This is a genomic window from Limnoraphis robusta BA-68 BA1 (genome assembly GCF_034932365.1).
In the GTDB taxonomy this organism is placed as follows: Bacteria; Cyanobacteriota; Cyanobacteriia; order Cyanobacteriales; family Microcoleaceae; genus Capilliphycus; species Capilliphycus robustus.
Window position 1 is genome coordinate 1 of record NZ_JAYGHR010000005.1, and the last position, 57,671, is coordinate 57,671.

Genomic DNA, 57,671 nt, shown 5'->3' on the forward strand with positions numbered 1-57,671 from the left:
TTAATATTCGTCCTTTGGAAAGTGCCGAATTAGCAGTTTTACAATCTCAAAATAGTATTATTAATGCTGCTGGAGAACTTTCTATTGATGATACTCTCAATTTTGACCCGCCAGAATCAACTCAAGTCCAAGTCGTTGACCCGGCTGCATTAATCGCTCAAGACCCCTGCAAACAAAGAGGAGACAGTCAATTTATTATTACTGGACGAGGCGGTATTGCATTCAACCCCATTCAAGATTTATTTGCAGTTCCCGAGTTAGAATTATCTCTGATTGAACCTGTGACTCCTTCAGTTAATCGTTCTTCCCGAAGTCGTCAACAACAATCAAAAAAACGAGATAATAATCCTATTGATTCTAGAACTATTGTTCCGGCGAGGGGATGGATAAGAGATGAGAATGGAGACGTTATTTTAGTGGGTTATGACCCTACACAAACGGGAGTTCAGCGTCAACCTCAACCTCTCCCAAATCAATGTAATTCTGAGGAATAAAGCGATTTTCAGCTAATTAATAATGAACTTGTTTCTGAACTGCTGAGGTGGAATTACCCCCCTCAGTCCCCCCTAAAAGGAGGGAAATGTCTCCCCTAACCTCGTATAAGAGGAGTTGGGGGATAGGTTCTTCTGTTTCGTCACCTCCGATGATAATGATTTCTCCCTCTAATCTTTCTGGATAGAATCTAATCCTATTTCTCGTTAATATGACTATATGCAGGGTTTTTTGGAGGAAACTAACCGCTAATTCAGAGGAAAGACGGTTAACTTTTTGTGTTACTGAGTTGAGTGAGGGCTTCACCTGTCACCCGACAAATTCGCCAATCTTCGAGGATAGAGGCACCCATATATTTATAGAAATCAATTGCAGGTTGATTCCAGTCTAAAACACTCCATTCTAAGCGTCCACAACCTCGCAATACCGCTAACTTGGCTACATAAACAATCAGGGCTTTACCAATTCCCTGACGGCGATATTCAGGTAATACAAATAAATCTTCTAAGTAAAGTCCTGGTCGCGTTAAAAAGGTAGAATAGTTATGGAAAAATAGAGCAAAACCAACCGCTTTTTCCTCTAACTCCGCTAACACCACCTCAGCATAAGGATGTTCACCAAACAGATGTTGTTTTAACTCCTCAACACTCCCACTCACCTGATGAGATAATTTCTCATACTCAGCTAGGGCTTTAATTAACTCAAAAATAGCGGGAACATCATCGGGTGTCGCAAAACGCAAAATCAAGCCTGAAGACATTGTAAAACCTAGAGAGGATTGGTTCGCTCAAACAGATAGAATCTCTGCTGACAAACTGTCAGTTCTCCTATGATAATTCAAAATGTTCGCGAACCCAATCCCCAATCTTACTTAATCCAACCTTTTAACCGTTCAGCTACATGAGGACGGCGTAATTTTCGCATGGCTTTTGCTTGAATTTGGCGCACTCGCTCCCGAGAGAGACTACACATCCCACTCACTTCTTCTAAAGTGTAAGCTACACCTGTCGCTAAACCATAACGCAGGGATAAAACATCTTGTTCTCGTTCATTTAAAACCGAACGTAACACTTCCAGCAACTCTTGTCGCATCATCAATTCATTAATTCGTGATTCGGGAGAAAGGGTTTCATAGTCTTCGAGTAAATCCATTAATTCTGAATTTTCTTCCGAACCAATCCGATGATTGAGAGACAAAGATTTGCGACGCACTTGTTCAAGCAGACGCAGTTGTTGAGGGGAAATAGATAATGCTTCGGCTAGTTCCTCTTCTGTCGGTTTTCGACGAAGTTTACGTCTTAAATCTTGATGGATTCCTTGTAATTTATTGAGTTGTTCTACCACATGAACCGGAAGACGAACCGTTCGTCCTTGATTAGCAATGGTGCGGGTAATTCCCTGACGAATCCACCAATAAGCGTAGGTGGAGAATTTATATCCTTTATCGGGATCAAATTTTTCAGTGGCTCGGTTTAACCCCAATGCGCCTTCTTGAATCAAATCCAGGAACGGAACACCTCTATTAATATAACGTTTGGCAATCGAAACCACCAATCGCAAATTCGAGCTGATCATTTTCTGTTTGGCGATTATACCTTGATGAAACTGATGATTGACTTCAGCTTCACTCAATTGCGCCGCCTCTGCTAATTCTGTCTTTTTAGGACATCTTCCCAGTTGATTTTTTAATTCCTCTTGTAACGCCTCAAGCGTCACTAACGCTTTAATCTGTCGGGCGAGTTCGATTTCCTCACTGCCTTTCAATAGAGGATAACGAGCCATCCCTTTGAATAATGCCCCTACAGCATCATCCATTTTGATGAAATTTTCTGTCGTCGGAAAAGTTGCAGTCTCGGAGTTCATCGGAAAATCCTCCCGTTTGAGGTTGGCTTTGCTGAAATTGTAGCGTCACCGCATCATGGGTTCGCAGGATTTGAGGCTTTTAGTTCACGACATATTCTGACATTATAATCCTATTTTCTCATCTCTTCAATGTACCGATGCTAAAATAGATTTCATCCTCTGAGCAAATAGAATTTCAACTTGTGAAAGTAAAAGTGAACTAACTTTACATAATGTCACAGAGTAATTTTGATGATTGTTACTAATGAGACGGATTAAATTACAACAATCTGAAATCCCTAGAAATTGCTCATCCTAGTTTTTCTAGAATTCGGATTAAGTCAGTCTTCTCAACAATATAAATGCCATTAATATAATTTTTGGAAATCTTAACCTTAGCTTGGGTAAAGCATAACATAGGTGTAACCCATTGGGCTTGTTTTAGTTTGGCCACCTCCGCCGCTTGACCTCGAACTTTCGTTAACAAATCTCCCTCATTAAAATCATAAACCTGACGACCCTTTACCCGTTTGAGATAATTTTTTTCACGAATAATAATCCCTTTATGAGACTTCACATCAATCACATACCAATTTCCTTGAGGTGAACATAAAACGACATCCGCATCTCCCCCTCGTTTTAAACGAAGATTGTATTCGATTTTCCAATTTTTACCCGTTAAAAGCTGAAGAATGACTTCGACTTCCCGTTCCGCTTTTGCACCTACTAAAGCTTGATCAGAACGTCTCATCCAATATTCACCTTTTTTCCAAAAGTAATAAGCTGAAACTCCTCCGACTAAACCCAGTAAAAATCCCAAACTCAAGGGTTTAAATAGTACAATAATCAACAAAACTGCGACAACAAAACCCAACGCAATTAAATAAAAACGCATCGCCTTGTGACGACGCTGTACACTCATCTGATGAACAAATTCCCCGGCTTGTTTGTGGTTACTGTGATTATCCATCAGTCAATTTATAATTAGGAATAGTTCGACTCTACAGATTCTGATCTTACGATGATGTTATAATCAACCTTACCTGTGAGATCTCGATCATTAATTTCAATCATGCCAGATCAGCTTACACCCGTCAAAACAAGACCTATTGCTGTTGATTTATTTGCGGGAGCGGGTGGAATGACACTCGGCTTTGAACAGGCGGGTTTTGACGTTCTCGCCGCCGTTGAAATCGATCCGATTCATTGTGCAGTTCACCAATATAATTTTCCGTTATGGTCAATTTTATGTCAAGATGTTAGCACAATTTCCGGTCAATTTATTCGATATAATTCTGGTATTCAAAATCAAGAAATAGACGTTGTATTTGGTGGGCCACCCTGTCAAGGATTTTCACTGATCGGAAAACGTTTGTTAGAAGATCCTCGAAATTTGTTGGTTTTTCATTTTGTGCGAATAGTCGCTGAACTCCAACCCCAATTTTTTGTTTTTGAAAATGTCAAAGGGATGGCATCAGGAAACCATCAGATGTTTATTCAAGAATTGATTCATAAATTTGAATATTACGGTTATAAAGTTCAGCAACCCTACCAAGTTTTAAATGCAGCTTATTATGGTGTTCCTCAGAATAGAGAACGGTTATTTTTATTAGGATGTCGAGCAGATTTGGCTTTACCTCGTTATCCTGAAGCAACCTCTCAACCTCCTCATTCTAAAGTCCCAAAATGTTATGCTCATCTTCCCCAAACTCCCACCGTTAGAGAAGCCTTACAAGACTTACCCGAAGTAGAAAATTATCCCGAATTAACCCAACAAGATTGGGCTGATGTTCGTTTCTCTAAAGCCAGTATCTATGGTAAAATATTGAGAGGAATGATGAAAAATAAACAGGACTATTCCTATCCTCGTGAATATAATTCTCAACGACTCACTTCTAGTTTAAGAACCGAACACACATTAGAATCTATTAAAAGATTTGCAGAAACACCACCCGGAAAAACAGAATCCATTAGCCGATTTCATAAACTTCATCCAGACGGTTTATGTAATACCTTAAGGGCGGGAACTCCTACAAATAGAGGCGCTCATACTTCCCCTCGTCCCATTCATCCATTTACCCCTCGATGTATAACCGTCAGAGAAGCCGCTAGACTGCATTCTTACCCCGACTGGTTTAGATTTCATGTCACAAAATGGCACGGTTTTCGACAAATTGGCAACTCAGTTCCGCCTTTACTCGCCCAAGCTGTTGCGACTGAAATTATTAAATTATTGAATATTAAACCTAAAAAACCCCAATATAAAATAAAACTAGGAGATGAAGAATTATTGCAGTTTGATATGTCGAAAGCCGCAAAATATTATGGTGTAGATCCTAATGTTATCGCACCAAGAACACGCAAGATGTGCCAAACCATCACGAGTTAGAAACCGGGTTTCTTAGATTTGCTAAACCCTCAATATTAGTCAAAAAAAAGACACAAATCTCAAGAAAAATTTCTCTTTGTGTCTCTGTGTCTTAGTGGTTTTTCTTCTTTCTCTTTGAGGTGAGTTAATTCAATGAAAAATAAATTTAGGAATTTGACACATCCAACAGAATAAGTTTAACTTTTTAACGGTAAGAAAATCGTCATTGTTTTACCCTGTTGGGGTCGTTGTCGCACCACTAATTTACCGCCAAGCGCCTCAAATAGATTCTTTGTAACCGCCATATTTAAACTTAACGCCCCCGTTTCAGGCTGGAACATTAATAACGGCCCAAGTGACTTCAGAGAAGACTTAGCCGCACTTCCAAACGGACAAGTTGGCTGAGATTTAGATTGAGATTCTAGTTGCAATTTTAACTGATGTCCAGCAAGACGAACTTCCACTTGAATATGACTTCCTGATGGTAAACTGCGAGTAAAATTCTCAATCACTCCCGTGAGAACTTGATCCAACATCGTCGGATCACTAACAACATGGGGCAGCTTTTGAGGTAAACTCACTTCTAAAGTATGATTGCGTTGAGTCGCTTGTTTTTGCCAACGCGGGAGACTACTTTGAAAGATATCTCCTAACGACATCGGCGTGAGTTGAACAGAAGATTTTTGGGTCGGATTTTCAGTGTCTTGTTTAACTTGTGATAACTCTAACTCAACGGCTCGAAAAATTAGATTAAACCGATCAATTTGTGTGGTACACTCATGATCAATCATCTCTAAGCGTTTTCTAACCGTTTCTGGATCTAAAGTTTGACGCTTCAATAATAATCGAGTTAACGTGCGAATCGTTGCTAGCGGTGTACGAACTTCATGGGCGATCGCTTGTAGCAATTCAACCTGAGAAGCATCAAAATTCCCCTCACAAGCGGTTGAATTGTTGGGTAAATGACCGTTAGAATGTTGAGGATCACAGACGTTTACAAAAATCGCTTGAGACTTAGATTTAGGTTTAGAAGCCGGACTCAGCATTTTCACAGCTTGCCGGGGTTTTTCTGAGTCTAACGGTAAATTTTCTAACAGTAAACGAGAGAATTCCATCACGGTTTTGTAGCTGGGTTCAACAGGAGTAAATTTTTCGATCCAACTGTCAAATACCGCCGTCAAAGCGATTCCATCAGAAGACTTCAAATCAGCTTGAGAATCAATAGACTGTGTTCTCTGGCGCAACAATTCTAACGCTTGTTTAACGACATCGGGATCAAAAGAAAATTGAAACGCAGGACAACCTTTGCTATCTTCCCCCAAAACCATCACTAAACTAAACCGAGAGGTTAATACAATACAAAACGGTTCACTGGCTTGCGGATCTTCTCGTAGTAGCGGAAACGCAAAAGTTGGGGGAACCGAAGCCGAACATCCTTCAGAAGTCGGAAGTAAAGGTAATGTTTGTTGAGTTGGTACTGAAAAGCCTTCCCAACCCGGTATCTGAGGAATAAAAACTTGCGTCGCAAAATTCAACGCTAGCGCCGGATGAATTAAAATCGGAGACGGGCCAGACACCACTAATCCCTGACAAGCCGAAAATTCTAAAGCTTGAGGCGTTTTATCAGTTGGTGGGAGTCTATCGAGAATTAACCTCTGTTTTTCCTCAACAGCAGTCAAATCTTTTTTTCTCACTTCAGAATAATCAGCCCGCGATCGCTCCCGACCTTGTTGTATAATCACTTGTCTAAGGAGTTGATTGAGTGCATTGACAGCACCACACCACTCCCGTTCAGCTTTAAGTCGTTGTTTACTGGCATAATAAACTGTGTAAGGATTAGACTCGGAAGCGGTTCCGGTCATCCGTTGTACATCAAAAGAAGCCTCTAACCCTTCACGCGCTAAAATTTCACTAATCGTTGGTAGAAGCTGGTTCACAGTCATCTCCTGCCTTTTTCCTCGAAACTGCAAAAATTTCATTGTTAACTTAATTCCAGCCTAGCCGATATAAACTTTTAATATAGAAGTTGGAAGACTGAACCTTCGACGCTATAATTCAACATTCTTAACGTCCTATATGACTCTCAGGATATCTAATTTGAACGTCTTAGAGATTCGTAGAACCGAACCAATTAGTCGCAATCACCGCTTTTACAGTGACCAGTTATCAGTGACCAGTGACCAGTGAACAGTAAACAGTGAACAGTGACCAGTGACCAATGTTGTAGGGGCGCAAGGCTTGCGCCCTAAATATCTGTCTCTCATCGAATAACCCTTGTAAACCCACCCTCACATTTGACGCATCACACCGCGATCGCCAACATCACTTACAGGAACTCACAAAAAACTCACTATCAGTCAAACAAAAACTTGAATCGATCATCTTGAGGATTAATACCCCAAGCCCGTAGGGTGGGTTCAGGATCTCCGCCATTTCGACCTAATCTCTCAAGTTGCTGATTGACGCAATCTAAGAAATAAGCATCATAACAGGCAGGTATTAGACTTGGAGGCTCACAAAATAAAACATCATCTGCATATCTGATCAACAAAGGTTGTCTTTTATATTTGTAATCATCCAGACCCATATCACCACCCATCCACTGTTCAAAAGCCTCTGAGGTTGCCACTTCAGTATAACAATCTGATTTTCCTGACAATCTCAATGCCAATGTTACTTGATCAGCAAGTTCAGTTGTTGTTGACATCCAAAACTTGTTGCTGCGTAAAGATTCTACTCTCCATTGCATACTTAGTGTGGTTTCTGAACAACCATACAAGCCTAAACATAGGGTCGTTTCTATATCTCGCTGTTTGTCATAAATATTGTCAAAGGATGGCCTGCTTGAATTTAATAAACGTCGAGCAGCACGAAAAAGGTCAAAATCATACAAAAATTCCAAATTTTTTGAGGAATTAACGTTATATAACTCTGGTAAATAGCAATACCTATTTTGCACTCGGTCATCTTTAGCTAGAGTTTCAATTACTCGTAAAATCTCTATAAAACAATATGTTGACCCACCCCCATTAAAGTTACTTTTGGCTGGGTGTTCACCATAACCCCAAGGATGGGCTTGGAGGGGTCTTACAAAAATCCAGTCCACATCAAGAGGATGATTAAGGTTCGGCACAATTGCAAATAACCAGTCTACAGTACCCCCTCTATTGATCAAATCAAAGTAGGAGTCTTGATAGAAGTCTTCAAGTGAAACTACCGGAATCACTAAAGCTATGTTATTCCAATAGGTTTCAACCAACTCTTTGAAAAAAGCTGGATAAATAATTTTTTCTCTATTATCGCCTAGAATCAACAACTTGTGCAGGGGTAAAGTACCAATTTCATACTTCACAGGTTGTGAGAGTTCACTATCATTGTTCATAGCCGAAACTTCTTCAACTTGCTGTATGGATTCTTCTTGGATTTCTATATCAAAATATTCCAGAGCGTACTTCAAAAACTGCTCTGGCTTATACATATGGAACATCGAAGCACCTGCATCTAAAATTTCTTTTGTTAATTCTGGACGCGGCTCTAATGTTTGACGCTGTTCTATTTTCCACCAATCTTCTTTGTTATCAAATGTAATAAAAATAATATGACTCAGGGATTGATTTTGAACTTGTTTTAAGATTTGTTTCCAAAGAATTAAATCCCCATATTTGCACTCAAATTTCAATCCAAAGCGGTCGTATGAATCGGGTTTACCACTGTCTGTAAAACCCGGGGGAACCTTTTTTTTATATCTTTCTTCGCCCTCTTTATATATTGCATCTAATTCCGCTTGATTTTCGGGTTTTTCACCGATATTTTCTACTGGAAACAAGCCGTCAATTTTTTGTGCTACATTTTCCAATCTGCTGTTTTCTAAGAAAGATTGCTGATATTTTTCTAGCCTTTCATAAAAGTTATCAAAACTCTCTTTTAGTCCTTCTTCTTCTTCAGGAATTGATCGCTTGATTTGGTCGAGATCATTATTGATTTTTTCATAACGTTTATTCATCGTTTGGATTCGGGATTTTGGATTTTTGTGATATTCGAGAGCAACTTGATGAGGAATCCATAACCGATCTTTAAACTTTTCCAAAACCTTGAAAAAATCTTCGAGTGTTTTGTCGGTGTATTCATAGAAATTTAGCAAAACATTTGTATCTAAAATAAAAGTACATTTTTCCCATAGTTCTCTATACTGGTCTTTGGTCAAAGGATAATACTGGAATAAATCTTTCATTGCTCATACTCCTTAAATAATTAATTGTAATTTGATCAAATATTAAGAATGCGATCGCTAACCTTTACAGCCAACTCAATCCCCATCGCCATTGAACCCATGTAGGCGTTACTGGAGTCTAAAGTAAGCTACTTATTTAAAATATACCTCACCTATTGACTGATTGTTCAAAGTGGAGGCCCAACTCCAGTAACAAAACCCACGCTTACTGCAAGAGTTTACACCCAACACGACTGAACACTGGACACCTGAGAGGTCACGCTGCGCTAAAGCGCAACAACAAACCGAACACTTAATACCCCTAGTCTGATACAAAATAGTAGAAACATACTGTCAACGTTGCAGCAAATTATGCCGACCTTGCTCACGGATCTGAAAAATTTACTGGGTGATTTAATAGAACGCTACCGTACTCAGGTTGATTATTTAGCAATTCGAGTCGAAGAAGCGGAAGAAACCGATATTTTATTAAGAGGCGATCGCATTGAAACCTTAAGTGAAGGACTCTCTATTGGTGGACAAGTTCGCGCCTGTCACAAAGGCGGTTGGGGTTTTGCCAGTTTTAATCGACTCGAAGGGCTAGAAGAACGCATTTCTGAAGCGATGACTGCGGCGAAACTAATTGGAGAAGAAGAAACCCTCCTCGCCCCGATTCCGATTGTACAAGAAACTCGCATTTTGCCCTTAACTGGAACTGATCCCCGTCAAGTTCCCCTCGCTCAGAAAAAAGAACTTTGCGATCGCTATGGTCACATTCTACGGAGTGTTGACCCCCGAATTACCACCATTTCCGTTCGGTATAGTGACAGCACCCAACGCATTCTCCTGGCGACTTCTGAAGGAACTGTCCTCGAACAAGCTTGGGTAGATATGGAAATGCGCTTCGCCGCCACCGCGCGGAATGGGGAAACCGTACAAACAGGACGGGAAACCACCGGATCACGTCGCGCCTATGAAGATTTAACTCAGCTTGATGATCAAGTTCAGAGTGCAGCGCAACGGGCGGTGAATTCCTTGGCGCTTCCTCCGGTTAAGGGAAATACCTACACCGTTGTGATTGATCCGATTTTAACCGGTTTATTTGTTCACGAAGCCTTTGGTCATCTTTCGGAAGCGGACATGACCTATGAAAATCCTGATTTATTGGAAGTGATGACATTAGGGCGTCAGTTTGGGCCGAAAAACCTGCAAATTTTTGATGGGGCGGAACCGCCTGGACATCGCGGAAGCTATTTTTACGATGATGAAGGAACCCCAGGAACAACAACGCAATTAATTAAAGATGGGGCGTTAGTGGGTCGTCTGCACTCTCGAGAAACCGCCGGAAAGTTAGGAGAAACTCCGACTGGAAATGCTCGTTGTATAAATTATCATTATCCGCCTCTGGTTCGGATGACGAATACTTGGATCGAACGAGGAGATACGGCGGTTGAGGATTTATTCAGTGAAGTCAAGGAAGGGGTTTATGCACGCAATTGGTTAGGCGGAATGACCAATGGTGAAATGTTTACCTTTAGTGCGGGTGAAGCGTGGATGATTCGGAATGGGAAGCTAGCTGAACCTGTACGAGATGTCACGTTATCTGGCAATGTATTCACAACCTTAGCGGATATTGAAGCCATTGGAAATGATTTTTATTGGGATGAATCTGGCGGTTGTGGAAAAGGCGGACAAAATGGTTTACCTGTGGGTTGTGGAGGGCCTAGTTTAAGAATTCGCAATGTGGTTGTCGGGGGCGAAGTTTCCTAATCTTTTCTCGCTAGACTTTACCATCAGCCCGCAAAAAATATCGGAATTCCTACAGAGGAATTCCGGGTTGAGCGGGGGAGGATGTCAATATGATGAAGTTCGACGACTCTCACCTCGACTCGCATCTGGTGTAGAATCTTCTGTGTTCTGTTCGTTTTGTTCTTGGAAAGACCCCTTTAAATCGGATGGAACCGGAAACAATTCGAGTTTGCTATTGAGCGGCGATTCAGCAAGAGAAACTTGTTGGAAAAATGGGGAAAAAGCGACCAAGCTAGAAGACAGTAAGCTAAAAACAGAAACTAAAGCAGATTTTAGCAGGGCTAGAGGGGTCACATCTGAGTACAGTTACCTTGTGATCTGATCAGGAAAAAGTTAAAAATCAATTCCCTCAATCCGCTTGAACAAATCTCTCTTTGTTACTTCTTGATGACGTTCTAGATTAGCGTCCACTTCCGCGATTAGGATCAGGACAATTAGTAGTACAGCTAACTTCACCGCTCTCTTGAACGAGCAACCATGAACCCGCTTTGACACCTTTAGTTGCATTAGCCCAAACTATTGAGAGGACGCTGAATAACAGGATGAAAGTGTAGAACCGCATGAGTCTGTCCGTATTAGTGTGTCCACTCTCTAATACAGACTGTCTGTTTTAAATCCGGTTAAAATCATCAACAGCTTTGTTAATCGAGTATTCATCACAAATGACACCCATAAATAAAAAAAATTTGCAATTAAAATCCCGCCAAGCGAGTTGACGGGACATCTAATAATTATTGAGGTTTTTAAATCCTAGAAATCTTGAATTTGCTCCGATTGAAAACGATAAGATTCGCGTTGTTTCAAATTCTGCGAGTCAATTCAAGAAGAAAACTAGGAAAATCTCAGTTTGATTGATTGCTTAGGAAGCTTTGGGTAAAATCAGAGTCAAAATACCATTCACATAGTTGGTTTTGATGTCTGGAGTGAGGATGGGTTGGGGAAGGGCGATCACTTTGCGAAACTTTTGACTAAATTTTCGCTCGTTAGATGGGGATTCTGTTTGGCGTTGACGATGATACAAGTTTCCTGAAAGTACAATTGATTCCGGAGTCACTTGCATTTCTAAACTTTTTTCATCTAAGCTGGGTATGATCGCTTTGACAACAATCGTATCTTCGGCTTCATTCAACTTAATAACCGGAACTTGAGGATGAGAATTTCCCCACTGTTCGGGTTGATTAAAAACTTGATGAACTTGACGCCCAATATCCTCTTGATCTTGAAAGGATTGATAGTGTTTCAGTACCATGTTTAAACTCCTCAAAAAATTTTCAATGCTTATTTAAAAATCGAGATGGATCTCAAATCCGATGAGGATCAGATGAGATGAATCGACTCGTTTTTTTCAACTGTTATAGCGCTACGCGCTAGGGAACAGGGAACGGGGAACAGGGAACACCGGATCAGCAGACTATGAAAGGGTTTCAGAATCTAAAAATGTCCTAACCAATTTGCGTAGTGCTATAAAACCCAGGTAAAACCCGTAGGATAACGAATTTTACCCATCAAAAATGAGTGCGTGTTTAAAAACAGACTCTTAAAAAGAAAGAAACTCGAAACGATCTTGCTATTTGACTAGAAAATCGCCCACTTGACTTAAGAGGATTTGAGTGTCTGTAGATCGGGAATTGTCAAGACCTTTTCTCAACTCATTTCTCCTCTAGAGGTAAAGTTGGAGCCGCCGGAGGAATCACAGAACGTTCGACGATGACTTTATGACTTTCTCGTTGAGTCTGCATTTCAACTGCGATCGCCTCAAATTGAACCTCTAAACTACCGTAAGCAATCTCTAAGTTCACCGTTGTTTCAATTTGGTTAAAACCATTCGGTGAAAACTCAGTTAACCAGCGCGGCCCGTCTACAATAGTCCGAGATTGGCGATCGTACACCCATATTTTGACATAAATTCGCGGTAAATTCTCATTCATACGCACCCGAACTTTCACCGTTCGACCTGCAATAATTTCTGGATTAATGATTTCTAAAATCGGAGGTGCAATCGGTTCATCTTCTGATAATGTTGCTGAAGTTTCGGAGGTTGACGCTTGAGTGGGATGAGAGTCTACCAACCGCAGGGTTCGCTCTCGGGAATATGACAACGGTGACGCATCAACGGCTTCGTCATCCACCACAATTTCTTGAGATTCTAAATCATCTTCGAGGGGAACAAAAAGCGGATCAGCTTGAACCGATGGGGAAGCAACAGCCGTCTCGGGAGATTCAGCCCGAGTTTGCATAAAGGAGGTTTCAGGCATTGGTGTGGGTTTGGCTTGCTTCATCCATTGAGACAAGTCTCGATCTTGAGCGAGAGCGTTTAAGCGTGACCAAAAGCGATTTTCAAGATTTAAGGATTGAAAAGCCGGATCAACGGGTGAAACTTGAACGAACTGACTTTCTTCATTGCTGTCGGAGTCATCTTCAAAGGCGCTCGTCGCCATCAAGGGTTCTTCAGTTGGGGTGAGAATTTCCGCATCCGCCAACTCAGAAGAAGCGGAAGTTGTTTTCTTGGAGGAAGTAGTCACCTCTACAGGAGGATTTGCATTCTCAGAGCGAAAATGACCAAAGCTTGGGAGTTCTAGAGAAGACGCTGTTGTTAAGGGCTGATTGGTTTGAGGATTGGCTTGAATAACGGGAACGGTAGGACGACGAGAATAAGGTTCTGATATGGGTTCAGGTTCGGGAAGGGCGTTTGGATCGATCAGATGTAAGCGAGTTGTCGGTTCAACCGGATCAGATTCATCGGTTATGATCTCGATCTGTTCTTCAGGACTGACGTCAGTTCCTATTGCGTCGAGAAGATGTTCAACTTGAGTGGCGATGGTAAATAGATGGCTAGTAACAGGAACACCGTTACTCGAAATCATTATTTCTCCCAAAATCAGGCGAGTTTTACATTCAAACGGAAGATAAACTAAACAGGAAAAGGCGATCGGGATAATTGATAGGGGTATTGGCTGTTGGACGTGCAGTAAAATATTAGAATTATGGGGATCGCGTAGATAAACGTGCAAACAAGGCTGATCAATGGACTGTTCTAGGGGTTGGCTATTTGAGGGTTCAAAAGATTCAGCGTCTTCAACCCGTCCAGAAATTAACAAAGCCTGTCCTAATTTGGCAACGTAGGATTCTTTTTCGAGGGTGAGTTGTACCTCAACAATTCCCGAATGAGATGGCGACTGGGGCGTAACGGCTGGTTGATCATCGCCATTGAGCGATTCAATATCAACGATGGAAACGGGTGAGACATCCAAGGCTTCGGCTTGTTCAGAATCATCGCTTGAGAGTTCCGTCTGTGGAGTTGCGGTTAACTCTTGTTGGGGGGATGGAGGTTGGGTTTCAGAGGTGGTATTACGTTGATCAATGACTTCAACTAAGGGTTTATCGGAAGAAGTCGTCTGTGTCATTTCTTCTGAACTTTCCGACAGATCAGGAGTTTCAAATTCTGAGTCGGAACTCAAAGATTCATCAATGTGGGGGGGTTGCTCTAACGGTTCAGAGTCATTGGAGAGAACCCGCAGTTTAACCGAATTATCAGAAGATTTACTAACGAGAGTGGGCTGAAGTTGAGGATCACAGGACAGATCCCAGATTCCGGGCTTCAGACGAGTGTAGGGAATAACAATCAATAATCCCTCGGCTGAGGTATTGGTGGTGCGAGTTTGAACACGCCGAACCGGAGGGGTTTCTTCTAGAGCATGATGAGTGATGCGGACGGATATCTTAGCGTTCGGATAACCGGAACGAGCGACAACCCGATAACGCCCTTCTAAAATCTCCACATCTGGAGTTTCCAGAGGAAGCCAAGTTGTATCTCCTTCTCTTTGAAGCAGAAATTCCCAATTTTTCATCTGCATCTCCCGCCAAAGTCCTGCTACACCCATTTATAATAGCTGACGAGAGCAACTCAAAAAGATATAACAAAGGAATTAGAATTGAAAGTCTGAGATTCGTCGTTCGGTAGGGAGATCGAACCGATCTCATCCCTCGCCAAACCCGTTTTGGGTTGTGGCGCGGGAACATACTTACAGCAATCCTGTATTCATTCCAGGCTTACCCGTCGCTAATTCAACCTTAACGATTCTACCGCCCATTTTCATAATCCGTTGCTGTTCACGGAACCAGTTATCGTAAGGAACTAATTTGGTAAAGTAGGTATTTTGTAATTCTCGCTGAGTGCGGATACGGCTTTGGCTCGGAACACAAGCCGTGACTTTAAACATTCTCATGGTAATGGTTCTCCAAAAATAGAATTCCCAGTCTTTACAGTCTTTTTTAAACGATTGAAGGCTGGGAGTCACAGAGTCAATACTAGCTCACGAAAACTCATCATTTCACTCAGACAAGCCTTTAGCACTCTAGCACTCACAACGGACTTCCCTAGCCTTGCTGTAGACGATTGAGTAATACTCAACAAAGGAAAGAATCGATTCAAAATTCTACACCCCTGTTGAACAGGTTCGTCTTCTTAAACAGTTCTAGCTTAAGCCAGAGCAGATGTAGTCGAAGTAAACGCCCATTTCTTTACCAGCATCAGCGCCGACTAAACCAGCAGTCACTTCTTTCATGGCTTGAATGGCTTGCACGGTGGAACCGATGGGTACACCCAGAGAGTTGTAAGTTTCTTTCAAACCGTTGAGTACACGCTCGTCCAAGATAGAAGGATCGCCAGCTAACATTGCATAGGTAGCATAACGCAGGTAGTAATCCAAGTCGCGGATGCAAGCTGCATAACGACGAGTGGTGTACATATTTCCGCCCGGGCGGGTAACATCTGAATACAGCAGAGACTTAGCAACTGCTTCTTTAACGATAGAAGCGGCGTTAGCGCTGATGGTGCTTGCAGCACGAACGCGCAGTTCACCAGTGGCGAAATAAGCTTTCAGCTTATCGAGAGCGTTGGAGTCCAGGTACTTTCCTTGAACGTCAGAGGAGTTGATTACGGCGGTAATTGCGTCTTGCATGATTGGCTTTATAATTCCTTAAGTGTTGCTGCTGAATCTAAGATTCTTGAATGTTCGCTCCAGGGGAGCAAAAGATCATCCTATGACATTGCACCGATTACATAATCGAAGTATGATCCGGCTTCGGAAGCATCTTCACCAGACAGCAAGGAGGTTGCAACGCTCTTCATAGCGCGAACTCCTTCTGCAACAGCCTCGACGGGGGTACCGAGAGACTTGTACATTTCACGAACGCCCACGATTCCGATTTCTTCGATGGGAGTAACGTCACCTGCTACGATTCCGTAGGTTACTAGACGGAGGTAGTAGTCCAAGTCACGCAAGCAAGTTGCGGTCATTTCTTGACCATAGGCGTTTCCACCAGGAGAAACAACATCAGGACGCTTTTGGAACAGTTGGTTGCCAGCTTCCTTGATGATGCGCTCACGAGCTGCGGTCATGGTTTCGGCGATACGAACCCGACGCTCACCGGAAGTTACAAATGCTTTGATTCGATCTAACTCACCAGGGCTGAGATAACGAGCCTCAGCATCTGCATTCACGATGGATTTAGTGACGATACTCATTTTTTACCAAAGAGTTTTAGCTAACGTGTTCTTGATTCAACCCTCGACTCACCTTTGTCGGGTTGTCGCGGTTGATCATTTTTTGGGGTTAACCCGAATGAAACCCTGTTAAGTGCTGTCCTGTCAAGAGGACTAGCTGATGCCGTTTGACACTCAACTTGGCTGATCAGTACCGCCTTGCAGCTTTTTAACCTGTTGCCCCTGCTTGTGGCATCGCAACATAAAGTTACATTCCCTGCCTGACGATCCAATCTGGTAGTTCGCTGGGACAGCAGTAGCCCAACAATTTTTACTACCTACCGGATGTATTTTGAGGCGTCACGTTCACAATATTAGTGGTGTCGTAATATTTTTTTACATTACCTCTCATTCTTGAAGATAGGGGACGGGGGACAGGGAACGGGGGACAGGGGACAGGGAAGATTGATCATTCATAATTCATAATTCGTTTTTCGATTTCTTGAGAATTGAGCCGATAAAAGACTAATTTTTCTTGAACTTGAGGGGCAATTAAAGCATCATTTGGAATGGTTTCTAGTAAGTTAATTGCGGTTTGCCATTGGTTTTGGGCTTGTTGCCAAACTTCTAAAGAATTACGTGGATTTTTCACTAAAACAGATGCTTCTAACGCCAACTTTTTCGCCGAGTTAAAATTGGCGATCGCCGTTTGTTCTTGAATTAACTTTTGACTCGCCCAGTTATAATCTTCTTGATAAATTGCTAATTGTTGTTGAACGGGTTCTGATTGAACTTGACTTTCGGGCATTTCTTCTAATATTGCGATCGCATCTTGCCATTTTCCTTGAGCTTCTTTCCAAGCGGTTAAAGATAAAGGTGGATTTTCTACGGTTTGGCTGGCTTCTCTTGCTAAAGCTTGAGCCGATTTTAATCGCAGTTCAAGAGGTTGATTTTCTGCCAAAACACTCATTTTTTGTTGAGAGTTGACTGAGGCTTTGGGGAGGAATTGAATGCCGCCTAAAATCGCAGTCACAAAGGCTAATAATAGCAAGGGACTTAAACTCATTCTCGGGCGGTTAGCAGGTTTTTTATCTAATTTTAACTCTGACTTCAGAGGAGAAAAACTGTCTATTTTCGGCGGAATTAACGCTTCCTGTTCTCGCTTTAATGCAGCTTTTTGTTCTTCTAACCAAGCTTTTTGTTGTTCAAACTCGGCTTGCTGTCTGTTTTTTAGTTCTTCTTGTTGTTGATACCACTGTTGCTTTTGCTGTTCTAACTCAGCTTTTTCTTGGGAAAATAGTTCAGTTTGCGGTTGAATAATAGACTGATATTCTTCTAACTCTAAAATTAAAGAATAAAATCTTTTCTGTTTTTGCTTCTCGGCGGGAGTGAGTTGTTTTTTTAAACGATTTATAAACAGTCTAATATTAGACTGTAAAGCTTCTATTCCTTCGTAGGCGATCGCTAAATGGGGAAAGTGAGTATAGCGGCGAATATCAATCGCCATAAATTCGAGGAGATGATGTAAAACCGAAATTAGATTGAAAGGATCTCGGTGAGAATTGTATCGAATAAAGTCACCCAAACACAAAAGCAGATTATCATGGATCAACAAACGTTCTAAAAGTTCTTCTTGCTGATCTCGTTTTTGATGCCATTTTTGCTTGGTTTGTTCATCAGCCCAGAGAATTTCTAATTTATCCAAATCTCCAAAATTTGCATGATTTTGTTTTTCCGTCTGCAAACGACTCCGAAGGTTTTGCAACGGAACTTTGAACTGTAGAATATCATAGGCGTGTGGTTGGATATCATTCTGAGGACAGAAGACAATTTTCATCTGTTCAACTAAAATCTGAAATTCTCGTTTAAGCTGAAGCAGTAAGTCTGTATTCATGCTGCACCTCATCTAACGCCTGGAGATCATGTTAATACTTTAGTTTGCCACAAAAATCAACTGTTTAGCCAAAATGTTATAAAAATTTTCAACTCATTGTGTAGGTTGGGTTGAGGTACGAAACCCAACAGTGAAAGATAATTGTTTGGTTTCACTTTCTTTAACTGTTAGGTTTCACTTCGTTCTACCCAAGCTACAGAGATTCTATTTTCACTCTTATTGTGTAGGTTAGGTTGAGGTACAAAACCCAACAGTGAAAGATAATTGTTTAGTTTCACTTTCTTTAACTGTTAGGTTTCACTTCGTTCTACCCAAGCTACAGAGATTCTGTTTTCACTCGTTGGTGAATGATTTCCAAATTGGTTCGATAAATGTCTAATTTGTCTTGTGCTTCGGCTGCAATAAAAGCATCTTCGGGTATACTCTCTAAAAGATTAACGGCTTTTTGCCATTGCTCCTCTGCGGTTTGCCAAACTGTTAACGGATAGGGAGGTTTCTGCACCATAACAGAAGCTTCTAGGGCTAATTTTTGAGCCGCTTCTAAGTTGTTAACGGCTTTTTGTTCTTGGGCGATTTTTTGAGTCACGGAGTTGTAGTCTGTTCGATAAATTTCCAGTTGATTTTGGATTTGTTCAGAATTAGCTGTATCATTAGAAACAGCTTCTAATAATTGAATCGATTTTTGCCATTTATTTTGTGCAGTTTGCCAAACCGTGAGCGGATGCGGTGAATTTTTGATCATCTCACCCGCTTCTAAAGCTAATTTTTCAGCCGATTTGATGTTGTTTTCTCCGGTGACTTTTTCAACAATATTCACCGTGTTTTGTTCCGGTTTCCTTTTGAACGTATTTTGAGCTGAAAAACCAACTATTCCGAGTAGGGGAACCAGCAAAATTAACACAAGGGGTAAAGTGAAAGTCTGTTTGATGCTGTCCGGTTTTTTCTCGTTATTTTGAGCCTCGATATTCGCTTTTATTTCTCGTTCCTTGATTTGACTTTCTAACTCGTTGATTTGTTTTTTAATCCGTTCTTTTTCTTCCTGTCTTAGTTCCGATTCTCGTTGTTGAAGTTGTTCTTGATATTGACTGTGAAGTTCCGCTTCTCGTTGCTGAAGTTGTTCTTGATGTTGGAGTTTTAACTGACTTTCATAATTGTTAAGTTGTTCTTGATGTTGAAGTGAAAGTTCCGCTTCTCGTTGCTTGATGTTTTCGGCTTCCTGAGTTTTTAATTCGGTGATTTGTTTTTGCAGTTGATTAACTTTGTCTGAAAGTTCAGCTTCTCGGTTTTGAAGTTGTTCTTGATGTTGGAGTTTTAACTGACTTTCATAATTGTTAAGTTGTTCTTGATGTTGAAGTGAAAGTTCCGCTTCTCGTTGCTTGATGTTTTCGGCTTCCTGAGTTTTTAATTCGGCGATATGTTGTTGAAGTTGGTTAATTTTCAGTGTATATTCTGCTTGTCCTTGACGAGTTTGTTCTTGGTGTTGACACTGTACCTCAGCTATTTGCTGTTGAAGTTGGTTAATTTGAGTTACAAGTTGGGCTGATCGTTCCTGATAGTTTTCGGTTTGCTGACTTTTTAATTGGGTGATTTGTTTTTGCAGTTGGTTAATTTTGTCTAAAAGTTCGGCTTCTCGGTTTTGAAGTTTTTCTTGATATTTAACTGAAAGTTCAGCTTCTCGGTTTTGAAGTTTTTCTTGATGTTGACGTTTTAAGTCGGTGATTTGTTTTTGCAGTTCGTTAATTTTGTCTAAAAGTTCGGCTTCTCGGTTTTGAAGTTTTTCTTGATGTTGACGTTTTAAGTCGGTGATTTGTTTTTGCAGTTGGTTAATTTTGTCTAAAAGTTTGGCTTCTCGGTTTTGAAGTTGTTGTTGATGTTGACGTTTTAAGTCGGTGATTTGTTTTTGCAGTTCGTTAATTTTGTCTAAAAGTTTGGCTTCTCGGTTTTGAAGTTGTTGTTGATGTTGACGTTCTAAGTCGGTGATTTGTTTTTGCAGTTCGTTAATTTTGTCTAAAAGTTTGGCTTCTCGGTTTTGAAGTTGTTGTTGATGTTGACGTTCTAAGTCGGTGATTTGTTTTTGCAGTTGGTTAATTTTGTCTAAAAGTTTGGCTTCTCGGTTTTGAAGTTTTTCTTGATTTTGACCTGTTAATTCGGTGATTTGCTGTTTAATTTCTTCGGGTTGCTGGTGTTTAAATTCCAATTCTTCTTGTCGTTTTACCTCTGCTTCTTGAGTCACGAACTTTTCCGATTGTTCTTGAGCGAATAACTGATAACACTGAACTTTTGATTTGAGATCATCAATGAATTTTACCGCTTGTTCTCCTTGAACTTGATCGGCTTGACTGACAAATTTGTTCAGAGAGGCTTCTAAACGCTGGAAATCTTTAATCGAGTAGTTTAAATGACTATCTTCGCTTTCCAAACTTGCAAGTTCTTTCTGGATAAACGAAATAATCTCGCGAAGCAATTGCAGAACTAAATCAAAAGTTTTTTGAGAAGGATCGAACTGAATAATTTGGCAAAGCAGTATCAACAGCGAACTGTGATCGATCATTCGATCCATCATTTTCTCTAGCTTTTCTCGACGTTGATACCAAGCATTTTGCTCGGATTCATTGGCAAACATCAACTCTATTTTATCCAGTTCACCAAAGGCTTGATGATTTCTTCGTTCATTTTCGAGAGGACTATTAATCCAGAGCAGTTTACTGTAAAATGCTTTAATTTGCTCGATAGTCTGCGGTTCAACAGCATGGGGTTGTTCGCAGAACGTTTTCATCGAGTCCAACAAACTTTGAAATTCACCTTTGATGTACAGAATGGTTGCAGTATTCATAAAATTTAGTCCGAAGGGGGTTAATTGTCAAAAAAGTTCTCAGAAAGTCACGAACCCTTGCTGAAAGTGTGTGGTGAAAAACTGACTTGAACTGAAAACCGAGACACAGAGAACACCCCAACGAACCGAGGCGGATAAAATGCGATCGCGCCTTTACAATTAGCAAAGAAAACCTAACAATAGTATAAGCTCATAATTCTTTACTGGCTATCAACGAATTGATGATTGTTTTCAAACCTGATTCTCAAATGTTCAAACCCCTTCTACGCCGTCAAGGACATTTTTTAACTCGCCTGACTGTCCTTTGTCTCACCCTGAGTCTGGGACTTCTAATGGCGGTTTCCCCAGCTTGGGCGAATATTGAGGATGATCGCTTCGATGGGAATATTTTCGCCTTGTATGGGAGTAATGGTTCTCTGGTTCCGCCCCGAGTCACCCTAGCCGAGTCTTTCCAACGCTCAAAACCCGCTTTGCTGGTATTTTTTCTCGATGACAGCCGCGACTGTAAACAATTTGCGACAACTGTTTCTCAGCTTCAGCAATTTTACGGAAGAGCGGCGGATTTTATGCCGATCAATGTCGATGCAATTTCACCTGTTCCCTCAGAAAATGTCACCGAACCCGATCATTACTATAGAGGTTTTGTACCTCAAACCGTTTTAATTGATCAATCCGGTAAAGTCGTTTTAGATGAAGTCGGTTTAGTGGCGTTTGAGAAAATCGATGATCAGTTTCGGAAAGTGTTTGATTTACTTCCGCGTTCAGAATCAATAGAACTTAAACGTACACCGCTCAACGAGATTAATATCGAACTGGTTGAAACTCAAAAATGATCTTAAACTGAGGTTGTCGGTTTTCTAGACAAAAGGAACTAGCAAAAGAGCGGAAAAACAGTTAACATCTTTGCTAGTACCTTAATCTCAGGTCTAAATAGCTCCACTCTCTAAAATAATCATCAATTTTGATATGACTTCTACACCTTCTACATCTTCTACGCCCAGTGAAACTCCTGCTTCTCAAAGCCCCCAAAAAGCCCAGGAACCGCAACCGAGCTATGTGAAACTCGCTATGCGAAATATGGTGAGAAAAGGAAGCAAATCTTTATTTCACTTTTCTTTAACAGCGATCGCCCTGTTGGGTTTCCTGGTGGGTGTATCTTATATCACTCGATAACCGCAAATTCTCGGAAATGGGGAAAAGAGAGTTGTTGAAAATCGCCAATTTCGGAAAAAGTTCAGAATTAAAATTTGACAATTTTTTAGATTATTTCTTTTCCCCATTTTCTATAATGGCGAGTAAATCAGTGAGCATCTGTTTTGAAATTAGAATTAATGAGTCAAGTTTCACTGTACGTTAACATTCAAGACTATTTCTGGCTGGGTGAGGAGTCAGAACCCCCACCTGTATCGGAAAAAAGTCGATCTGAGGGGAAAGACTCCTGTCCCATTTCTCCCGAAACTTGGGAACAATGGTTTAGTCAGTGGTTTCAAATTCTTAATCCGGATATTCCGCAAGCAGGAAGTTACGAGTTAAGTCTGCGTCTCACGGATGATACTGAGATCCAACAACTCAATGCCGAATATCGTTCCGTAGATGCACCGACAGATGTCTTAGCCTTTGCTACATTGGAGGTAGGTTGCCCTCAACTCCCTGCTGGGGTGTTTTCATCTGAATCTCTTTACCTGGGTGACATTGTGATTTCTGTTGAGACGGCTGATCGACAAGCTCAACAGCAAGGGCATTCTTTAAAAATCGAGCTAGGATGGCTGGCGGCTCATGGACTTTTACACCTCCTGGGTTGGGATCACCCTGATCAACAGATGCTGATCCAAATGCTTGATCAGCAGGTTATTATGCTGCAAGCCGTCAATTTAGAGGTAAATGCTGCAACCATCCAAGTGAACTTAGCCGAATATTCACCAACTCCATTGGATGAATAAGAAACAAACATCTAAAGAAAGGGTCAAAGAGGAGTGAATTGAGTGATGAAAATTTTACTAACTTTAGCTTCTAGATTGGCATTCTACCCAAAAAACAGGACTCTATCCGTAAAGTCCGACCCCAGTTATGTTAAATTGCTGGCAACGTGTTAAATTTCTTCAAACATTGATAGCAAAATTTACCTAGATGTCTCAAAAGTACCGACTAAAGGATATAACTAATGAACTTGAATAAACCCTCCATCGCACCCATGCAAGCCCGATTAGTCTCTGTTCCTCATCACCGCTCTACTAAAGTATTAGGCCATCTTGAACCGCCTCCCTCAGCTCAAAGCCGCTCAAGTTCTTCTTGGACTGTCGCTTCTAATCTATTGGTGAGTTTCCGATACGCTTGGACGGGTGTCACCTACGCCTACAAAACTCAACGAAATTTTCGGATTCATACCGTTATCGGCACCCTCGCTATCGGCTTGGGCTTTTTTTTACACCTGTCTTCGGTAAAATTAGCGGTGATTGGTTTAACCATCGGAGCGGTGATGGCGATGGAACTGTTGAATACAGCCATTGAATCTGTTGTAGATTTAACTGTTGGTCAGTCCTACCACGAACTCGCTAAAATCGCGAAAGACTGTGCGGCAGGAGCCGTTTTAATCTTTGCGATCGCAGCATTATTAGTGGCGATGATGTTACTGATTCCCCCCCTACTGGTGCAACTGGGGCTAGTGACCGCAGGAGTATAGTCTTGATTATTGTTATTGATAATTATGACAGCTTCACCTACAACATTGTCCAGTATTTAGGTGAACTGGGTGCTGAGTTACCTGTAGCTAATGAAGTTCGCGTCTATCGTAACGACCAAATTAGCGTTGATCAAATCAACCAGATGCAACCCCAAGCGGTTGTCATTTCTCCGGGGCCAGGTCGTCCAGAAGATGCGGGTATTTCTCTGGAGTTGATCGAACGCTTAGGCCCCCAATTACCCATTCTGGGAGTCTGTTTAGGTCATCAGAGTATCGGTCAGGTGTTCGGCGGAAATATTGTCTCAGCGCCGCAACTGATGCACGGTAAAACCTCTAGCGTTCATCATACAGGCGTGGGAGTTTTTCAAGGTTTAGAGAATCCTTTGAGTGCAACCCGCTATCATAGTTTGGTGATTGAACGTCAAACTTGTCCTGAAGTGTTGGAAATTACGGCTTGGGTAGAGGATGGGACGATCATGGGTGTCCGACATCGGAACTATCCTCATCTTCAAGGCGTCCAGTTTCATCCAGAGAGCATTTTAACCACTAGCGGTAAACAGCTCCTGAAAAACTTCCTGCTGTCACTGTAGGAAATTTGACTGACAATCTCCTTAATCTATCCTTGATTTTTAATCCCCGCTTTCTATGAAACGGCGAAAGTTTATCCGTCTGGTTCAAACAGGTGTATTAGCAGGTTTTTCGACGATAGGGATCGAGCGATCGCTCTTGGCAGTCGCTCAAACCCCTAGTTCGAGTAATGGCTTAACAGTACGCTGGCTGGGTCATACTTGCTATTTCTTCTCGGGTGGCGGTTTGCGAGTTTTGATCAATCCCTTCCGTCAAATTGGCTGTACTGCTGGATATCGAAATCCGAAGGTTGATACGGATTTAGTTTTGATTAGTAGTCGCTTGCTGGATGAAGGTTCAATTGATGGATTTTCGGGAAATCCGGCGTTACTCTACGAACCTGGAGTTTATCAGTTCAACGGCGCTCAAGTTCAAGGGATTCGCACAATTAAAGATCGCCAACAAGGACGCAGGTTCGGGACGAATGTGGCGTGGATGTGGAAACAAGGCGGAATCAAAATTCTGCATCTGGGGGGACTCGCAGGGCCGATTGATATTGAAGAACGGATTCTGATTGGACGGCCTGATGTGATGTTTGTTCCTGTTGGGGGTGGGCCTAAATCTTATACCCCAGAAGAAGCCAAGCAAACAATCCAAACTCTCAATCCGAGAGTCGTGATTCCCATGCACTATAAAACTTTAGCGGCAGATCCGGCGACTTGTGATCTGGTTCCTCTGGAGAATTTTCTAGAAGTGATGGGGGAAACGCCAGTTCAGAGAGTGGCTAGCGATACAGTGACTTTCCAACCCGGAAATCTGCCTTCTGAGGGTTCGGTGATTGAGGTATTGAGTTATCAGTTTGGCAACGGTTCCCCAGCCAATCCGGTACTCTAGAACAACTGACATACATTTGTTTGAACGAATTTTATCGCAACCAATTCTCTAAACTCAAGGCAGGCACACGCTCAAATTCACGAGTATTTGCAGTGACAAGAGTCAAGTCATTGGGCAGATCTAAAGTGTGACATCATCAAGGGGTAATAGTCCCTCATCCATGTCCGGAAAATTATCTGTAATGTCTTGCAACGTCGTCAGCAGGGAAAGCAGAGAACGGGGAGGAATGGGTTCAATAATTAATCGATGACCTTCTTTTCGTAACAACACCTCTGTGCCTGATAGGGCAAATTCAGGGGGAATCGTTAGGACTTGATCTTGTCCATTCGTTAAGAGAGAAACATGGCATGAGTTTAGCATAAAGCGACCTCCTGAAACTTTGATTGCATAGATTTGTTTCCACTCTACTGACTTTTAATCATACTATTGAATAATCGTTTGTTTCCATTCTTGCACCCAGTCAGAAACCGGGTTTCTGGCAACTTCCCCTAGCTTGCCTATATTTTTCGTTGATCAACCAGGTTTCTCAGGTCTTTCAAACTGACTCTAGGATGAAATCAAATTCTGTCGTGTTGAGAGGAATTTTACAATTAGACAGAGATTTTAATCTTCAGGAACCGTCGGATTATCGTTAGACTCAAGTCTTTCAAAATCAACTAAACTAACTAACCCGTAATCATCCTCAGAGAACTGATATTCGCCTCGTTCTAGTGCATCTGCAAATGTCTCTAAATACGCTCGAAAACTCGGTGCAATCAGTCCTCTTGTTGATTCTTTCCACTCAACAATAATCACTTGTCCAACATTCCCACCTGTTGCGGGGGCTAAATCTACACATTCACAAGCCCCGTTACTTTCGAGAGTAAATGGAATCCATTTTGGGTTCCACCAACCGTTCCAAATTCCCTCAGAAACGTCTTCAGGATCGCAGATAAATTTCTCATCTAAAAACTCTGGCCATTTTTGAGAGATTTCTATTATACCTTGGAGAGAAAGGAATTCTAAGTGAGGAAATAAGGAATAAGAATCCTCATGTTGTCCGTTATGAATTCGATAAGATTGCTTAAAATCTTCTGGAAATTTGACACCAAAAATTTCTTCGACCTGGGCAATTTCCTCATCCGTCGCCCCTGGTTTGAGACTTTCTAGAACTTGCGGTGCATGGGCTGTTAACCAATGATCAATTCTTTCCCAAATTGTGTTCATATTCTTTACTTACTAATTTTAAAAATTTCACAATGTTTCTGGATCAAGCTCTTGGGTTTTACCTGCACGATACTCATTCATCGCCATAGCAGCAAGTTTAGCAAGAGTATCGGGAGAACGAGAGAATACTTCATCCCAACGTTGCTTGTCTTCTAATTCTTCGAGAATCATCGAAGCGATCGCATCTTGTTCGTTGGCAGATAAGGTTCTTAACTTGGCGATCGCACGTTCAAGTAAGTCAGTCATGGCTACTACACTTTGACAATAAAAATGGCACATATCGATTATCAATTGTAATCCTACAAACACAAAAATGGGTAGAAATGTAACCCACCCACTCTTCTCAAACTATTATTAATGTAGATGTAGGTTGGGTTAAGTGTGACTCGCAACCCAACAATAACCACGCTGTTGGGTTGAGAAAACCCAATCTACTCGATCTGATCTGTTGGGTTTCGTTCCTCAACCCAACCTACTATATCTCTGTAGGTCTATAAATTCAGCCAGAGTAGGGGAACTGGATCGTCTGTAAAACAAGATAGCCCTGAAAGTTCGTAATTCTTTTGTGCATCAATAAATACTGCTTTGGTTATAGCACGAAGACTGATCCCTGCCACTTTTACAAGTTGAGTCTGTTCCTTGTACTTGCGATAAAAATCTGTAGGTGTAATATGAATAATCACACCATTACACGCACATTCCCAATGATTATTGTATGAACGATGTTTCCGTGCCATTTTTCGTTGATCTCTACTACCAGGGCGAAAAACCTCTCCAGCAAAAGAATCAAATTTACTGTATGTATGACGCTTAAATTTGAGGCTTGTATTTTTATCTTTGTTCTGTTTGATGAAATCTTTAATTCTTGCTGCTGTTCCTTTTGGTGAGCAGTCTGTCCAATCATATTTGAGATGAATATTGAGGAGCTGATTAGAAGTTTTGGGTTTTATTCCCAGAACGATCAGCCGTCTTGAAAAAGTTTTCAGAAAATCTCTCAGTATAACTTCTGATGGTATAACAGCCGGTGTTTCAACTTCTGTATTGTTTAATAAAGGTTGAAATCTTTTGATTGAACTTCTCTCTGCTTCGTCCAAATCTTCTTCATTCCAAGCTTGCCAAGCAAGTCTGACAGATGATTCTTGATCGATCTCTTTTAACTTATGAATGCGGTGATGATTTTTCCATCTTGCTGCTAAATTCTTAGCTTTTCCCACATACAAAATTCTGTCATTTGCATCAATCGCAAAATAGATAGCAGCACAGCTTGGTAGATGTTGACGCTCAGATAACAAAACGGAGGGTAATGTTAAAGGATCAAGTATAGATGACATTTTGATAGTTACAGCCAGTCAATTTAACTAGGGTTTACTTAGTTTATAGAATACCCTACTCAAAGCCTTTAAACTACGTCCCCAACAAAAAATTCTCAGGGATTTTACTTTTAACAAATTATGATATTCAACTAAAACCTATCAAAGGTTAGTTATAATTTTGCTCAAAAAGACTGTAGGTTGGGTTAAGCGTGACTCGCAACCCAACAATAACAACCCTGTTAGGTTCAATCAAGCTCTGGTTTTTTGGGTTTCGTTCCTCAACCCAACCTACTTGATTTCAAATTTTATCATGTCTTAGGGTAGTTATAATTTTGCTCAAAAAAGACTAAAATAGATAAAGTTCCTCCTGACTAACGTCATTTTTTCTATTCCTATGCACCTAATTTTATGCCATACCACCGCAGATTTTGATGCTTTAGGCGCCGCTGTTGGACTGTCGCGTTTGTATCCGGGAAGTAAAATCGTTTTAACAGGCGGTTCTCATCCAGCCGTGCGAGATTTTTTAGCCTTACATCGAGATGAATTTCCCCTCATTGAACGGCGTTCTGTTAATCCTGAAAATATTCGCTTTCTAACCGTTGTTGATACTCAAACCCGCGAACGTTTAGGGAAAGCATCGGAATGGTTTGATTTACCCAATTTATACGAAATAACCGTCTGTGATCATCATCCCGATAGTGAGTTAAATATTCCCGCAACAACCACTCAAATAGAACCCGTTGGTGCGACAACAACGTTAGTCGTTGAAAAGCTACAACTTGCCGAAAAACAAAGCCAAACTGAAGACACAAAATGGCTATTAACCGCAGCAGAAGCAACGGTAATGGCGTTAGGAATTCATGTGGATACAGGTTCACTCACCTTTGAAGGAAGTACAGCCAGAGATGCCTTAGCGTTGGCGTGGTTGATGCAAAAAGGCGCTAGTTTACAGGTGATCGCAGAATATATTGAACCGGGATTTTCACCCGAATTACAAGATTTACTGACAACCGCTTTAGAACAGTTAAATCAAGTTACCGTTCATGGCTATAAAGTCGCTTGGATATTGTTAGAAACGGAGGACTATGTACCGGGTTTATCGAGTTTAGCTTCCCAACTGATTGAGATTACCGAAAGTGATGCGTTATTACTGGGAAATTGCCAGCAACCTCAGAATAAAGAAACCGAACGATTAACGATTATTGGACGTTCCCGCATCGAACAAACGAACCTCAATCAACTGTTTAAACCGTTGGGTGGTGGAGGTCATCATCAAGCGGCTTCTGTGGTTATTAAAGATACGAATCCCTCAGAAAAATTAACAGAAATTGTCGAAGAATTTAAAGCACAAATTCCTCATCCTCCGACTGCAAAAGAGTTGATGTCTTCTCCCGTTAGAACCATTCGTCCTGAAACAACCATTGCAGAAGCCCATCGAATTTTACTACGTTATGGTCATTCCGGTTTATCAGTTGTAGATGAACAAGATCAATTAGTGGGAATTATTTCCAGACGCGACCTTGATATTGCGCTGCATCACGGCTTTAGTCACGCTCCCGTTAAAGGGTATATGACGCCGCAATTAAAGACGATTAAACCCGATACAACGCTACCGGAAATTGAGTCTTTAATGGTAACATACGACATCGGACGTTTACCTGTTTTAGAGGGGAATAATTTAGTCGGAATTGTCACCCGAACCGATGTTTTAAGACTGCTTCACCAACAACAACGACCGCAAAAAAAAGCGGGTAAAGGTTGCATTCCTGGTTCAACCTGTGATTCGATTAAAGATCTACTTGAACAGCGTTTAGCACCGCCATTATTAGACCTGTTGAACCGACTGGCTAAACTCACTCAACAACGGGGTTGGCAACTTTATTTAGTGGGGGGAGCGGTGCGAGATTTGTTGTTAGCTGACCCCGAAAAAACGCTGTTATTAACGGATATTGATTTGGTAGTTGATGGCTGTCATCAAAGTTATGAAAATGCAGAAAATAATCAAAAAAACGATAAAAATCCCCCCGCAGTTGAATTAGCCTCTGCGTTACAAAAAAGTTATTCTAATGCTCGTTTGGATGTTCACGGACAGTTTCAAACGGCGGCTTTATTGTGGCATAATGACCCGGTTTTAGATTCGTTGTGGATAGATATTGCAACAGCGAGAACGGAATTTTATCCCTATCCCGCAGCGAACCCAGAAGTTGAAGCGAGTTCAATTCGTCAAGATTTATACCGACGAGATTTTACCATTAATGCTTTGGCGTTGCGTCTAACTCAACCCCAACAAGGAGAATTATTAGACTTTTTTGGGGGAGTGAATGACCTAGAAAATCGCCAAATTCGTGTTTTACACGCCAATAGTTTTATTGAAGATCCGACGCGAATTTATCGAGCGGTTCGGTTTGTGGTGCGGTTAGGATTTGAACTTGAGTTTCAAACCAAAGATTATATTCATTATGCGATTAATAGCGGGATTTATGAAAGAGTGCAATCACAAAATTATTCGGCTCAACAACGGGTTCCGGCTCTGGAAACTCGGCTGAAAAGTGAGTTAAAATATATTTTACAAGCTCCCTACTGGAAACCTGCTTTACAATTATTGGGAGAATTAAAAGCATTACGGTGTATTCATCCGACGTTAGAATTAAACCCGGAGTTGTGGCGACAAGTTCAATTTGTAGATCGGTGTTTACTTCGTTTTGATGCCGAGAAAACCTTAACCCATTGGCAGGTACGGCTAGAGGTGTTAATTGCTCATTTAGCGCCGGAATATCGAGGCGATGTTGCGGAAACGCTGCAATTTCCTCTAGACAGCACTGAACGACTTCAACAGTTAGAATCTGCTAAAGCCGAGGTGGTAAAATTGATGCCAGAATGCCAACTAGCCAGTCAATTTTACAGACTGTTAGTGCCTTATAATTTGCCAATGTTGATTTTAATCGCAGTGCAATGTCCGCGATGGGTTCGACGTCGAATTTGGCAATATTTAACCCATTGGTGGAATATCAAACCGTTGCTGAATGGCAATGATTTGAAACAATTGGGGTATAAACCAAGTTCTCAGTTTAAACAGATGCTCGATGATTTGTTGGTTGCAACACTAGATAAAGAGATATGCGATCGCAAATCCGCAGAAGCCTTTATTCAGGCGAAATATTCGTTGCTTGGGGACTGTTGAGCCTAATCTGCTCAGATGGACATCCCACACAATATTGATGTTGGGTTGTGCCTAAAAACGGTTTGACTTTCCCCAAATTAGTTGTGACCATAGGGGTCGCGGCATCCTAAGTATGCAACATCAAAACTCTCTCCAGAATCAGTAGCTTCGCTTTCTAAGCCAGCGAGAATTTGAGTGCGGCTGAGGCGAGCATTTTGACGAGTAGTGCTACCTGTGGTGCCATTTGTCCAGCCACTATCACCCACTTTGTACTTGTAGCCACAAACGATATCTTGTCCGCTTGTACCGAGGGCTTGAGCAGGTAGACCGACATTGAGTCCGACGAAAGCAACTGTGATGATACCGATAAGCTTTTTCATCCAAAACCTCCTAGTATATGGTGTACTTGCTTGGCTTTAATCATTACTTTATAGGTTCTTCCAATTTGGATCAGTATCTATCTGCACGGATTTAATAAATTAAAAATGTTATCCTAATAACAAGCCATGAATCGCAATTTAGCTTTCAATTTTGGCGGAATCAACTGATTGAATTTCCCTTTTATAAAGAAAAAATAAAGTTAAATTGATTACACTTTTTCAGCCATTCAAAGACACCTTTTTCTAAGTTTTAATATTCTCTCAATACTAAAAATAAATCAAGTCAAGACTTGAGACTCAACAGAAGCGGGTTTACGACTTTTCAGCCAATAGGTTGTCATTTCGCCGCGACCCTTGACTTGAACGATCCCTCGTTTTTCTAGGACATATTGATGCTTTAATAATTCATAGGTCGCTTCTGTAACGTGTATTTCGCCGACTTTCCCGTGAGATTCCATGCGACTGGCGATATTAACGGCATCTCCCCAGAGATCATAGGAAAACTTCTTTAACCCAATCACACCCGCCACCACAGGGCCAGTATTAATCCCAATTCTGAGATTGAGTATTTTATTATCTTCTCGTTTAAATCGATAAATTTCTTGCTGCATATCCAGCGCCATTTGAGCGATCGCTTCTGCATGATCTTGTCTGGGTTTGGGTAGTCCTCCGACAACCATATACGCATCTCCGATGGTTTTAATTTTTTCTAACCCGTGTCGTTCCGCCAAGCGATCAAAACTCGAAAAAATTTGATTGAGTAAACTAACTAATTCCGTCGGGGAAATTTGAGAAGCCAGTCCGGTAAAATCAGTAATATCCGCAAATAAAATCGTCGCCTGTTCAAAGCGATCGGCAATTAAACCCGGTTGTTGTTTAAGCTGTTCAGCAATCGCTTGAGGTAAAATATTCAGTAAAAGCTGTTCTGATTTTTCCTTTTCCACTCGCAAAGCATCTTCAGCCTTTTGACGTGAGGTAATCGCTTGATGAATCTGATCAAACATCTGCATAAAGGCAGAAATCACATCTCCTAACTCATCGCTGCGTTGAATAGAAGCCGAATAAAATTGAGGCGGTTCTTGATTTTGATAAATTGATTTTCCCGCTTTGATTAAATCCAGTCGGAGATTTAAAATCGGTGTAATCACCATTTTTTCTAAAACAATCATCGTTCCGATGACGACAAAAAAGGAAATAATCAGCACTAATCCAGCAATTCTGAAAATAAAAAATCTAACTTCTTGCATGATTTGATCAGCATCATGGCGAACGACAACTAAATAATTATCTTTTAAAGAGTCGAGATTACAAGCAAAATCATAGCGATCGCCGGATGCTGTGTTTAGATAGAGACTGTCACCTTGTCTGGCTTGAGAAAACGACAGTTGAGGCGGTTCGCCAAATTCTCCGATGAGTTTTCCGTCGGGAAGTTGATATAATGCACCGCCTAAAACCGGATCATCAAGCTGATTGAGATGAATTAATTGTTTTAAGAGTTCGGCTTGTGACTGATAAGGATAGGTGGCAATAATCCAAGCAACTTTACCCGAAGATACCATCGCAAGCTGTTGTAAAAGTTCCTGCTTTCGACGATAAACAGAAGGAACTAAAATAATCAACTCAATCAAAAAAATACTGGCTAAAATCCAGATCGAGATCCGCTTAGATAAACGAGCCTTTAAAAATCTAAGCAACGGTCTCCCCTGAGATGACATTGCTCAAGCCTCCTGTGAAAGTTAGCAGAAATTGTATTAAAATGAATTGAGTAGAAAGGACTAGGTTTTTGCTCTTATTATTAATAGACCTTCTGTAGCTCTGCATCCGCATTAGACCCTGAATTTGATGCCAAAATCAGACCCGAACTTGATGACAAGTTTCACACTCTCAATCTTGAGCTTAACACAAACATTCAGAACAATCGTTCACTCTAGTCAGCTTTGGATGAGTTTTCGGTACAATCAACAGAAGGATTGCATCCTAGAATGAATCGCTATTTCAACCCAGTTTCCCTAACCTATGACCGAGCAACCTAACTCACACTCCCCTAATCCTACAGAATCGGATAAAAACGCAGAGAGTTCAAATGGAACCCCTGCCAACAATGGAGTGCTCTCCTATGCTGATGAGGCGCAAGTCTCGACAACCCGCGAAGAATTTGAACAAGCGGTTGCGATGTCTGCGAGTCAATACAGTCTAACTGGAGATTTAGAATCAAAGTCTCCAAGCAACTTTCTAGCCTCTGTGATCACCTTAGTTGCCGTTGCAATTATGATCCTGGGGTTGGCACTGGATAATATTTGGGTTGGATATCTCAGCGCCTTCGTTGCTTTATTTGCATCCCTACGAATGATCTGGCCGAGTTGGGGACAGGTTTGGAAAAATCTGATTCCTCCGGTATGGCGGAGCTTAATTATTGCCAGCTTTGGGATTTTAGCGGCGATCGCAGGTTTACTGATGTTAAGCGGCTCCAACAAAGATTTTGGTAGTCGCAATATTGTAATTAATTGGGAAGCGATCGGTGCGTTAGGGGAACTGATCGGCGCGTTAGGTCAGATTTTAATCGCGATTTTGGCGGTTTATGTCGCTTGGCGTCAATATGTGATTTCTAGAGATTTAACCATCCAACAAAACCTGATTACTCAACAGCAAACGATTGATGCCTACTTTCAAGGCGTCTCTGATCTGGCGTTAGGGGAGCAAGGACTTCTGGAAGACTGGCCGCAAGAACGGGTGATTGCAGAGGGACGAACCGCCGCCATAATACGCAGTGTGAATGCCGAAGGCAAAGCCAAAATTTTACGTTTTCTCTCGCAAGCTAAACTGATTACTCCCCTGAAACGCGATCGCCATCTTGGTCGGCCGATCCTCGATGGTAATGGTAGCTATGCCGAAGATCGTTTAGAAGGAATTCGGGTGATAGATTTGGGTGCAATGCTGGCTTGTGCAGATTTAAAGAAAACAGATTTACGCCGAACAGACTTAGCCGAAGCGAATTTAGTCAAAGCGGATCTGACGGGTTGCGATCTCGTGCGTGCTAATTTATCCAGGGCGATTCTCTTTGAAGCGAATCTCTCCCACGCAATGCTAAGAGCGACAAAACTGTTTTACGGTTCATCGGAAACAGCAACTCCCCGCAGTCGCACAAAAATGCCGAACTACGAAACGGGTGAGCATACAGGAGCAGTGCTTGAAAATGCTGATTTTACCGGGGTTGAGGGTCTATCTGATGAAAACCGCTATTATTGTTGTGCTTGGTGTGGTTCTAAGTCGAGAAAAACCATTCCCGGTGGTTGTGAAGGGATTCCCAACAAGTTAGGACGATAAGACAGTGACCAGTGACCAGTGACCAGTGACCAGCTTTTACAGTGAACAGTTTACAGTAACCAGTGACCAGCTTTTACAGTTATCAGTTATTAGTTATTAGTTATTAGTTATCAGTTATCACTGTTGACTGGTCACTGGTTACTGGTCACTGATAACTGTAAAAGCTGTTCACTGTAAACTGTCTTCACTGGTCACTGGTTACTGTTCACTGATAACTGTAAAAGCTGGTCACTGTTTCTTGTGTTCCCAGGCGGCTTGAAAAAATTCTTGTTCACAGAATAGGGCGTAACGGTAGATACTATGAGCGGCAGATTCATTAATAACATAGCGATTGGTTAGATTTTCCAGTTGTTGAGCGAGTTGTTCAAATTCATCGCTACTATAAGTTTTGATCCAGTCGGTGTATTGATGATTAGGAATTTCCGGTTGAGCGAGTTTTTGCCCTAAAAAAGCATACAACCGCATACAGGGAGTCATGGCAGCCGCGATCGCACCAATATCTCGAGTCCAAGCTGTGGTTAATAAAAATTCGGTATAGCGACGGGTGGCGACTCCAGGTTGAATTGTTTGTAAGTCAATCTCCCAAGCTTTCGCATAGTGTTGATGCAGTTGCAGTTCTTCGAGTACCCCGTTGGCGAGATGATGAAATAGGTTAAAACCTTGCCAGTCGGGAGCTTTAGCCGCAGCCAGACTGTAGGCGCGAGCAAAGGCTCTGAGAAAAAACGCATCCTGTCCCACATAAAAGACAAAGCAACTTCGCGGCAAAGTTCCCTGAGCAATGCCTTGGACAAAGGGATGTTCAAGACAAGCAATGCTCAGGTCTTGGTTGGCTTGCCACAGATCGCTCGATATCATAGAAGTAGAAGGTTTTTACTGCACTTCATCAATGAGTTTATCTCAAAAACCCGGTTGAATCTACCCTCTATTCTCAACGCTCTCACACCCGAAATCCCTATGAATGATCTTCGTATTTTCCATACCATTAATCGTCTAACGTTTGGCTCTACCGCCGGACTGATTCAACAGGTTAAAAAGATGGGAATTGAGGCTTATATTCAAGCTCAACTCAAACCCACATCAATCACGATTCCAGATCCTTTAACTCAAAAAATTCAACCCCTCGATACTTTGTCTTTAACGCCCGGTCAGATTTTTAAACAACAACAACGGTTGATCGAAGAAGCGAAAAGGCTCAAGTTAGAGCCAAAAGCTATGCAAAAAGTTAAAGGAGATTTTGAACAAAAAATCCGCAAACAAGCTGAACGGGGACGGTTGCTACGAGCTTATGAAAGTCCTCGACAACTCGAAGAAATAATGGTTGATTTTTGGTATAATCATTTTAACATTGATGGCTTGCAAGGCGGACAAATTAGGCTGTTTTTTAGTTCCTACGAGCAACAGGCAATTAGACCTCATGTTTTGGGAAAATTTCGTCAACTTTTAGGGGCGACAGCCAAGCATCCGGCGATGTTAGTGTATTTAGATAACTGGCAAAATACCGCCCCCGGAAGTCCAAAAGCCAAGGGAAGATTTAAAGGACTGAATGAAAACTATGCCAGGGAATTGTTAGAACTTCATACTTTAGGTGTAGATGGGGGATATACTCAAGCTGATATTATTGCATTAGCTCGAATTTTTACAGGTTGGGGAGTTCCTGATCCGCCTGCCAAGCGAGTTGAAGATGAAGATGGGTTTGAGTTTGAAGGCGATCGCCATGATTTTGAGGATAAAGTGTTTTTAGGTCATCCCATCAAAGGCAGAGGTATAGAAGAAGGTGAGGAAGCCTTAGATATTTTAGCTCGTCATCCGGCGACGGCTCAACACATTAGCTATAAATTAGCTCAAGCCTTTGTTGCGGATAATCCCCCGATTTCTATCGTGAAAAAGATGGCGGATAAATTTTTAGAAACTCAAGGAGAAATTAGCCAGGTTCTCAATACTTTGTTTACCAGTTCTGAGTTTTGGAGTCCAGAAGTTTATCAGGTGAAGTTTAAAACACCTTACCGTTATATTGTGTCTGTGATGCGAGCAGTGGATGAGGTGAGTAATTTTGACTCTATTAATGGTTGGCTGAAACAGTTGGGAATGCCTTTGTATGGGTGTTCTTCACCGGATGGTTATAAAAATACTCAGGAGGCTTGGTTAAATCCTGATACCATGATTCGTCGTAGCAGTTTAGCTATACCGTTTTCTAAAGGGATACTGAATGAGAATAAACCTGTAGATCCTCAAAAGTTAGTTGAAACGATAGGCAATCGTTTGTCTACAAAAACTCAAGAAGTGATTAACAAAAGTTCGCCGGATCTAAAAGCGGCTTTGGTTTTAGGGAGTCCCGAGTTTATGAAATATTAGATGATCTCAATTCCAACCCAAGCTGTGAGCAAGCGGAACTGTTTTAAAAAGAAGTAAAATCTATTCTACACTCAAGCATCAAGCCATCATGGTTTGATGTGTGTTTTTTTTGTAAAATAAATTGTGAAATTTTTGTGAAAAATTTGTTGAAAATATATTTTTGTTCTGATAATATGAATATCAGTCGGAAAAAATATGCCATTTTAAAAATTCAAAAAGCATTCATCTCCTGTAGATTTTAGCTCAGTTCAACTCTTCCTCACTGTTTAATAAAATGTGGCAACTTTTAGAAAACATCTTTTCGCCCAAACAATATATGCCGCATGGCTCTTGCTATTTGTGGCAATCTCCCTTAATTTGGTTACACATTATCAGTGATTTTCTGATTGCGATCGCCTATTTTTCGATTCCTGCAATGCTGATCTACTTCGTCTACCAACGACGAGATATTCCTTTCAATAGAGTCTTCATTTTATTTGGTGTATTTATCATTTCCTGCGGCTTAGGACATCTACTCGATATCTGGACACTATGGCATCCAGCTTACTGGTTATCCGGTATTGAACGCGCTTTTACCGCTCTTATTTCCTGCTACACCGCCTTAGAATTGATGGTTTTATTACCTCAATTTCTCTCTCTAAAAACCCCGGAACAACTCGCTGAAGTAGAAGCAGTAAGCAATTCTAAAAGTTTATTTCTCGCGCATATGAGCCACGAACTTCGCACACCCCTGAGCGCAATTTTAGGCTTTACTGAATTGATGTCTCGTGATGTCAGCTTGTCAATAAACCATAGCAAATATATCAATATTATTAATCGGGCTGGCGAACATTTGTTAGCTTTGATTAATGATATTTTGGAAATGTCTAAAATCGAAGCTGGACAAGCTAAACTGCGGGAAGACAACTTTGATCTCTATAGTCAGATCAACAGTTTAGAGGAAATGCTACGCTTGAAAGCTCAATCTAAAGGCTTGAAATTGGTTTTTAAACGTGATGCTGAAGTTCCACAACATATCTATACAGATGAAGGTAAACTCCGTCAGGTTTTGATTAATCTCCTCAGTAACGCCATTAAATTTACAGAACAAGGAAGTGTAACCCTGCGAGTTAAAAGTCAGGAGTTCAAACCCCTTAATAACCCACATCAAATCATCAATCTCTTGACGTTTGAAGTCTCAGATACAGGCCCCGGTATTGCCCCCGAAGAACAACACAAATTATTTGAAGTCTTTAGTCAAACCGAAACAGGAATTAAGTCGGGACAAGGAACAGGTTTAGGTTTACCGATTAGTCAAAAATTTGTGCAATTAATGGGGGGAGAAATTACTGTTAGCAGCAAGCTTAATGAAGGAACTCTGTTTGCTTTTAGTATTCCGGTAAAAACTGTAAAAGCGAGTAAAATTGAAACAACTCAAACGTCTCAGAAGGTAACTGGACTGGCTGCGAGTCAACCTAAGTTTCGCATTTTGATCACCGACGACAACCCCCAAAATTGTTGTCTTTTGATGCAACTCTTAAGTTCTATTGGCTTTGAAGTACAAGAAGCTGCTAATGGTCAAGAAGCTTTAGAAATTTGGTCATCTTGGAAACCTGATCTGATTTTTATGGATATGAAAATGCCTGTCATGGATGGTTATACTGCCATCCAAAATATTAGAGCTTACCGTGAAGGGAAAGCCACAGTGATTATTGCTTTAACGGCTCAAGCGTTTGAAGAAGAACGGCAATCTATTCTATCTATTGGCTGTGATGATTTTATCCGCAAACCTTTTCAACAACAAGAGATACTCGCCGCGATAAACCGACATTTAAAGGTTGAATATTCCTATCAAGAAAAACTCTCAAAAGAAAATCACCTTCAAGACTTTTATAATCAAGATTTAGACGTTGTACTCAATGCAGAAGATCTGGAAATCATGCCGAGAGAATGGATTGAACAACTATCTGAATTTTCAGCCCAATGTAGTGATTTGTTAATTCTACAATTAATTGAACAAATTCCCGCAACATACTCGCATCTGACTACCACTTTAACTAAAATTGTAGACGAGTTTCGCTATGACAAAATTTTTGAACTCACTCAATTTATCCTAGACAAAGAAACCTCAGAAAATCAACCCCAACCTGATCACCGATGCCCAGAAAAATGTTAAACGCCTGGGATAAAGCCGCAATCAACTGTGGTTAGACGGACTTTAGATGCTGACTTGCCGATTTTTGGGCTGTCAAAGCTGCAAAATGTTGAAGATTCAGGAACAAAAAGGTTTGGATTACTTCATTACTACTTAGATATACTATTCTGGTTTGCAATCCCCTAACATCTCTAATCATATTATCATGTTGAAGCGAATTTTATTCATCGGTTTAACCTCATCTTTGTTTTTTCTGTTTCCTGACGTTTCTAACGCTCAACTTTTACCTCGAACTTCTGAACCTGGAGTGAGAGTAGCACAGCAAATTCCTGAAGAAAAACGAAAACTCATCGAAGAATTTCTCGAACTCACAGGAGGAGAAAAAACGTTTCAGCAAGTCAGTCAAGCGATGTTATCTCAGATGGAACAACAGTTTACAGCCATGTTAGGTTCTGACTTAGTAGGATCACCGCAACTTTCACCCCAAGAACGTCAACAAGTTGCCGCTAATATGAATCGAGAAATGAGCCGCATCGCTCAGAAATATAATCAGTTATTTCTCGAACGAATTGATTATCAAAAGATTGTTGAGGAAGTTTATTATCCCCTCTACGATAAATATTTTACCAATGACGATTTGCGGGTATTAATTGATTTTTATAAGAGTCCAACAGGACGAAGAACCATTGAAATCATGCCGCAATTATTGCAAGAATCCGTTCAACGTACCGCTCAAGTGATTGCGCCAACCGTCACCAGTATCATTCAAGAAATAATCACTGAAGAATTAAAACGGATCAACCGATAACAAAACTGCTCTTATATCTATTGACTTTTTAAAGCGATCGCCGCCAGTTGAAGAACTTTTCTAAGAGGTTTTGTTGCCATTGGTTTTGAGAAAATTTCTGTTTTTTTAACAGTAATCCGGCTTTACTATTAACTTCAGATAAAGTCGGATAAATATGAATTCCCGTTAAAGCAGAAACCTTTAAATTATTAGCCATTGCTAACACAACTTCATGGATTAATTCTCCGGCTGACGGCCCGACTAAATGAGCGCCTAAAATCTCACCATTTCCCCGTGTAATAATCTTAGCAAATCCTGATGTTTTGCCTTCCGCTTGAGCGCGATCAACTCCCGAAAAAGGCTGTTTTAACACATAAATATCCTTACCATAACGTTCAATGGCTTGTTTTTCAGTTAACCCGACTCGTGCTAATTCCGGGTCAGTAAAAGTCGCCCAAGGAATGACTCGATAGTTGGCTTTACTCACTGGAAAAAATAAAGCATTGGTTAACACAACAACTGCTTCATAACCCGCTACATGAGTAAATTGATAGCCACCAATTACATCCCCACAAGCATAAATTCGGGGGTTAGTGGTTTGGAGTTTACTATTCACTTGAATGCCTTGTTTTCCGACTGCAACCCCTGCCGCTTCTAAATTGAGGGATTCTACATTCGGAACTCGTCCAGCCGCGAGTAAGATTTCCGAGGCAATAATGGTGTTTTCTCCGGCTTTAATGTGTTTTTTCCCGGCTTTTAATTCAACCTGTTCGGCGCGAGTTTGAGTTAATATTTTAATCCCTTCTGAAATCAGTTGATCCTGTACAACTTGGGCGGCTTCTGGGTCTTCTTTTTGGAGGAGATGATTTCCACTTTCAATGATTGTAACATTTGAACCCAAGCGAGAAAAAGCCTGTCCTAATTCACACCCAATAGGCCCTCCTCCAATAATCACAAAATTCTCGGGACGTTCTTGCAAAGAAAAGACTTTTTCATTGGTTAAAAACCCTGCTTCTGTTAAACCAGGAATGGCCGGAATTGCAGGTCGAGAACCTGTAGAAATCACAAACGCTCTGGCTTTGAGTTGGCGTCCGTTGACTTCAAAAGTTTGGCGATCGCAAAATTTTCCATCCCCAAAAATAACATCTACTCCTAAGCCTCTAAACCGTTCCGGTGAGTCGTGAGGTTCAATGGTTTTAATAACCGTTTGAACGTGATCAGCAGCTTTAGAAAAATCAATTTTTGGGTGTTCGGTATGAACCCCAAAACGAGCGGCATTTTTGACTTCATAAGCGACTCGGGACGCATGAATTAAAGATTTACTGGGAACACAACCAAACCATAAACAATCCCCCCCTAAGCGATCTCGTTCAACCAGTGCAACTTTTGCCTTTAATTGGGCGGCTGCACTCGCTACAACCAGCCCACCTGAACCCCCACCAATAATCACTAAATCGTATTCAACCGCCATTATTTCCCCCTATTTTAATTAACTTTCTATTATTTCATCCCAACAAGCTGAATTTTCTCTGAGAAATCACTGGGTAGGGGTTAAGATTTTTTCAACTTAAGACTGTTGGGCAGAAGAAATATCGGCTGTTGTTGGTGTTTCGGTGTCAGAACCGGGGAAGAATTTCTGCTTGATCCAAGTTGTCAGGATATGAGATAATAACCCCATCGGCCCTGCAAATAGACACAAAGCCAAAGAATGAATTGTCCAAACTCCTGTTTTTTGCCCTTCTAAATAGATATAACGCCCAACAAATAAATCCATCACTAAAAAGTGAATCCATCCAGTAGCGGCGGCGGTTTCATCTGCAAAAAAACGAGCAATATCTGCTAATTTTGGGTCGGATAATGCCGCAGCGTTTTCTGGGGTAATACTGCTGACAAATAAATAAATATAGACCGCAGCCAGCAGGACAAAGGGAATATAAGACTGCATGACTTTTCGGGTAATTCCCCAGTTGGGCAGAATAATCATTAAGGCCCAGAAAGGCAGGACAAATAGGTTTGCACCTGTAAAAATTTGTTCGATGGGAATCAGCATTTTTTGCAGTGTTTTGAGAGAAGTTGCGTTATTATTTTATCATTTTTTTTCAATTTTTCAACCCGAATGTAGGGGCGGGTTCTGCAAGATTGTTTCGGGTAAAATATAAATCTATATGAACCCGCCCTATAGGATTTTTTATTGATTCTCTGGGGCGGGTTCTGCAAGATTGTTTCGGGTAAAATATAAATCTGTATGAACCCGCCCTATAGTATTTTTTATTGATTCTCTGGGGCGGGTTTATTAAGGTTGTTTGTGGGAAATCTAGATGGGTTCGGAACCCGCCCCTACAGTAGACAATTCTAACAAAATGCTATGGATTTTAAAATTTAACGGGATTCACCATCTAGGCGATATTCTCGAAAGTTTTCTTGAGTATTGCCATTAATTCTTAATACGGCTATTGCTTTATCCTGGGGATTTTTAACGACATAATACCAAGTAAACCCTGTGCGATTATTAATCACCTGTAAAAGTTCAGGTTTTCCGGCAAATGCTGCTTGAATGGCTTGTTCATATTCTTTGGCTACAAATGTTCGATCAAAGCCATTATTTTTATTGTAACCTTCCCAAGAATTGTAACTCCAAATTACCGTTTCATCTTGAGTATCCGGCAAATACAACGTCATCTGATTCACAAAAGATAATTTGACAACACTTTGTATCAGTTCATGCAAAGAAAGCGGTACATTATTGCGGGGTGGGGTTGTAATTTGACTAATTTGTTCCACCCATTTATCTTGTAAATTTTGCATTTGTTCAGCCGCAATTTCTTTAAACACTTGAGTGCGATGAACAGTGATGCGATTATTAACCCAAGAGAGAACACCAATTAAGGCTGAAAAGACTGAAACTAATCCCACCATATACAGGAGATAAGTCGTTTTTGGGGCTTCAGGAACAACATTAGAACTGTCTAACTCTGGGTTCCGTTTTAGAGAACCAATTGCACTAACAATTTCTTGAATTCCTAATACAAAAGTAATCGCCACCCCAAACACACTTAAAGCCACACTCGCCCAAAATATTCCGAATAAAACCGCTTCAACTTTCGCACTGAAAATATCCCATTTCAGAATTTCATCAAAAATCCCCAAAACCACTAATGTCGCACCCAGTAATAAAAGTGCAATAGTGGTTGCAACAGTGAATGATAATAGCTTAATGCGTCGTCTCATCAATTAATTCTCCGGCTAAAACGCCTCTAAAAGAAAGGTTAAGATTTTGGAGACTCATCAAAAAGGAATGCTATCTTACATCCTATAGCATTGTGATTGTAGGTTGAAAAAGCTATGACTGGACACGAACTCTTACTGTTAGGATTGCTTCTGTTACCCGGTATGGCATTGTCAATCCTGATTATCGGATCGTTTGCGGCGGGAGGTTAATCCCGTGTTGCAGGAGGGAGGCGGGTGTCTCCCTTTTAACACTAATTTTGAAGAAGTTTTAACTAAAATTGTAGGTTGGGTAGAACGAGAGTGAAACCCAACAAGCTCAAATTGTAGTTTAATGAAAGTTAAACCCATATATTGCCTTGGTAATGTTGGGTTTCGTGCCTCAACCCAACCTACTAATGTTCGGTTTTGTCGATGTTTATGTGATGTATCAAGAATTAGGAGTCAGAACACAGAATTCAGGAGTCAGAATTAATATCAATAATTAAACATTTTTTCTCCTGATTCCCTCCTTGCCCCATTGGGTTTGAATCCCCAATCTATTTCTCTCCTGACTCTGTGACTCGCTGACTCCTGACTCCTTCTTAAACAGAGAACTAAGTTAAACTACTAACAGTTTTGGAGTGTTTTTGGGATTGAATTTTTGAGCTAATTTCGTCTAATTTCGTGAACAAATCCGATTGGGAAATGGTCTCTTGTTCTCCGGTTTTCAACCATTTTAAATTCACGGTTTGATTGGCGGCTTCTCCATCTCCTAAGACTAAACAAGCCACAGCCCCACTGCGATCAGCCCGTTTAAACTGTTTACCAAAGGCACTCCCACTCAAATCAACTTCTACACTAAAATTAGCATGGCGTAATTTTTGAGCTAATATTGTGGCTTGATTTTCCGCCAATTCTCCACGAGAAACGATGTAGAAATCTAGTTCCAACTGCGGTAAATTATGCAGTTTTTGTAACAGCAAAATTAACCGTTCTAAACCCATCGCCCAACCCACCGCCGGAGTTTCCGGGCCACCGAGTTCTTGAACCAAACGATCATAACGCCCACCTCCACAAACCGTTGCTTGGGCGCCGAGATCATCAGAGATGATTTCAAAAGCAGTATGAGTGTAATAATCTAGCCCTCGAACTAAGCGAGGATTAAGCGTATAACGAATCTCTAACTGAGTTAACAATTGCTGTACTTTGTCAAAGTGAGTGCGAGATTTTTCACTTAAATAATCTAGAATACTCGGTGCATTTTGAGCAATTTCTTGAGTGCGTTTATCTTTGCTATCGAGAATCCTTAAAGGATTACGAGAAAGACGATCTTGAGAATCGGCATCAAGTTCATCTTTGTATGGTGTCAGATAATCGATTAACGCCTGACGATAATGGCTGCGATCTTGCAAATCTCCGACCGAATTTAAGTCAAGGTGGAGATTTTTTAAGCCCAATGCTTGTAAAATATCAGTGGCGATCGCAATCACTTCCACATCTGCACGGGGATCATTACTTCCAAGAACCTCTACTCCCAGTTGATGAAATTGGCGCTGTCGTCCGGCTTGGGGGCGTTCATAGCGAAACATCGGGCCAGTATACCAAAGACGTTGAACACCACCAACATGAAGTTTATTTTCAATAAAGCTGCGAACCACTCCAGCAGTTCCTTCTGGACGCAGTGTAATTGAACGATCGCCGCGATCGTTAAAGGTGTACATTTCCTTACCCACCACATCCGTCGCTTCCCCGATCCCCCGCTCAAACAAAGTTGTTTGTTCAAAGATGGGGGTACGAATTTCGAGATAGTTAGCTTTGTTTAAGAAATTTCTGGCAATAGATTCTAGCCACTGCCAGTACCTCACCTCATCGGGCAGAATATCTCGAGTTCCTCGTGTTGCTTGAATTTGTTCCATGTTTACAGTTATCAGTTATCAGTGAAGACAGTTATCAGTGACCAGTGACCAGTGACCAGTTATCAGTGACGAGTTACCAGTTACCAGTTACCAGTTTCTCCCCTGCTCCCCTCGCTCCCCCCGCTTCCCTATTCCCCATTCCCCATTCCCTCTTGCCTCTTGCAAGATTGCCTCTTGCAAGATTGCCTGTTCCCTGTTCCCTGTTCCCTATTCACTGTAAAACCTCCCATGCACCATAGCGATCGCCATAATACGCTAAAATCTGATCGACCTGTTGACGGATCGCGGTTGTGGCATTTTGAGGAAGTTGTATCCAAATACTTTCCACTTGGCTGCGTTTGTAGTCAAACGGGGGCGGCTGTGAAGCTTCACCGATACTAGAGGCTGGGTTTAAACCCGTTTGAACCCCCTCAACCTGACGCAAATGAGCCGCAACTTCTCGGTAGACAGCTAGTGGTAATCGGGGGCATTGGATTTGATAGCGCAGTTGTTCTGAGTTGCTGGTCTGCATCAACGCTTATCTGAGTTTGAACATTTCACTCAACTGAGGACACCTGCTGTTCAACCGCTTCAGACGGCTGAGGCAGAAGGCAACAGTTGATATTATCCAGACATACTTTACCCCATTGCAGCGCCCAACGAACGAGGGCTACTCGGTTATCTGTCTCGGTCTTGGTGAGAATATTGCTGATGTGGTTGTCCACAGTCCGTTTACTGATTTCTAGCCGCTCTGCAATTTCCTGATTCGTTAACCCACTGGCTACCAGATCAACAACCTGCAATTCCCGCTCTGAAAGGGAAACAGGGCTGTGAGACTTGCTATGCGTCATAACGATTTCCTATCTCTGCATAATTACCTATTTATAATTCTAAGAGGTGAATTATAAATTAAGAACGAACCGTTAAGTAAGAATTAATTTTTGTTATTTCTCAATCCCCGATTTTGTCTATCCTATCCTTGTCTCTAAGCACAATTCTCTATGAATATGATCAATCCTGCTCGTGTTCTTTGCATAGGTGAAATTTTATTTGATTATTTAGCTGACCAACCCGGGCGATCGCTTGAACAGGTTGCATCTTGGACGGCTTATCCCGGTGGCGCTCCGGCTAATGTTGCTTCTGGCTTAGTCAAACTCGGTATTCCTTCGGCTTTGATTAGTGCCGTTGGGATGGATGAACCCGGAAACCGACTTTTGCAGCTTTTGCAGCAAGTGGGCGTTCAAACCTCTGGTATTCAGCAATATTCTACCGCCCCCACTCGTCAGGTTTTTGTGTTGCGTTCAGACGAGGGTGAACGGGAGTTTGCAGGCTTCGGAGAACGTCAAAGCAACGAGTTCGCTGATACTCTCCTACAAGCGAGTCAAATTCCCGAAAAATTGTTTCTAGATGCTGATTTTCTCGTGTTAGGAACGTTAGCACTCGCTTATCCTCAATCCCGTGAAGCGATTATTCATGCTCTAAAAATGGCTGATCGCTATAACCTGAAAATCTTAGTTGATATTAACTGGCGTCCAGTTTTTTGGTCGAATCCTTTAGATGCCAGACGGTTTATTCCCGATTTGCTCAAACAGGTTGATTTTGTTAAACTTTCTGCGGAGGAAGCTGAACTCTTTTTTAATACCACTGACCCGATTTCGATTCACTCTCAACTGGATTCAATTGAAGGCGTGATGATTACCGATGGTCAAAAGGGTTGCTCCTATTCTCTCGGAGAATTTCAGGGAAAAATTCCGGGGTTTGCGGTTAATGTTGTGGATACAACGGGGGCTGGAGATGCTTTTGTTGCAGGTTTTATTCATCAGATATATCAATATGGAATTCGGGGTTTAAATGACCCCGAAACCATTCAAAAAATGATCATCTACGCGAGTGCTGTTGCGGCTTTAACGGTGACTAAACCGGGTGCATTCACCGCTCAACCGACTGAGGCTGAAGTCGAGGCTTTCTTGAAATCTTTCTAATCCTGATTGTCTCTGTAGAGATGTTGTCAGCAATGTCTCTACAAAATAAAAGCCTTTCTAATTTTTTCGATAATTTCTGAGGGAGTTTGGGAAATATCAGCCAAAATGACTCCCTCGGGTTCTTCTAAGTCTTCAAATTGACTTTTCAGTAAGTCCGATTTCATAAAGTGATCTTGACGTTGTTTTAATCGGCTTTCAATCAGTTCAAAGGTTCCTTTCAAATAGACTATCTTTATTTGTTCCGGATCTCGCCACAACATTTTGCGATATTTGTCTTTCAAAGCTGAACAAGTCAAGACTACATTTTGATTTTGTTCTAACCATTGATCAATTGCAGCTTGCATTGTTTCTAACCAAGGCTGACGATCCGCATCAGTTAACGGAATATTATTCCGCATTTTTTGAATATTTTCATCTGAATGAAATTCATCTGCATCTCTAAACTGAAAATTCAAACTTTTGGCTAATTGTTGACCAATAGTGGTTTTTCCTGAACCGGAAACGCCCATTACTAGAATAATCATTGTTCACAATCAACGACTCAATCCCTCTGATTATAAATCAAGGTTGAACCCTTGGTAAACTGATCGTCGCTTTTACAGGTCGATGATCGCTTTTTTGAGGCGTATCGGGACAATAATCGGCTTCTGGATAGAGGATTTTAGAAGATGCTGAACTTGGCTTGATCGGACTAGAGATAAACACAAAATCTAACACTGTATTATAACGACTACTGCAATGAGTCGCGATAATTTGTTGAGGACGAACCCAAGTAAAAACGTCATTTTCTGTTAATAAGTCATAACCAGAATCCCGTTTATTCTCCCCATTTTTTACATCCCAATCAAAATTATAATCTCCTACCGCAATAATGGGAAGTTGCTGTTTTTTCGCCCATCGATTTAGTAAACGGGCTTGTTCATGGCGAACTTTATCATTAGTTCGATACAAATGATTCACCATAAATAAAAATTCCTGTTGGGTTGATTTGACTTGAAAATGTCCCACTAAAGAAGCCCGTACTGATCCACCAATATTGATTTGTTTGAGTTCTTCAATCTTGATGAGATTCAAGTCATTACTATTATAAACGATTGCCAGTTTATCCGCTTTTCCCGTTGTTCCCAGAAGGGATTTAAAGTCGGCTTTATTATTGACTTCGATAGCGGTTTCAAAACGGTTAACCCAAGCCTGATTCTGAACTTCTGAAAATCCCCAAACATCGACCCCTCGAATGGGTTGAATATATTGATTTGCGATATAATCTGGGTCAGCATCTCCAGATTCGACATTAAAGCCAATGACTGAGAGTTGAGTCGGGGACAGACAGCCACTCAGTAGAGTCAAAAGAAAAATCACTAGAGGAATTAATCGATATTGCATGATCAGGGTTAAAAAGATTGGGAAATATGATACTCTAATCGAGTAGGAGCAATCACCGTCTAAAATCTTGGGCTACAGTTAAACTGATGTGTATTGCAGCCTAAAATTCAGAAGCTGAGATCTAGTCTAAATTAGATTAATTCTAAACTATCATCAAATGGGAATTGAAATCGAACGGAAATTTTTAGTCAAAGATGATCGTTGGCGATCGCTCGCCACCGGTATACTGTATTGTCAGGGCTACATCTCTAGTGAAAATGGCCGAACCGTGCGCGTTAGAATTATTGGAAATCAAGGTTATTTAACCATAAAAGGGGCTGGTACAAGTCTAGTTCGATCTGAGTTTGAGTATGTGATTCCGGTTGAAGATGCGGAAGAAATGTTACAGACTTTGTGCGATCGCCCCTTTATTGAAAAGAAACGACATAAGATTTCTTTTGGGAATTTAATTTGGGAAGTTGATGAATTTTTGGGAGATAATCAAGGTTTAATTATAGCAGAAGTTGAACTTTCTGACCCCAATCAAATCATTGAAATTCCCGACTGGATATCAGAAGAAGTCTCTCACGATCCCCGTTATTACAACTCAAATTTAGTCAAAAATCCTTACCGTCAATGGGAGGAAACTAAAAATGAAGTTTGAAATCGAAGCACAACAAGAGTGCTATTGAGTTTATTTCTCGAATTGCCAGTTATAATTAATTAAACTGGTGAGAATATGATCTTCCCATTCTCCATTAATCATAACATAATCTTGACAAAATCCTTCGACACGAAAATCTAAGCGTTTTAACAGCTTTCCACTGCGTTGGTTGTGGGGAATATAAGCCGCAGTAATTCGACGCAAATTTAACGTATTAAACACATAATTAATCGCCACTTTTAACGCTTCACTCATGTAGCCTTTTCCCTGTTGAGAAGCGGCTAAACTATACCCCAAGCTACAAGAATGAGACATTCCCCGAATAAAATTGGCAAAATTAGCCGCTCCGATAATTTCACTCGGGTTTTCTAGATTAAATAAAAACAGTTTACAAGAGCGATCGCCTTTAAATTCCATCAAACGCTGACTGACTTCACAAAACCAATATTGTTCAGTATAAAACTCCGGTGTTTTCAGGGGTTCAAAAGGGGTTAAATGTTGTTGATTTTCTGTATAGTATCGCAGAATTTCAGGAACATCTTCCTTCGTCGCTAAACGAAGAATCAGTCGTGGGGTTTCCAGTTGAGGAGGAGTGAGTTCATCCATCAATTTTTTTTGAATTCAATCATCCGTTTAATTATAAGCTTTTCAAGACGGTGAATGATTGGGGTCAATCTGATCTCATGCTAGAATTTAAAAGGTGACTCATTAAAGTTTATAGATTTTACAGGATAACTTCAAATGGCTGAATTCAATATTTCGGTTTCCTTGGGGAGTGAAAATCCATTTTTCGGAACTCCTGAAAATGATATTATAACTGTTGTAACTCCTGAAGATCGAATTTCTTACACCCTGGATGGAGCATTAGGAAATGATCGGATCGAAGGCGGAAATGGAGATGATCGTTTACTCGGTAATCAAGGAAATGATACATTGCTGGGTTCCCAGGGAAATGATACTCTATTTGGTATGGAGGGAGATGATAATATTAGTCCGGGAGGTGGAAATGATTTAATCTTCGGAAATCAAGGTAATGATACTTTTTTCACAACAGGTACAGATGACACTGTATTTGGAGGACAAGATAACGACAGCATTATAGGCGGAAGTAATAATATTGCCTTTGGAAATTTAGGGAATGATACGATTTCTATTGATGCTGGAAGTACCCTATTCGGCGGACAGGGTAATGATTCTCTAGAGGGTATTGCAGGAAATCAAACATTGTCAGGAGATCTAGGTCAAGATACCTTAAGAGGAGGAGGGGGAAATGATCTGTTTCTCATGGGGAATATTGGTGCTGAGAATGCAGATATTATTACTGAGTTTGAGATAGGTCAAGATAGAATCGCACTCAGTGGACTAACATTTGAACAATTAGCGATTAGTTCAATTTCACGTTCAGAAGTGGATAGCATTTTCGGTTCGGGATCTGCTGGGGCTTTTTCTAATAATATCTTACAGATCTTAAAAATTGAAGCAGGCGGACAACTGGTGGCTGTTGTCGGAGGAGATCAAGTTGACTTTATCAATCAGTTTCAACAGCCTCAAAATTTCACGCTGATTTAATTCTAAATCGGGTTTATACTAAATTCCGGTTTTCCTGTAGAGGCGTTGTCTAGAACGTCTCTAAAAGTCTTAAAATTGCTCTTCATTGCTCAAACGGATTTCCAACAATTAAATGGAATTATAGGAAGATGTTGGTTTAACACGCTTCATCAACTTCAATTCTCCCACATCGCTGGTAAACCCTAACTTTTCATAAAAAGGAATCGTTTCCGGTAAACAGACTAACAGAAAAGCCTCGATAGATTGTAGCTGCGGATGCTCTAAAATAGATTGTATGAGAGTCTGTCCTAATCCCTGCTTTTGATAAGCCTCATCAACCATCACATCCCAAATCACAGCCCGATAGATATAATCCGTTAACACCCGAGCAAACCCAATTAACTTTTGATTATCGGTGTTACTCACTCCAATTATCATATCAGAGTGCTGCAACATCTTTTGAACCTCTTCTAGAGTTCGTCCTTTACCCCACCAAGTTGATTGATAGAGTTGAACTAAATCCTGAACTTGGGACTGATTAAGTTGACTAATGATTTCTATATTCATAGATGAATGTAGTCTCGAGCGGGAAAAGCGTCAATACCGGAAACCATCGATATCATAACCTAGAATGGCACCATGCTCTAGATCTAGGGATGACACGACCCTAACCCATCACACCTACTATATAGACTTGTCAGCGTCGCCCTTGATGTCGTGTAGGTGAGGGGTTTTAATCAGTTTACCTTAAATCCATAATAATTTGAACTTAATTAATTAGTTCTCTGTAACCCATTCTTCCCGATATATAAGTAATAGCTTATCAGTCTGATTGAAAATTAATTGCTCTTTAGGGGTGATCAGGTAGTGACTTTTTCAAAAAAACCTGTAAACTTAAAAATTAAGAAAAGTCGTAATTGACTTCCTCTTAGTTTATTCATCATTTTTCACACCTGCTTTGATTTTTTAGCTTTGAGAAGGCTAGGGTAAAACGTCTAAAACGAACCCGCTTCTTGACCGATAAACTTGTCTTTTTTTCAGCTTCCATCTTCTTGTTCTTTTTTCTTGGAATTAAAGAACGGGAGAAAGCTGAGAATATCATCCATAAATTACACAACCTCATTCGACTTAAAAATACAGGCTGCTAGGAGGTTCTATGTCCGATTTTAGTCGCCCTCATTCTCGGCGAAGATTTTTGCTAACGGCTGGTGCTTCAGCAATGGGTTCGATATTCTTGAAAGGCTGTTTAGGGAATCCTCCTGAACCGAATGCAGGAACTCAAACGACCCCAACAACCCCAGTTCCGGCGGCGAATATTGACCCGGCAATGGCACCAGAAACGACAGCCATTAAGTTAGGTTTTATTCCCATTGTTGAATCTGCGGCGTTAGTCATTGCCAAGGAAAAAGGCTTTTTTGCGAAGTACGGCATGAGTGATGTTGAACTTTCCAAACAAGCAAACTGGGCTTCTGCAAGAGATAACGTCACCATTGGTTCCCAAGGGGGCGGAATTGACGGCGGACAGTGGCAAATGCCCATGCCTCATTTGATTTCAGAAGGCATTATTACAGGCGGCCAAAAAGTCCCGATGTATGTTTTAGCGCAACTAAATACCAATGGAAATGGTGTGGCTATTGCGAAACTTCATACCGGAAAAGGATTTGGTGTTAATACCAGTAATGCGGCAGACTATATCAAAAATTTCGCGTCAACCAATGGCCGCAAATTTAAAGCCGCTCACACTTTTCCTAATGTGAATCAAGACTTTTGGATTCGTTATTGGTTTGCTGCTGGGGGTGTTGATCCTGATCGAGATATTGACTTACTAGCTGTTCCTCCCGCAGAAACCGTTCAAGGGATGCGAAATGGATCAATGGATGCCTTTAGTACGGGCGATCCTTGGCCTTATCGAATTGTTGCTGATGATATTGGTTTTATGGCTTGTATTACCACTGAAATGTGGCCATTTCATCCTGAAGAATATCTGGGAATTCGTGCAGATTGGGTCGATAAAAATCCCAAGGCTACAAAAGCTTTACTCAAAGGTTTGATGGAAGCCCAACAATGGTGCGATCGCATTGAAAATAGACCCGAATTAGTGCAGATAGTTTCTGGACGAAACTACTTTAATGTTCCGGTTGATGTGTTGACTCCGCCCTATGAAGGCAGCTATGAAATGGGCGATCAAAAACCTGCAATTAAAGACTTTAATAAAGGGCCGTTGTATTGGAAAGATCCTGTGGGAAATGTTTCCTATCCCTATAAAAGTCATGATCTTTGGTTCTTAACTGAAACGATGCGTTGGGGTTTCCACAACAATTATTTCAAAGATTTTGACCAAATTAAACAGGTCATTGATCGGGTAAATCGTGAAGATATTTGGCGAGAAGCAGCCCAAGAAGCCGGATTTTCAGCAGATATTCCTCAAGGAACTTCTCGTGGTGTTGAAAAATTCTTTGACGGTGTAGAATTCAACCCCGAAAATCCCCAAGCTTACCTCAATAGCCTGAGAGTGAAGCGGATTTAATTCACTTTTTCTGCAAATTCAACTTGCTATCTCTGAACTTGAGGGGTCAGAGAAGGAAAGAATTGATTGCTTTTTCAATAAAATAATAAGCCCCTCTAATTGTAGCGTAAAACTTGTCAAATTTCAACCCTTAATGTTCAAGGAGTTCACAACATGACAGCTAGTGTTCAAAAGCGGAGTTCTGGAAGTAATCCTACTGATTTTATTCGTTCTTTTTGGGATAAAAATTCTAAAGATATTATTCCTCCCTTAATAGGAACTTTAGCCTTTCTGCTGATTTGGCAACTCATTTCTTGGACAGGAATTACACGTTTACCAGGGCCTCTCAGCGTGTGGACAGACGAACGCACCCGCATTTTGCTGATGTACCCCTTTTATGATCGCGGCGGCTTAGATAAAGGTTTATTTTGGCAAACCTTAGCCAGTTTAATTCGTGTCGCTCAAGGCTATTCTCTGGCGGCAATTGTGGGAATTAGTACCGGAATTTTAGTCGGTACAAATCCAGTTCTTGACAAAGCTTTAGATCCGATTTTTCAATTCTTACGAATGGTTGCGCCTCTGGCGTGGGTTCCCATTGCTTTAGTTGCCCTTCAACAAAACCAACCTGCGGCAATTTTCGTAATCTTTATTACCTGTGTTTGGCCGATTTTAATCAACACCAAAGAAGGCGTTAAACAAATCCCTGACGATTACAATAACGTAGCCCGTGTTTTACAACTCTCTCGGCGAGAATATTATCTCAACATTCTCTTTCCCTCAGCTTTACCCTACATTTTTACAGGGTTGAGAATTGCTATCGGGTTAGCGTGGTTAGCAATTATTGCTGCTGAAATTGTCATGTCCGGTATTGTCGGAATTGGCTTCTTTATCTGGGATGCTTACCAACAAAACTATATCAGTGACATTCTGTTAGCGGTTGTTTATATCGGGGGTGTAGGTTTATTCCTGGATCGCAGTGTTGCTTGGTTACAAACTGTGATCATTCCTGGACAAAAATAATCCCAAAATGTAGGGGCGGGTTCCGAATTCACCTTTGTTTCTCAGAAATAATATTGATAAACCCGCCCAATACCCAAAAATTCCCAAAACAGAAATTCTGTAGGGGCGGGTTCTGAGTTAATATCTGTTTCTCAGAAATAATATTGATAAACCCGCCCAAACATCGAAAAGAAATTTTTTCAGGGATGGGGCGGGTTTATTCAGGTGATTTGTTGGAAACATAAATCTTGGCGGAACCCGCCCCTACAAGATCAATGAAAAAACAGGTGAGGGCGTATGCCATACGCCCCTACTGAAAACGATTCATCAAACTAACAGTTCCAATAAAAAACGATGAACAACACTTTAATTGATGTCGAACAACTCGGTAAAACCTTTCCGCTTGCTGGTGGTGGAGAATATATCGCCCTCAAAGGAATTGATCTACAAATAAAAGTCGGTGAATTTATCTCTTTAATTGGTCACTCTGGCTGTGGAAAATCAACCCTTTTAAATATGGTTGCGGGGTTAGATCATCCCACCGAAGGAATTGTCACCATTGAAGGACAACGCATCACCCAACCTGGCCCCGATCGCATGGTTGTCTTTCAAAACTATTCCTTGCTTCCCTGGCGAACTGTACGCGAAAATATTGCTTTAGCGGTAGACTCGGTATTGCAAGGAATGCCAGCCGGAGAACGTCGCACCGTGATCGAAAGCCACATTGATATGGTGGGACTGCGACACGCCGTTGATAAATATCCGAGTCAACTGTCTGGCGGGATGAAACAGCGCGTTGCGATCGCCCGTGCCTTAACCCTGCGCCCGAAATTGTTGCTGTTGGATGAACCCTTTGGGGCGTTGGATGCCTTGACACGGGGGAACTTGCAAGAACAACTGATGAAAATTTGCCAGGAACACTGTATTACCGCTTTGATGGTAACGCATGATGTTGATGAAGCGGTGTTATTATCTGATCGGATTGTGATGTTAACCAACGGGCCGAAATCAAAAATTGGGCAAATTTTAGAAGTCGATATTCCTCGCCCTCGCAAACGGATGGAAGTAGTCGAACATCCCAGCTATTACAGTCTCCGCAGCGAGATGATCTACTTCCTCAACCAACAAAAACGCATCAAAAAAATGCGGGCGAAGAAAACCTCTGCGATCGCCCGTCATGGCTTAGAAAAAGTTAACATCGATATTGGCTTCGTTCCTCTGAGTGCCTGTGCGCCCCTGGCGGTTGCCAAAGAAAAAGGATTTTTTGCCAAACACGGCTTAGATGAAGTTTCCCTCGTGCGGGAAACCAGTTGGCGAGGCATTAGCGATGGCATGGTGGGCGGTTATTTAGATGCGGCGCAAATGCCCTCTGGAATGCCGCTATGGTTAAGTTTAGGCGGTCACAACGATAAACCCCTGGCTGTTGTTACAGGCTTAACCATGACGCGCAACGGGAATGCCATTACCCTCTGTCGCCGCTTTTATGAAAAAGGTATTCGCACCCTCGCCGACTTCCGCAAAATGTTGTTGTCTTCGACGGGTGAACCCCACCGCATGGGAATGGTACATCCGGCTTCAATGCACAACCTGCTGTTGCGTTATTGGTTAGCCTCTGGCGGTATTGATCCTGATTATGATCTTCATCTGCAAACCATTCCCCCGGCGCAAATGGTGGTAGACTTAAAAGCCGGAAGTATTGATGGCTTCTGTGTCGGTGAACCCTGGAACCTGCGGGCGACAAAAGAAAATGTCGGGTTTATCGTGGCGACGGACTTGGAAATTTGGCCCGGACATCCGGGTAAGGTGTTGGGGGTGCGCGAAGACTGGGCGAATGCTTATCCGAATACTCACATTGCCTTAGTCAAGGCGTTGTTAGAAGCCGGACAATATTGTGCTGATCCTGCTAACCATGAAGAAATTCGTCAGATTCTCGCCCATCGGGAATATGTAGGAACTCCGGTGGAATACATCCAATTCCACGAAACAGAAGCGGCGAGTTGTCCTCTTGATTCTACCTTGTCATCCTACGCCCATCATCTATTTTTTGGCAATGGCGTTAACCGTCCGAGTCGCACTGAACAACTATGGCACATGGTAGAGATGGCACGTTGGGCGCATACTCCGTTTCCGCGTAACTGGGTGGAAATTCTCGAACGAATTTGTCGCGTTGGGGTGTTTAGTACGGCTGCCCGTGAATTAGGGTTGTCTGAAATTAGTTATACTCGCGGTGAAATTAAACTGTTTGATGGCACTCGTTTTACAACAGAAGATCCCATTGGCTATCTCAATAGTTTAGCGATAAAACGAGATTTCACAATGGCAGAAATTCATCTCGATTCACCTCAGCGATATATCGCTTAATTAGGATGTAAGGGCCTGTTTGCGCTGATTTATGTTTCTACTAACGTGAATAAACTTGCCCTTGACAGTGAACAGTATTGATAACTGTAGGGGCGGGTTCGCCAGAGAGATCAATCTCCCAAAAAGAACCTCTATAAACCCGCCCCATCCTACAAACTTTACATTCAGGTATTTTCAATAAACACACAAGTTAGGAGTCGTCAAAAAAAATGGTTTCTAAAACTAAAGTTTCGGTCAAACCTCAAACGAATCGTCAAGCGTTTTTAAGTTTTGAAAATGTTTCTAAGATTTATCCAACCCCCAAAGGGCCTTACACGGTTTTAGAAAATGTTAATTTGACGATAGACCAAGGTGAATTTATTTGTGTAATTGGTCACTCCGGTTGCGGAAAATCAACGCTTCTGAATATGGTTTCCGGGTTTAATCAACCCACTCACGGCAAAGTTTTATTGCGGGGTCAAGCGATTAAAGAACCTGGCCCGGATCGAATGGTGGTGTTTCAAAACTATGCGTTATTGCCTTGGCGTAGTGTTTTTGATAATGTTTATTTAGCGGTTAATGCGGTTTATCCGAATAAGCCAGAAGCGGAAAAACGGGCAATTGTTCGAGATCATTTAGCGTTAGTTGGACTGGCTGAAGCCGCAGAGAAAAAACCCACTCAAATTTCGGGGGGGATGAAGCAACGGGCGGCGATCGCACGGGCGTTAGCCATTCGTCCAGAGGTGTTGATTTTAGATGAACCGTTTGGGGCGTTAGATGCGATTACCAAAGAAGAATTGCAGGAAGAATTGCTGAAAATTTGGAATGATCATCGTTGTACGGTGTTGATGATTACTCACGATATTGATGAAGCTTTATTCCTGGCTAATCGATTGGTAATGATGACAAATGGGCCTCATGCAACGATTGGGGAAGTGTTAGAAATTCCTTTTGAACGTCCTCGCGATCGCACGCAAATCATGGAAGATCCGGTGTATTATGATCTTCGTAACTATGCGTTAGATTTCCTCTATAATCGGTTTGCTCACGATGACGATGCGGCTTAAATCAATTTAAACACCTCGTTGAGAAACCGGGTTTTTGGCAATGGGTTTAGAAACCCGGTTTTTCCGATCTCTAATTGTTAGATTGAATCCACTTTTAAGCCAAATTTTTTCAAGCGATCAGTTAATTTTTGTCCGAGTTTTTGCTGTTGATCAATCTGTTCTCGTTTTTGAATAAGTTCAGGGTTGGGTTGGCCGATTTGCCGTTGATTTTTTTGAAGTTCGATCCAATTTCCCTTAAGATCATACCAGCGTAACCATTGCCGTTCTAGACCTTCATAAATGTCTGGGCATAACCCCAACCCTAATTCTAATTCAGGTATCCAAAGCCGTTGATTTTTGACCTCCAATTCCTCATAGTGACTGCCGATCAT

The 57,671-nt window shown here is 41.3% G+C and carries 50 protein-coding genes and 2 pseudogenes (1 of these 52 running past the window's edge); 21 read left to right on the forward strand and 31 right to left on the reverse strand.

The features are described 5' to 3' along the window. Positions 1-494, forward strand: a pseudogene (locus VB836_RS03815) (hypothetical protein); the annotation flags it as partial. A 266-nt stretch (positions 495-760) separates the two neighbouring features. Here the strand turns inward: VB836_RS03815 and VB836_RS03820 are convergent. The 3 genes from VB836_RS03820 to VB836_RS03830 all read right to left on the reverse strand — a co-directional run bounded on the left by VB836_RS03820 (position 761) and on the right by VB836_RS03830 (position 3,304). After that, entirely contained in the window at positions 761-1,252 is a 492-nt protein-coding gene (locus tag VB836_RS03820) for a GNAT family N-acetyltransferase (protein ID WP_046280414.1), read from the reverse strand. A gap of 107 nt (positions 1,253-1,359) precedes the next feature. After that, positions 1,360-2,355: a sigma-70 family RNA polymerase sigma factor gene (locus VB836_RS03825; protein ID WP_323218088.1), complete on the reverse strand. Its 996-nt coding sequence runs from the start codon at positions 2,353-2,355 to the stop codon at positions 1,360-1,362. Positions 2,356-2,644: 289 nt separating this feature from the next. Beyond that, the gene (locus tag VB836_RS03830; protein ID WP_323218089.1) at positions 2,645-3,304 is read right to left on the reverse strand and encodes a nuclease-related domain-containing protein; all 660 of its coding nucleotides are present in this window, start codon (positions 3,302-3,304) and stop codon (positions 2,645-2,647) included. 102 nt (positions 3,305-3,406) lie between these two features. Between VB836_RS03830 and VB836_RS03835 the strand changes: the two genes are divergently transcribed. Further along, complete coding sequence (locus VB836_RS03835) at positions 3,407-4,723, forward strand: DNA cytosine methyltransferase (protein WP_323218090.1); 1,317 nt, start codon at positions 3,407-3,409, stop codon at positions 4,721-4,723. Positions 4,724-4,899: 176 nt separating this feature from the next. Here VB836_RS03835 and VB836_RS03840 read toward each other — a convergent pair whose 3' ends face one another. Together VB836_RS03840 and VB836_RS03845 are read right to left on the reverse strand one after the other, a co-directional pair. After that, entirely contained in the window at positions 4,900-6,645 is a 1,746-nt protein-coding gene (locus VB836_RS03840) for a sensor histidine kinase (RefSeq protein WP_046280417.1), read from the reverse strand. Between the two features lie 410 nt (positions 6,646-7,055). Further along, complete coding sequence (locus VB836_RS03845) at positions 7,056-8,933, reverse strand: PIN-like domain-containing protein (RefSeq protein WP_323218092.1); 1,878 nt, start codon at positions 8,931-8,933, stop codon at positions 7,056-7,058. Positions 8,934-9,284: 351 nt separating this feature from the next. Here VB836_RS03845 and VB836_RS03850 point away from each other — a divergent pair, with 351 nt between their 5' ends. Continuing rightward, complete coding sequence (locus tag VB836_RS03850) at positions 9,285-10,682, forward strand: TldD/PmbA family protein (protein WP_323218093.1); 1,398 nt, start codon at positions 9,285-9,287, stop codon at positions 10,680-10,682. A gap of 84 nt (positions 10,683-10,766) precedes the next feature. Here VB836_RS03850 and VB836_RS03855 read toward each other — a convergent pair whose 3' ends face one another. The 8 genes from VB836_RS03855 to VB836_RS03890 all read right to left on the reverse strand — a co-directional run bounded on the left by VB836_RS03855 (position 10,767) and on the right by VB836_RS03890 (position 20,933). Then, positions 10,767-11,015, reverse strand: a complete 249-nt coding sequence (locus tag VB836_RS03855) for a hypothetical protein (RefSeq protein WP_323218094.1) — start codon at positions 11,013-11,015, stop codon at positions 10,767-10,769. A gap of 565 nt (positions 11,016-11,580) precedes the next feature. Next, positions 11,581-11,970, reverse strand: a complete 390-nt coding sequence (locus VB836_RS03860; RefSeq protein WP_046276873.1) for an Hsp20/alpha crystallin family protein — start codon at positions 11,968-11,970, stop codon at positions 11,581-11,583. Between the two features lie 400 nt (positions 11,971-12,370). Further along, positions 12,371-14,602: a hypothetical protein gene (locus VB836_RS03865; protein WP_323218095.1), complete on the reverse strand. Its 2,232-nt coding sequence runs from the start codon at positions 14,600-14,602 to the stop codon at positions 12,371-12,373. 141 nt (positions 14,603-14,743) lie between these two features. Next, entirely contained in the window at positions 14,744-14,947 is a 204-nt protein-coding gene (locus tag VB836_RS03870) for a phycobilisome linker polypeptide (protein WP_046276871.1), read from the reverse strand. Between the two features lie 249 nt (positions 14,948-15,196). After that, positions 15,197-15,682, reverse strand: coding sequence for an allophycocyanin subunit beta (apcB, locus tag VB836_RS03875; protein WP_046276870.1), 486 nt, complete (start codon positions 15,680-15,682; stop codon positions 15,197-15,199). Positions 15,683-15,762: 80 nt separating this feature from the next. Then, positions 15,763-16,248, reverse strand: a complete 486-nt coding sequence (gene apcA, locus VB836_RS03880; RefSeq protein WP_323218096.1) for an allophycocyanin subunit alpha — start codon at positions 16,246-16,248, stop codon at positions 15,763-15,765. A gap of 427 nt (positions 16,249-16,675) precedes the next feature. Next, positions 16,676-18,100 carry a hypothetical protein gene (locus tag VB836_RS03885; protein WP_323218097.1) on the reverse strand — a complete coding sequence of 475 codons (1,425 nt, stop codon included), beginning with the start codon at positions 18,098-18,100 and terminating at the stop codon, positions 16,676-16,678. Positions 18,101-18,416: 316 nt separating this feature from the next. After that, complete coding sequence (locus VB836_RS03890) at positions 18,417-20,933, reverse strand: hypothetical protein (protein WP_323218098.1); 2,517 nt, start codon at positions 20,931-20,933, stop codon at positions 18,417-18,419. 221 nt (positions 20,934-21,154) lie between these two features. Here VB836_RS03890 and VB836_RS03895 point away from each other — a divergent pair, with 221 nt between their 5' ends. The 6 genes from VB836_RS03895 to VB836_RS03920 all read left to right on the forward strand — a co-directional run bounded on the left by VB836_RS03895 (position 21,155) and on the right by VB836_RS03920 (position 25,074). Next, on the forward strand, positions 21,155-21,766 hold the full coding sequence (locus tag VB836_RS03895) for a thylakoid membrane photosystem I accumulation factor (protein WP_407659558.1): 612 nt from the start codon (positions 21,155-21,157) through the stop codon (positions 21,764-21,766). 133 nt (positions 21,767-21,899) lie between these two features. After that, the gene (locus VB836_RS03900) at positions 21,900-22,106 is read left to right on the forward strand and encodes a DUF3285 domain-containing protein (protein WP_323218100.1); all 207 of its coding nucleotides are present in this window, start codon (positions 21,900-21,902) and stop codon (positions 22,104-22,106) included. Positions 22,107-22,264: 158 nt separating this feature from the next. Then, positions 22,265-22,873: an rRNA maturation RNase YbeY gene (gene ybeY, locus VB836_RS03905; protein WP_323218101.1), complete on the forward strand. Its 609-nt coding sequence runs from the start codon at positions 22,265-22,267 to the stop codon at positions 22,871-22,873. Between the two features lie 221 nt (positions 22,874-23,094). Continuing rightward, positions 23,095-23,613 (forward strand): diacylglycerol kinase family protein, encoded by a 519-nt coding sequence (locus VB836_RS03910; protein WP_323218102.1) that lies wholly within the window; start codon positions 23,095-23,097, stop codon positions 23,611-23,613. Positions 23,614-23,615: 2 nt separating this feature from the next. After that, positions 23,616-24,203: an anthranilate synthase component II gene (locus tag VB836_RS03915; RefSeq protein ID WP_046276878.1), complete on the forward strand. Its 588-nt coding sequence runs from the start codon at positions 23,616-23,618 to the stop codon at positions 24,201-24,203. A gap of 55 nt (positions 24,204-24,258) precedes the next feature. Next, positions 24,259-25,074, forward strand: a complete 816-nt coding sequence (locus VB836_RS03920; RefSeq protein ID WP_323218103.1) for an MBL fold metallo-hydrolase — start codon at positions 24,259-24,261, stop codon at positions 25,072-25,074. Between the two features lie 120 nt (positions 25,075-25,194). On the opposite strand, the gene VB836_RS03925 is transcribed toward VB836_RS03920, so the two are convergent. The 4 genes from VB836_RS03925 to VB836_RS03940 all read right to left on the reverse strand — a co-directional run bounded on the left by VB836_RS03925 (position 25,195) and on the right by VB836_RS03940 (position 27,611). After that, a complete protein-coding gene (locus tag VB836_RS03925; protein ID WP_323218104.1) occupies positions 25,195-25,434 on the reverse strand; it encodes an antitoxin in 240 nt (79 codons plus the stop codon). A gap of 243 nt (positions 25,435-25,677) precedes the next feature. After that, positions 25,678-26,280 carry an SMI1/KNR4 family protein gene (locus tag VB836_RS03930; RefSeq protein ID WP_323218105.1) on the reverse strand — a complete coding sequence of 201 codons (603 nt, stop codon included), beginning with the start codon at positions 26,278-26,280 and terminating at the stop codon, positions 25,678-25,680. Between the two features lie 27 nt (positions 26,281-26,307). Further along, a complete protein-coding gene (locus VB836_RS03935) occupies positions 26,308-26,526 on the reverse strand; it encodes a hypothetical protein (protein ID WP_323218106.1) in 219 nt (72 codons plus the stop codon). Between the two features lie 245 nt (positions 26,527-26,771). After that, positions 26,772-27,611, reverse strand: coding sequence for a GIY-YIG nuclease family protein (locus tag VB836_RS03940; RefSeq protein ID WP_323218107.1), 840 nt, complete (start codon positions 27,609-27,611; stop codon positions 26,772-26,774). 376 nt (positions 27,612-27,987) lie between these two features. On the opposite strand from VB836_RS03940, the gene VB836_RS03945 reads away from it, so the two are divergent. Further along, a complete protein-coding gene (locus VB836_RS03945) occupies positions 27,988-30,774 on the forward strand; it encodes a CBS domain-containing protein (RefSeq protein WP_323218108.1) in 2,787 nt (928 codons plus the stop codon). Between the two features lie 77 nt (positions 30,775-30,851). Here VB836_RS03945 and VB836_RS03950 read toward each other — a convergent pair whose 3' ends face one another. Further along, entirely contained in the window at positions 30,852-31,133 is a 282-nt protein-coding gene (locus VB836_RS03950; RefSeq protein WP_046276884.1) for a hypothetical protein, read from the reverse strand. Positions 31,134-31,411: 278 nt separating this feature from the next. Further along, positions 31,412-32,119: pseudogene (locus VB836_RS30305) on the reverse strand (adenylate/guanylate cyclase domain-containing protein); the annotation flags it as partial. A gap of 1,030 nt (positions 32,120-33,149) precedes the next feature. On the opposite strand from VB836_RS30305, the gene VB836_RS03960 reads away from it, so the two are divergent. Beyond that, positions 33,150-34,457 (forward strand): pentapeptide repeat-containing protein, encoded by a 1,308-nt coding sequence (locus tag VB836_RS03960; protein ID WP_323218110.1) that lies wholly within the window; start codon positions 33,150-33,152, stop codon positions 34,455-34,457. Positions 34,458-34,685: 228 nt separating this feature from the next. On the opposite strand, the gene VB836_RS03965 is transcribed toward VB836_RS03960, so the two are convergent. Beyond that, positions 34,686-35,312 carry a TenA family protein gene (locus VB836_RS03965; protein ID WP_323218111.1) on the reverse strand — a complete coding sequence of 209 codons (627 nt, stop codon included), beginning with the start codon at positions 35,310-35,312 and terminating at the stop codon, positions 34,686-34,688. 99 nt (positions 35,313-35,411) lie between these two features. On the opposite strand from VB836_RS03965, the gene VB836_RS03970 reads away from it, so the two are divergent. From VB836_RS03970 to VB836_RS03980, 3 genes are all read left to right on the forward strand, one after another. Beyond that, entirely contained in the window at positions 35,412-36,809 is a 1,398-nt protein-coding gene (locus tag VB836_RS03970; protein WP_323218112.1) for a DUF1800 domain-containing protein, read from the forward strand. Between the two features lie 274 nt (positions 36,810-37,083). Then, positions 37,084-38,964 carry a response regulator gene (locus VB836_RS03975; RefSeq protein WP_323218113.1) on the forward strand — a complete coding sequence of 627 codons (1,881 nt, stop codon included), beginning with the start codon at positions 37,084-37,086 and terminating at the stop codon, positions 38,962-38,964. A 184-nt stretch (positions 38,965-39,148) separates the two neighbouring features. After that, the gene (locus VB836_RS03980) at positions 39,149-39,751 is read left to right on the forward strand and encodes a DUF2059 domain-containing protein (protein WP_046276889.1); all 603 of its coding nucleotides are present in this window, start codon (positions 39,149-39,151) and stop codon (positions 39,749-39,751) included. 28 nt (positions 39,752-39,779) lie between these two features. On the opposite strand, the gene VB836_RS03985 is transcribed toward VB836_RS03980, so the two are convergent. The 6 genes from VB836_RS03985 to pedR all read right to left on the reverse strand — a co-directional run bounded on the left by VB836_RS03985 (position 39,780) and on the right by pedR (position 45,683). Beyond that, positions 39,780-41,201, reverse strand: a complete 1,422-nt coding sequence (locus tag VB836_RS03985; protein ID WP_323218115.1) for a dihydrolipoyl dehydrogenase family protein — start codon at positions 41,199-41,201, stop codon at positions 39,780-39,782. A 96-nt stretch (positions 41,202-41,297) separates the two neighbouring features. After that, a complete protein-coding gene (locus tag VB836_RS03990) occupies positions 41,298-41,780 on the reverse strand; it encodes an ABA4-like family protein (protein WP_046276891.1) in 483 nt (160 codons plus the stop codon). Positions 41,781-42,109: 329 nt separating this feature from the next. Then, complete coding sequence (locus VB836_RS03995) at positions 42,110-42,958, reverse strand: hypothetical protein (protein ID WP_323218116.1); 849 nt, start codon at positions 42,956-42,958, stop codon at positions 42,110-42,112. 593 nt (positions 42,959-43,551) lie between these two features. Then, on the reverse strand, positions 43,552-44,853 hold the full coding sequence (gene hisS, locus VB836_RS04000) for a histidine--tRNA ligase (protein WP_046277346.1): 1,302 nt from the start codon (positions 44,851-44,853) through the stop codon (positions 43,552-43,554). A 211-nt stretch (positions 44,854-45,064) separates the two neighbouring features. Then, entirely contained in the window at positions 45,065-45,364 is a 300-nt protein-coding gene (locus VB836_RS04005) for a hypothetical protein (protein WP_046277345.1), read from the reverse strand. A gap of 25 nt (positions 45,365-45,389) precedes the next feature. Next, a complete protein-coding gene (gene pedR, locus VB836_RS04010; protein ID WP_046277344.1) occupies positions 45,390-45,683 on the reverse strand; it encodes a photosynthetic electron transport-dependent transcriptional regulator PedR in 294 nt (97 codons plus the stop codon). Between the two features lie 159 nt (positions 45,684-45,842). Between pedR and VB836_RS04015 the strand changes: the two genes are divergently transcribed. After that, on the forward strand, positions 45,843-46,814 hold the full coding sequence (locus VB836_RS04015; protein ID WP_407659563.1) for a carbohydrate kinase family protein: 972 nt from the start codon (positions 45,843-45,845) through the stop codon (positions 46,812-46,814). A gap of 38 nt (positions 46,815-46,852) precedes the next feature. On the opposite strand, the gene VB836_RS04020 is transcribed toward VB836_RS04015, so the two are convergent. Beyond that, positions 46,853-47,338: a gluconokinase gene (locus VB836_RS04020; protein ID WP_046277343.1), complete on the reverse strand. Its 486-nt coding sequence runs from the start codon at positions 47,336-47,338 to the stop codon at positions 46,853-46,855. Positions 47,339-47,375: 37 nt separating this feature from the next. Further along, positions 47,376-48,197, reverse strand: coding sequence for an endonuclease/exonuclease/phosphatase family protein (locus VB836_RS04025; RefSeq protein WP_323218117.1), 822 nt, complete (start codon positions 48,195-48,197; stop codon positions 47,376-47,378). A 157-nt stretch (positions 48,198-48,354) separates the two neighbouring features. Here VB836_RS04025 and VB836_RS04030 point away from each other — a divergent pair, with 157 nt between their 5' ends. After that, positions 48,355-48,840 (forward strand): CYTH domain-containing protein, encoded by a 486-nt coding sequence (locus tag VB836_RS04030; protein WP_046277341.1) that lies wholly within the window; start codon positions 48,355-48,357, stop codon positions 48,838-48,840. 30 nt (positions 48,841-48,870) lie between these two features. Here VB836_RS04030 and VB836_RS04035 read toward each other — a convergent pair whose 3' ends face one another. Next, positions 48,871-49,446, reverse strand: a complete 576-nt coding sequence (locus tag VB836_RS04035; RefSeq protein WP_323218118.1) for a GNAT family N-acetyltransferase — start codon at positions 49,444-49,446, stop codon at positions 48,871-48,873. A gap of 135 nt (positions 49,447-49,581) precedes the next feature. Here VB836_RS04035 and VB836_RS04040 point away from each other — a divergent pair, with 135 nt between their 5' ends. Beyond that, complete coding sequence (locus VB836_RS04040) at positions 49,582-50,409, forward strand: calcium-binding protein (protein ID WP_323218119.1); 828 nt, start codon at positions 49,582-49,584, stop codon at positions 50,407-50,409. 108 nt (positions 50,410-50,517) lie between these two features. Here VB836_RS04040 and VB836_RS04045 read toward each other — a convergent pair whose 3' ends face one another. Beyond that, a complete protein-coding gene (locus VB836_RS04045) occupies positions 50,518-50,955 on the reverse strand; it encodes a GNAT family N-acetyltransferase (protein ID WP_046277339.1) in 438 nt (145 codons plus the stop codon). 589 nt (positions 50,956-51,544) lie between these two features. Here VB836_RS04045 and VB836_RS04050 point away from each other — a divergent pair. The 4 genes from VB836_RS04050 to VB836_RS04065 all read left to right on the forward strand — a co-directional run bounded on the left by VB836_RS04050 (position 51,545) and on the right by VB836_RS04065 (position 57,300). Continuing rightward, entirely contained in the window at positions 51,545-52,915 is a 1,371-nt protein-coding gene (locus VB836_RS04050; protein WP_323218120.1) for a CmpA/NrtA family ABC transporter substrate-binding protein, read from the forward strand. A gap of 153 nt (positions 52,916-53,068) precedes the next feature. Then, complete coding sequence (gene ntrB / locus VB836_RS04055) at positions 53,069-53,914, forward strand: nitrate ABC transporter permease (RefSeq protein WP_323218121.1); 846 nt, start codon at positions 53,069-53,071, stop codon at positions 53,912-53,914. 333 nt (positions 53,915-54,247) lie between these two features. After that, a complete protein-coding gene (locus tag VB836_RS04060) occupies positions 54,248-56,254 on the forward strand; it encodes an ABC transporter ATP-binding/substrate-binding protein (protein WP_323218122.1) in 2,007 nt (668 codons plus the stop codon). Between the two features lie 209 nt (positions 56,255-56,463). Further along, a complete protein-coding gene (locus VB836_RS04065; RefSeq protein WP_323218123.1) occupies positions 56,464-57,300 on the forward strand; it encodes a nitrate ABC transporter ATP-binding protein in 837 nt (278 codons plus the stop codon). A 77-nt stretch (positions 57,301-57,377) separates the two neighbouring features. Here the strand turns inward: VB836_RS04065 and VB836_RS04070 are convergent, their stop codons facing one another. Then, positions 57,378-57,671, reverse strand: the 3' portion of a protein-coding gene (locus VB836_RS04070; protein ID WP_323218124.1) for a Uma2 family endonuclease. The gene runs 468 nt beyond the window's last position; 294 of the gene's 762 nt are visible here — the last part of the coding sequence; its start codon lies beyond the right edge, outside the window; the stop codon is at positions 57,378-57,380.

What these genes read in the sequence shown, in the direction of transcription:
- ntrB (WP_323218121.1), top strand. Translation starts at nt 53,069, where the DNA reads ATGACAGCTAGTGTTCAAAAGCGGAGTTCTGGAAGTAATCCTACTGAT.
- VB836_RS03920 (WP_323218103.1), top strand. Translation starts at nt 24,259, where the DNA reads ATGAAACGGCGAAAGTTTATCCGTCTGGTTCAAACAGGTGTATTAGCA.
- VB836_RS03910 (WP_323218102.1), top strand. Translation starts at nt 23,095, where the DNA reads ATGAACTTGAATAAACCCTCCATCGCACCCATGCAAGCCCGATTAGTC.
- VB836_RS03925 (WP_323218104.1), bottom strand. Translation starts at nt 25,434, where the DNA reads ATGCTAAACTCATGCCATGTTTCTCTCTTAACGAATGGACAAGATCAA.
- VB836_RS03850 (WP_323218093.1), top strand. Translation starts at nt 9,285, where the DNA reads ATGCCGACCTTGCTCACGGATCTGAAAAATTTACTGGGTGATTTAATA.
- VB836_RS03895 (WP_407659558.1), top strand. Translation starts at nt 21,155, where the DNA reads ATGATTGTTTTCAAACCTGATTCTCAAATGTTCAAACCCCTTCTACGC.
- VB836_RS03870 (WP_046276871.1), bottom strand. Translation starts at nt 14,947, where the DNA reads ATGAGAATGTTTAAAGTCACGGCTTGTGTTCCGAGCCAAAGCCGTATC.
- VB836_RS03825 (WP_323218088.1), bottom strand. Translation starts at nt 2,355, where the DNA reads ATGAACTCCGAGACTGCAACTTTTCCGACGACAGAAAATTTCATCAAA.
- VB836_RS03990 (WP_046276891.1), bottom strand. Translation starts at nt 41,780, where the DNA reads ATGCTGATTCCCATCGAACAAATTTTTACAGGTGCAAACCTATTTGTC.
- pedR (WP_046277344.1), bottom strand. Translation starts at nt 45,683, where the DNA reads ATGACGCATAGCAAGTCTCACAGCCCTGTTTCCCTTTCAGAGCGGGAA.
- VB836_RS04035 (WP_323218118.1), bottom strand. Translation starts at nt 49,446, where the DNA reads ATGGATGAACTCACTCCTCCTCAACTGGAAACCCCACGACTGATTCTT.
- VB836_RS03985 (WP_323218115.1), bottom strand. Translation starts at nt 41,201, where the DNA reads ATGGCGGTTGAATACGATTTAGTGATTATTGGTGGGGGTTCAGGTGGG.
- VB836_RS03900 (WP_323218100.1), top strand. Translation starts at nt 21,900, where the DNA reads ATGACTTCTACACCTTCTACATCTTCTACGCCCAGTGAAACTCCTGCT.
- VB836_RS03890 (WP_323218098.1), bottom strand. Translation starts at nt 20,933, where the DNA reads ATGAATACTGCAACCATTCTGTACATCAAAGGTGAATTTCAAAGTTTG.
- VB836_RS04005 (WP_046277345.1), bottom strand. Translation starts at nt 45,364, where the DNA reads ATGCAGACCAGCAACTCAGAACAACTGCGCTATCAAATCCAATGCCCC.
- VB836_RS04025 (WP_323218117.1), bottom strand. Translation starts at nt 48,197, where the DNA reads ATGCAATATCGATTAATTCCTCTAGTGATTTTTCTTTTGACTCTACTG.
- VB836_RS03830 (WP_323218089.1), bottom strand. Translation starts at nt 3,304, where the DNA reads ATGGATAATCACAGTAACCACAAACAAGCCGGGGAATTTGTTCATCAG.
- ybeY (WP_323218101.1), top strand. Translation starts at nt 22,265, where the DNA reads ATGAGTCAAGTTTCACTGTACGTTAACATTCAAGACTATTTCTGGCTG.
- VB836_RS03945 (WP_323218108.1), top strand. Translation starts at nt 27,988, where the DNA reads ATGCACCTAATTTTATGCCATACCACCGCAGATTTTGATGCTTTAGGC.
- VB836_RS03965 (WP_323218111.1), bottom strand. Translation starts at nt 35,312, where the DNA reads ATGATATCGAGCGATCTGTGGCAAGCCAACCAAGACCTGAGCATTGCT.
- VB836_RS03940 (WP_323218107.1), bottom strand. Translation starts at nt 27,611, where the DNA reads ATGTCATCTATACTTGATCCTTTAACATTACCCTCCGTTTTGTTATCT.
- hisS (WP_046277346.1), bottom strand. Translation starts at nt 44,853, where the DNA reads ATGGAACAAATTCAAGCAACACGAGGAACTCGAGATATTCTGCCCGAT.
- VB836_RS04020 (WP_046277343.1), bottom strand. Translation starts at nt 47,338, where the DNA reads ATGATTATTCTAGTAATGGGCGTTTCCGGTTCAGGAAAAACCACTATT.
- VB836_RS04030 (WP_046277341.1), top strand. Translation starts at nt 48,355, where the DNA reads ATGGGAATTGAAATCGAACGGAAATTTTTAGTCAAAGATGATCGTTGG.
- VB836_RS03960 (WP_323218110.1), top strand. Translation starts at nt 33,150, where the DNA reads ATGACCGAGCAACCTAACTCACACTCCCCTAATCCTACAGAATCGGAT.
- VB836_RS04060 (WP_323218122.1), top strand. Translation starts at nt 54,248, where the DNA reads ATGAACAACACTTTAATTGATGTCGAACAACTCGGTAAAACCTTTCCG.
- VB836_RS03930 (WP_323218105.1), bottom strand. Translation starts at nt 26,280, where the DNA reads ATGAACACAATTTGGGAAAGAATTGATCATTGGTTAACAGCCCATGCA.
- VB836_RS03970 (WP_323218112.1), top strand. Translation starts at nt 35,412, where the DNA reads ATGAATGATCTTCGTATTTTCCATACCATTAATCGTCTAACGTTTGGC.
- VB836_RS03840 (WP_046280417.1), bottom strand. Translation starts at nt 6,645, where the DNA reads ATGACTGTGAACCAGCTTCTACCAACGATTAGTGAAATTTTAGCGCGT.
- VB836_RS03845 (WP_323218092.1), bottom strand. Translation starts at nt 8,933, where the DNA reads ATGAAAGATTTATTCCAGTATTATCCTTTGACCAAAGACCAGTATAGA.
- VB836_RS04040 (WP_323218119.1), top strand. Translation starts at nt 49,582, where the DNA reads ATGGCTGAATTCAATATTTCGGTTTCCTTGGGGAGTGAAAATCCATTT.
- VB836_RS03935 (WP_323218106.1), bottom strand. Translation starts at nt 26,526, where the DNA reads ATGACTGACTTACTTGAACGTGCGATCGCCAAGTTAAGAACCTTATCT.
- VB836_RS03835 (WP_323218090.1), top strand. Translation starts at nt 3,407, where the DNA reads ATGCCAGATCAGCTTACACCCGTCAAAACAAGACCTATTGCTGTTGAT.
- apcA (WP_323218096.1), bottom strand. Translation starts at nt 16,248, where the DNA reads ATGAGTATCGTCACTAAATCCATCGTGAATGCAGATGCTGAGGCTCGT.
- VB836_RS03950 (WP_046276884.1), bottom strand. Translation starts at nt 31,133, where the DNA reads ATGAAAAAGCTTATCGGTATCATCACAGTTGCTTTCGTCGGACTCAAT.
- VB836_RS04050 (WP_323218120.1), top strand. Translation starts at nt 51,545, where the DNA reads ATGTCCGATTTTAGTCGCCCTCATTCTCGGCGAAGATTTTTGCTAACG.
- VB836_RS04065 (WP_323218123.1), top strand. Translation starts at nt 56,464, where the DNA reads ATGGTTTCTAAAACTAAAGTTTCGGTCAAACCTCAAACGAATCGTCAA.
- VB836_RS03820 (WP_046280414.1), bottom strand. Translation starts at nt 1,252, where the DNA reads ATGTCTTCAGGCTTGATTTTGCGTTTTGCGACACCCGATGATGTTCCC.
- apcB (WP_046276870.1), bottom strand. Translation starts at nt 15,682, where the DNA reads ATGCAAGACGCAATTACCGCCGTAATCAACTCCTCTGACGTTCAAGGA.
- VB836_RS03860 (WP_046276873.1), bottom strand. Translation starts at nt 11,970, where the DNA reads ATGGTACTGAAACACTATCAATCCTTTCAAGATCAAGAGGATATTGGG.
- VB836_RS03980 (WP_046276889.1), top strand. Translation starts at nt 39,149, where the DNA reads ATGTTGAAGCGAATTTTATTCATCGGTTTAACCTCATCTTTGTTTTTT.
- VB836_RS03975 (WP_323218113.1), top strand. Translation starts at nt 37,084, where the DNA reads ATGTGGCAACTTTTAGAAAACATCTTTTCGCCCAAACAATATATGCCG.
- VB836_RS04045 (WP_046277339.1), bottom strand. Translation starts at nt 50,955, where the DNA reads ATGAATATAGAAATCATTAGTCAACTTAATCAGTCCCAAGTTCAGGAT.
- VB836_RS03885 (WP_323218097.1), bottom strand. Translation starts at nt 18,100, where the DNA reads ATGAATACAGACTTACTGCTTCAGCTTAAACGAGAATTTCAGATTTTA.
- VB836_RS03995 (WP_323218116.1), bottom strand. Translation starts at nt 42,958, where the DNA reads ATGAGACGACGCATTAAGCTATTATCATTCACTGTTGCAACCACTATT.
- VB836_RS03865 (WP_323218095.1), bottom strand. Translation starts at nt 14,602, where the DNA reads ATGGGTGTAGCAGGACTTTGGCGGGAGATGCAGATGAAAAATTGGGAA.